Origin of the sequence: Paraburkholderia sp. JHI869 (genome assembly GCF_038900775.1) — a bacterium.
Classification (GTDB): Bacteria; Pseudomonadota; Gammaproteobacteria; order Burkholderiales; family Burkholderiaceae; genus Paraburkholderia.
In genome coordinates this window covers 111,152-155,069 of record NZ_JAYMSC010000021.1, presented here as the reverse complement: position 1 = coordinate 155,069, position 43,918 = coordinate 111,152, and the positions used below count along the sequence as shown (strand labels likewise).

Sequence of the window (43,918 nt, the reverse complement as noted above, 5' to 3'; positions counted from 1 at the left end):
GTGTGAGACTCTTGATACTTTTGCTGCTCCCGACTTCATTCCGGAGAACAAGGTCAGGCCGCCACCGCATCAAGCGCCCACACTTATCGGCTGTAAATTTTTAAAGATCGATCGCGAAAGCGCCGTTCAACCATCGAACCACCCGGCGTTTTCTGCGTTACTGCGTCAGCAGCAGAGAAACGAGATTATGAAGAATCTTTTTCACTTCGTCAACTGCTTTTTTTCGCTCACCGCTTAAAAAAGCTGCCGACTTCGCCAACCACCGGTTTCCGCGGCGGCCTTCGCTGCACCGACATCAGAGACATCGAACTGCGAAGGGGGCGAATCTTATCGCCCCCGCAGGCACTCCGCAAGGGGGTGGCGCGAAATAGTTTCGATCGCTGCTCGCGGCGATCGAAACCCTTCGAGCCGTTACTTGTTCTTGAACGCGGGCTTGCGCTTCTCCACGAAGGCTGCCATCCCTTCCTTCTGGTCTTCCGTCGCGAAGAGCGAATGGAACATGCGGCGCTCGAAGTGCACACCTTCCGCGAGCGTGGTCTCGTAGGCGCGGTTCACCGACTCCTTCGCCATCATGACGGCAGGCAAGGAGAATTCGCAGATGGTCGCTGCCGCCGCGAGCGTTTCGTTCAGCAAATCCGCGGCTGGAATCACGCGGGACACGAGCCCGGCACGCTCCGCTTCCTCCGCACCCATCATCCGCGCGGTCAGGCACAGGTCCATTGCCTTTGCTTTCGACACTGCACGCGGCAGGCGCTGCGTACCGCCCGCACCCGGAATCACGCCAAGCTTGATCTCGGGTTGGCCGAACTTCGCCGTATCGGCGGCAAAGATCATGTCGCACATCATGGCCAGTTCGCAGCCACCGCCTAGCGCGAAGCCCGCGACCGCCGCGATGATCGGCTTGCGAATCGATCGGATCGTTTCCCAGTTGCGCGTGATGTAGTCGCCCTTGTAAACATCCATGAAGGTGTACGTCGCCATCATCCCGATGTCCGCGCCGGCCGCGAACGCCTTTTCGCTACCCGTGATGACGATCGCGCCAACGCCCTCATCGGCGTCGAACGCCTTGAGCGCTGCGCCCAGTTCGTCCATGAGCGCGTCGTTCAGTGCGTTGAGCGCCTTTGGCCGATTCAGCGTGATCAGCCCGACCTTGCCACGCGTCTCGACCAGGATGTTTTCGTACCCCATAGCTCCTCCTTCCATCTAAAGAAAGTCCCCAAAAAAATTTTTTACGCCGAACTTTGACTAATGCTAACATTGCCCAACCAACCGGTCGGTCAATTAATTGACACGGGCCCCGTCTAACCTCTCTATCAACGTTGAGCCATGACACATTCGCTGTTCGCCAAGCATGAGGGCGCGCTTCAAAAAGCGCTTGCCGCCATCGAGACCCGTGGCTACTGGAGCCCGTTCGCCGAAATGCCTAGCCCCAAAGTGTACGGGGAAACCGCTAGTGCAGATGGCGAAGCCGCGTTCAAGGCTCACCTCAATCGCACCTTCGAGCTAGACCAGCCGTCGACCGGCGAAACCGTCGGCAGCGAAGCCTCGCCGTTCGGCTTCGCGCTCGGCGCGCGCTATCCGAAATCCACGCCGGACCAGTTGATCGAAGCCGCGCAGAAAGCGCAGCGCGACTGGCGCGCCGCCGGTCCGCAGGCATGGGCAGGTGTCAGCCTCGAGATCCTGGAGCGCTTGAACCGAGCGAGCTTCGAGATCGCCTTCAGCGTGATGCACACGACCGGCCAGGCATTCATGATGGCGTTCCAGGCCGGCGGCCCGCACGCTCAGGACCGCGCGCTCGAAGCGGTTGCCTACGCTTACGACCAGTTGCGCCGCATTCCCGCCGACGCGCACTGGGAAAAGCCGCAGGGCAAGAACCCGCCGCTCGCGATGCAAAAGCGCTTCACGATCGTGCCGCGCGGCACCGGCCTCGTGCTCGGCTGCTGCACGTTCCCGACGTGGAACGGCTACCCCGGCCTCTTCGCCGATATCGCGACGGGCAACACCGTCATCGTGAAGCCGCACCCGGGCGCGATCCTGCCGCTCGCTATCACCGTACGCATCGCGCGTGACGTCTTGCGCGAAGCCGGCTTCGATCCGAACGTCGTGACGCTGCTCGCCACCGATCCCAATGACGGCGCGCTCGTGCAGCAGCTCGCACTGCGCCCCGAGATCAAGCTGATCGACTTCACGGGCAGCACGCAAAACGGCGACTGGCTCGAGCGCAATGCGCACCAGGCGCAGGTCTACACGGAAAAGGCTGGCGTGAACCAGATCGTGATCGACTCCTTTGACGACCTGAAAGCCGCCGCCCGCAACATCGCGTTCTCGCTCTCCCTTTACTCGGGCCAGATGTGCACGGCGCCGCAGAACATCTACGTGCCGCGCGACGGCATCCGCACCGCTGAAGGCCAGGTGAGCTTCGAGGCCGTCGCCCAGGCGATTGCCGGCGCCGTGCAGAAGTTCGTGTCCGACCCGGCGCGCGCCGTCGAAGTGCTCGGCGCGATCCAGAACGAAGGCGTGACGGCTCGCATCGACGAGGCCCGCAAGCTCGGCACCGTGCTCGCCGACAGCCAGACGCTGGAACACCCGCAGTTCGCCGGTGCACGCGTGCGCACGCCGCTCGTGCTCTCGCTCGACGCAGCCCGCGACGGCGCCCAGTTCACGCGCGAATGGTTCGGCCCGATCTCGTTCGTGATCGCCACGGATTCGACCGCACAGTCGCTCAAGCTGGCAGGCGAGACGGCGCGCGATCACGGCGCGCTCACACTCTCCGTCTACAGCACGGACGACGCCGTGATCGAAGCCGCACACGAAGCCGCCATCACCGGCGGCGTGGCGCTCTCGATCAACCTGACGGGCGGCGTGTTCGTCAACCAGTCGGCTGCGTTCTCGGACTTCCACGGCACCGGCGCGAACCCCGCGGCGAATGCCGCGCTCGCCGACGCCGCTTTCGTCGCGAACCGCTTCCGCGTAGTTCAGAGCCGCGTTCATGTTGAACCGAAAGCGGCCCCCGCGGTAGCTAGCTGAACGGCCTATGCCGTTCGGACGAATGGCACCCGATTGCCCATCCCACTAGCATGCAAGGCGTGAGTGCACTTCTGCGCTCACGCCCCAGGAACCCGAGATGACCGAAGCCTATATCTGCGACGCGATTCGCACCCCTTTCGGCCGCTACGGCGGCGCCCTCAAGGACGTCCGCGCGGACGACCTCGCGGCAGTGCCCATCCGTGCGCTCGTCGAGCGCAATTCCGGTGTGGACTGGAGCGCGCTCGACGACGTGCTCTACGGCTGCGCCAACCAGGCCGGCGAAGACAATCGCAACGTCGCGCGCATGGCAGCACTGCTTGCGGGCCTGCCGACCGACGCACCGGGCGGCACGCTCAATCGCCTGTGCGGCTCGGGCCTCGACGCTGTCGGCAGTGCGGCGCGCGCGATCAAGGCGGGCGAAGCGCGCCTCATGATCGCAGGCGGCGTGGAAAGCATGACGCGCGCGCCATTCGTCATGGGCAAGGCGGCTTCGGCGTTCTCGCGTGAAGCAGCCATCTACGACACGACCATCGGCTGGCGTTTCGTCAACAAACTGATGAAGCAGCAGTACGGTGTCGATTCGATGCCGGAAACGGCGGAAAACGTCGCCGAAGAATTCAAGATCAATCGCGCCGATCAGGACGCGTTTGCGCTGCGCAGCCAGCAAAAAGCAGCGCGCGCGCAGAAGGACGGCACGCTCGCGCAGGAAATCGTCGCGGTCGAGATTGCGCAGAAGAAGGGCGACCCCGTACGCGTGACGCTCGACGAGCACCCGCGCGAAACCTCGCTCGAATCGCTCGGCAAGCTCAAGGGCGTCGTGAAGCCGGACGGCACGGTTACGGCAGGCAACGCCTCGGGTGTTAACGACGGCGCCTGCGCCCTGCTGCTCGCCAATGAAGAGGCGGCAAAGCAGTATGGCCTGCGTCGCCGCGCGCGCGTGCTGGGTATGGCGACCGCTGGCGTCGCGCCGCGCATCATGGGCATCGGCCCCGCGCCCGCTACGCAAAAGCTGCTCAAGCAGCTCGGCATGACGCTGGACCAGTTCGACGTGATCGAGCTCAATGAAGCGTTCGCTTCGCAAGGCCTCGCCGTGCTGCGCGCACTCGGCATTGCCGACGACGATCCGCGCGTGAACCCGAATGGCGGCGCAATTGCGCTGGGCCACCCGCTAGGCGCTTCGGGCGCGCGTCTCGTTACGACGGCGCTGCACCAGTTGGAGCGCACGAACGGACGCTTCGCGCTTTGCACGATGTGCATCGGCGTCGGCCAGGGCATTGCCCTCGCGATCGAACGCGTCGAGGCATAACGCGCGCAATATCGACCGGCCGCCGGGCGATGCGTTCGGCGGTTACAGGCAGCTTTGCATGGGGCCGCACTAAGCGCTCAAGCGCCAAGTGCGGCCGACAAGGAGACAACCGATGCCCTACGATGCGATCCGCGTCGAAATCGACGCATCCACCCGCGTGGCGACGATCACGCTGAACCGCCCGGACAAGCTCAACAGCTTCACGCGCGCCATGCACCGCGAGCTCATCGCCGCGCTCGACGAAGTCACCGCCGCCGGCGCGCGCGCCCTCGTGCTGACGGGAGCGGGCCGCGGCTTCTGCGCGGGCCAGGATCTCGCCGATCTCGACTTCACGCCGGGTGCGATGACCGACCTGGGCGACCTGATCGACGAGCATTTCAATCCGCTGATCAAACGCCTGCAGGCGCTGCCGATGCCCGTGATCGCCGCCGTCAACGGCACCGCGGCCGGCGCCGGCGCCAATCTCGCCCTCGCCTGCGACCTCGTGCTCGCCGCACGCTCCGCCAGCTTCATTCAGGCGTTCGTGAAGATCGGCCTCGTGCCCGATTCCGGCGGCACGTGGTTCCTGCCCAAGCGCATAGGCATGGCGCGAGCACTCGGACTCGCCATGACCGGCGAAAAGCTCAGCGCGGAAAAGGCGGAAAGCTGGGGCCTCGTCTGGCAAGTGATCGACGACGCAGAACTCGCGCAAACGGCCGGCGCGCTCGCCGCACGCCTCGCGCAGCAGCCCACGCGCGCCATCGTCGCCACGCGCGAAGCACTGCGCGCATCCGCTACGAACACGCTCGACCAGCAACTCGATCTCGAACGCGATCTGCAGCGCGAACTGGGTGCGTCGCATGACTACGCAGAAGGCGTGCAAGCCTTCATCGAAAAACGCGCACCGCACTTCGAGGGCCGCTGAGATGTCCACGCAAGTCTCGCAACTGCCAGAGGAGGACAGCATGTCGCCCGACGAACTCGCCCGCGCGGCCGCGCAAGCGATGTACGAATCCGACGGCTGCACCCGCGCGCTCGGCATGGAACTCCTCGAAGTGCGCGCAGGCTATGCGCGCCTCTCCATGGCCGTGCGGCCCGAGTTTCTGAACGGCCATCAAACCTGCCACGGCGGGATGATCTTCTCGCTCGCGGATTCGGCGTTCGCCTTCGCGTGCAATTCGTACAACATCAACACCGTAGCGGCCGGCTGCTCGATCGAGTTCCTGCGTCCGGTCCTGCGCGACGAGGTGTTGACCGCCGAAGCCGAAGAACAGGTGCTATCGGGACGCAACGGGGTCTACGACATCCGCGTGACGAACCGGGCAGGCGAAACCGTCGCGCTTTTCCGAGGCAAGTCCGCGCAGATTCGCGGCAATGTCATTCCAGTCGCAACGTGAAGCGGGTTTCCCCCTCTCGATTCCTCTCGCGTCACGAGTAAAGTTCCCAAGATCCAGGAGACACCCATGAGTACCACGCTGCCGCTCGAATCCATCGAAAAGGCGAGCCGCGACGAGCTTGCTGCGCTGCAGCTCGAGCGCCTGAAATGGTCGTTGAACCATGCTTACGAGAATTCGCCGGTCTATCGCCGCAAATTCGACGAAGCGGGCGTCCATCCGTCCCAGGTGCAGTCGCTCGCCGACCTCGCGCGCTTCCCGTTCACCACGAAAAAGGATCTGCGCGACAACTATCCCTTCGGCATGTTCGCCGTGCCGCAAGACCAGATTTCGCGCATACACGCGTCGTCGGGCACGACGGGCAAGCCGACCGTGGTGGCCTACACGGCGCGCGACATCGACACCTGGGCGAACCTCGTCGCGCGGTCGGTGCGTGCAGCGGGTGCACAGCGCGGCGACAAGGTGCACATCAGCTATGGCTACGGCCTTTTCACGGGCGGCCTTGGCGCGCACTACGGCGCGGAACGTGCGGGTCTCACGGTGATTCCGTTCGGCGGCGGCCAGACCGAGAAGCAGGTGCAACTGATCCAGGACTTCCGTCCCGACATCATCATGGTCACGCCGAGCTATATGCTCGCAATCGCCGACGAAATGGAGCGCCAGGGCATCGATCCGGCCACCTGTTCGCTGCGCATCGGCATCTTCGGCGCAGAGCCGTGGACCAACGACATGCGCAAGGCCATCGAGCAGCGCATGGGCATCACGGCCGTCGACATCTACGGTCTTTCGGAAGTGATGGGCCCGGGCGTGGCCTCGGAATGCGCGGAGACGAAAGACGGCCCGACGATCTGGGAAGACCACTTCTACCCCGAGATCATCGATCCGGAAACCGGCGAAGTACTGCCCGACGGCGAATTCGGCGAGCTCGTCTTCACCTCGCTCACAAAGGAAGCGCTGCCCATCATCCGCTACCGCACGCGCGACCTCACGCGTCTCCTGCCGGGTACGGCACGCACCATGCGCCGCATGGAGAAGATCACGGGCCGCTCGGACGACATGCTGATCATTCGCGGCGTGAACGTCTTTCCCACGCAGATCGAGGAACTGCTGCTCAAGCAGCCGGCCCTCGCGCCGCATTATCAGATCGTCCTGACGAAGGAAGGTCCGATGGACGTGATGTCGCTCAATTGCGAACCTTGCCCGGAAACCGCGCCCGATTACGGCGCGCTCGACGCGGCAAGCAAGGCGCTCGCTTATGACATCAAGGCGCTGATCGGCGTGACGTGCAAGGTGAACGTGTTGGAGGTGAACGGCATCGAGCGCTCGGTGGGCAAGGCGAGGCGCGTGATCGACAAGCGGCCTAAGTAACCACGGCTCGCGACGCGTTGCAAAAGAAAAGCCGGCAGTCGCCGGCTTTTTCACTTTACGTACGCGCGGCAAGCACTACCGCGGTCACGAGTTCGGGAACAGCAGCCACATACGCCCGCCCTGCTTCATCTTGCCGGCCAGATCTCCGGCGTCGTCGCCAAGGCCCCAGAAATAGTCGGCACGCACGCCGCCCTTGATTGCCGTGCCGGTGTCCTGCGCGAACACGAGCCGATTGAGCGGCGTGTTCGTGAGCGGCCGCGTGGTCTGGAGAAACACCGGCGTGCCGAGCGGAATCGCCGATGGATCAACGGCAATCGAGCGTTCAGGCGTGAGCGGCACGCCGAGCGCGCCGATCGGGCCGTCCGCACCGCCCTGCGCGTCGCCCTCGGAACCTCCCATTTCGCGGAAGAACACGAAGCGCGGATTGGTGTCGAGGAGCGCGTCCACGCGCGTCGGGTTTGCGCGCGCCCAGGCCTTGATGCCCTGCATGGTCGCCTGCGCGGGCGTGAGTTCACCGCGGTCGAGCAACCAACGCCCAATCGATTTATACGGCTGGTTATTGGTGCCGCCAAAGCCAACGCGCATCACGCTGCCATCTTCCATCACGACGCGCCCCGAGCCTTGCACCTGCAGGAAGAACGCCTCGATCGGATCGTCCACCCACACGAGTTCGTTGCCGTTGAGCGCGCCCGAGCGTTCGAGCTGCGCGCGCGCCGGCATTGCGGCGCCCGGACGATAGCCGGACGGCCATCGATATAGCGCCGTCTGATAAATACCGTGACGCGTGCGCGAACCGTGCAGCAGCGGCTCGTAATAACCGGTCACGAGACCGTCGAGCGTGCCGTCGGTGTTGGCAAACTGATAGGGCGTGAAATACGTTTCGAAGAATGTGCGCGCGCTTGAGGCATCGAGGTCGTCGAGTTGCGAGGCCGCAGAGCACGCGCGCTGCCAGCGCGGATCGCGAGCCAGGCGCGTGCAGTTCGCGCGCAGCGCCGCGGTCACACCGATCAGCGAGTCATCCTGCCAGCCCGGCACCTGCTGCCAGGCCACGGGCGTGAGACGCTGCGCGGCGAGTTGCGAGGGCAGCGTGGGCGTACCCTTCGGCGGTGCATTGCGCACGTAGCTCGGGCCACCGCAGGCGGCGAGCAACGCCGCCAGCGAAACAGCGCCCAGCCAGCCGCCTAGCCGGACACTCAATCGGCCCCCCCCGCGCCGCAGCGCAGACCCGGCGCGATATCGCGCCTTTGTGAATCCCGGCATCACCGGGACATCGAGACCAGAATCGACGTCAAAATCACGCCTACAATATTGGCTCTCGATGGATGCCGCCATGTCAGAACTGCTCGACGAATACCCGATGCTCATGTTTGGTCTGGAAGCGCTCCTTGCGCTGTTCCTGCTGATTTTCATCGTTGTGTGGACCGCGTCGGGCAGAAAGAAGCAAGCTTCGCGCGACGATCGGCGTCAGGACTAGCAGACCCTGATTTTTCGCGGCGGTTCAATCGCCGCAGCTCGATCGCGTCAATGCAGCGTGCGCGGCATGCGCAGCACGAACTCGGGCACGCTCGCCTCGAACCGCTCGGCGTCCTCGGCCACGCAAAAGTACTCGCCGCGCATGGTGCCCACTGGCGTCGCGATCACGGCCCAGCTCGTGTACTCGAACTGCTCGCCCGGCTTCAGAAGCGGCTGATGGCCGACCACGCCCAGTCCCTTCACTTCCTGCACGTGATTTTCGCTGTCGGTGATGACCCAGTGGCGCGCGATCAACTGCGCGCTCACCTGACCGGTATTACGAATGGTCAGCGTGTACGCGAAGGCGTATTGCCGGCGCTCCGGGTCCGATTCTTCGGGCAGGTAGCGCACCTGCGACGTCACGCTGAATTCGTACTGGCTCATCCTTGTTCCATTCGCTCGTGGTGCGGCTGCTGAGTCCGTTGACTGGGACGCCCGCGCAGCAAGGCGCTCGCGAGCGCGCCGCGATGCGCGGCACATGGTTTGGCATTCTGCTTGATGCAACGGGCACCCGCAACCCGGCGCCGCCCGCAGCGCCCACCGCGAACGGCTCTCCTCCTGACGGTAAAATACGGTTTTTCCGATAGTTTTCCGATTGCCGCCATGACGCAATTCCGCATCGCCCCCAGCATTCTCTCCGCCGACTTCGCGCGTCTTGGCGAAGAAGTCCGCAACGTCGTCGCTGCCGGCGCCGACTGGATCCACTTCGACGTGATGGACAACCATTACGTGCCGAACCTCACCATCGGCCCGCTCGTGTGCGAGGCGATCCGCCCGCACGTGAACGTGCCCATCGACGTGCATCTGATGGTGCGTCCGGTCGACCGCATCGTGCCCGACTTCGCCAAGGCCGGCGCGAACCTCATCAGCTTTCACCCGGAAGGCTCGGATCACATCGACCGCACGCTTTCGCTGATCCGCGACCACGGCTGCAAGGCGGGCCTCGTGTTCAACCCGGCCACGCCGCTGAACTACCTCGACCACGTGATGGACAAGCTCGACCTCATCCTCATCATGTCGGTGAATCCGGGCTTCGGCGGCCAGTCGTTCATTCCCGAAGCGCTCAACAAGCTGCGCGAGGCGCGCGCGAAGATCGACGCCTACACGGCGCGCACTGGCCGTGAGATCCACCTCGAAGTGGACGGCGGCGTGAAGGTCGACAACATCGCCGAAATCGCGGCGGCCGGCGCCGATACTTTCGTGGCGGGCTCGGCGATCTTCGGCAAGCACGACTACAAGACGGTGATCGACGAAATGCGCGCGCAGCTCGCAAGCGTTGACCACACCGCCAACGCGAAATGAACGCCGCCATCAAGTTCACTGCGCCGCGTATCGAAGCGGCGCTGATCGACCTCGACGGCACGATGGTCGACACCGCCGACGACTTCGCGGCCGGCCTGAACGGCATGCTCGCGCAGCTCGACGCCGAGGAAACCACGCGAGAGGAAGTGATGGGCTACGTGGGCAAGGGCTCCGAGCACCTGATCCGCAGCGTGCTCGCGCCGCGCTTTCCCGCCGACAACGTGGAGGCGCGCTTCGACGAAGCGCTCGCGCTCTACCAGGACGAGTACGCGAAGATCAACGGCCGCCACACGCATCTGTATCCGGAAGTCGAAGCAGGCCTCGCCGCGCTGCGCGCCCAGGGCATCAAGCTCGCGTGCGTGACCAACAAGCCGCACCGCTTCGCCGTTGAGCTTTTGCAGCAATACGGTCTCGCGCAGTACTTCGAAGTGGTGATCGGCGGTGACAGCCTGACGAAGAAGAAGCCCGACCCGCTGCCGATGGTCACGGCGTGCGAGCGCCTCGGCGTCAAGCCCGCTGCGGCGGTGGCGATCGGCGATTCGGAGAACGATGCGATCGCGGGCCGCGCGGCCGGCATGGCCACGCTCACGGTGCCCTACGGCTACAACCACGGCCAACCTGTACAAAAAATCGAATCGGATGGTATAGTTGCCTCGCTGCTCGACGCCGCCAAGGCGGTCGCAGCGCACAATGATCTGACTTAAGTTCTCAACTGAACGTCAACTATCCTCATGTTTCTGAATAAAAAACGGAGTCTGAGCACGATCGACCGGGGAGCCTGGCCCTGGCGTCGCTGGTCGCGCTAACCTCACCCGAGGTTCGCTGAAGTCCGTCTTCAGCACCGTTTTTTACTTCGCTGCGCACTCGCGCGTGTCTCGACTCTAAACTGTTGCAGTAACCCGTCGGCTGGTCTTGCCGTTGGCTTTCGTGGTCCTTGCGTGTCGTTTCGCCGTTCGCGGCGAAGTGCGCGAGGCGCGAGCGGCTACGCTTCACCTTCCGTCGATGTACTGCACGCCGGCCCGGCAAGCGCTTTTCACGCGTTTATCGGGCCGCACGAGCGAGCGCCAGCGGCCATCAAGCACTCAAAAACAAACGCCTCGCGCTCTTCGCGCGCCCCGTTTTGAGCCGCACTGGGCCCGCACCCGCCGCGACCGGCAGCACGAACAGGATCGGAACATGACCGAACTCGAATTTCAGTCCCTCGCCAACGAGGGCTACAACCGCATCCCGCTGATCGCCGAAGCGCTCGCCGATCTCGAAACGCCGCTCTCGCTGTATCTCAAGCTCGCACAGCCCGAGCGCGGCGGCGCCAACTCTTTCCTGCTGGAGTCCGTGGTGGGCGGTGAGCGCTTTGGGCGCTACTCGTTCATCGGCCTGCCCGCGCGCTCGCTGATCCGCACGCGCAACGGCGTGTCGGAAGTCGTGCGCGACGGCCAGGTGATCGAGACGCATAACGAAGATCCGCTCGAATTCATCGCGAAGTACCAGGCGCGCTTCAAGGTCGCGCAGCGTCCGGGCCTGCCGCGCTTCTGCGGCGGTCTTGCTGGTTACTTCGGCTACGACGCGGTGCGCTACATCGAGAAAAAGCTCGCCGATACCTGCCCGACCGACGATCTCGGCCTGCCCGATATCCAGTTGCTGCTGACCGAAGAAGTCGCGGTCATCGACAATCTCGCGGGCAAGCTCTACCTGATCGTCTACGCCGATCCGCAAACGCCCGAGGCGTACACGAAGGCCAAGCACCGCCTGCGCGAACTCAAGCAGCGTCTGCGCACCACCGTGCAGCCGCCGGTGACCTCGGCGAGCGTGCGCACCGAAACGTTCCGCGAATTCAAGAAGGACGATTACCTCGCCGCCGTGCGCAAGGCGAAGGAATACATCGCAGCGGGCGAGCTGATGCAGGTGCAAGTGGGCCAGCGCCTGACCAAGCCGTATCGCGACAATCCGCTTTCGCTCTACCGCGCCCTGCGTTCGCTGAACCCGTCGCCGTACATGTACTACTACAACTTCGGCGAATTCCACGTGGTGGGCGCGTCGCCGGAAATTCTCGTGCGCCAGGAAAAGCGCGGCGAGGACCGCATCGTGACGATCCGCCCGCTCGCGGGCACGCGTCCGCGCGGCAACACGCCCGAGCGCGACGCCGAACTCGCGACCGAGCTGCTCAACGACCCGAAGGAAATCGCCGAGCACGTCATGCTGATCGACCTCGCGCGCAACGACGTGGGCCGCATTGCCGAGATCGGCTCGGTGGCCGTGACCGACCAGATGATCATCGAAAAGTACTCGCACGTGCAGCACATCGTGAGTTCGGTGGAAGGCAAGCTCAAGCCCGGCGTGAGCAACTTCGACGTGCTGCGCGCCACGTTCCCGGCCGGTACGCTTTCGGGCGCGCCGAAGGTTCGCGCGATGGAGCTGATCGACGAACTGGAGCCGGTGAAGCGCGGGCTCTACGGCGGCGCAGTGGGTTATCTCTCGTTCAACGGCGAGATGGACCTTGCGATCGCGATCCGCACCGGCCTCATCCACAACGGCAATCTGTATGTGCAAGCCGCCGCGGGCGTGGTTGCGGATTCGGTGCCCGAGTCCGAATGGCAAGAAACCGAGAACAAGGCGCGCGCCGTGCTGCGCGCCGCCGAGCAGGTGCAGGACGGCCTCGACAGCGACTTCTGAGCGGAGAAAAGACCATGTTGCTCATGATCGACAACTACGATTCGTTTACCTACAACATCGTCCAGTACTTCGGCGAGCTCGGTGAAGACGTCCATACGTACCGCAACGACGAAATCACCATCGACGAAATCGCGAAGCTCAACCCCGCGCGCATCTGCCTTTCGCCGGGACCGAGCAATCCGCAACACGCGGGTATCACGCTCGACGTGCTGCGTGAATTCGCTGGCAAGACGCCGATTCTCGGCGTATGCCTCGGCCATCAGGCGATTGGCGAAGCGTTCGGCGGACGCGTCGTGCGCGCGAAGACCATCATGCACGGCAAGGTGAGCCAGATCGAAACCGACTGCAAAGGCGTATTCGCCGACCTGCCGAAGCATTTCAACGTGACGCGCTATCACTCGCTCGCCATCGAGCGCGAATCGCTGCCCGACTGCCTCGAAGTGTCCGCATGGACCGACGACGGCGAAATCATGGGTGTGCGCCATCGCGAACTCGCGGTGGAAGGCGTCCAGTTCCATCCGGAATCGATTCTCTCGGAGCACGGCCACGCGCTGTTCGAGAACTTCCTGAAGCAAACCAAGAGCGCTTGATACGGAGACGAACATCATGATTACCCCGCAGGAAGCGCTCCAACGCACGATCGAGCATCGCGAGATTTTTCACGACGAGATGCTTCACCTCATGCGCCTCATCATGCGCGGCGAGCTTTCGCCCGTGCTTTCGGCCGCGATCATCACCGGCCTGCGCGTGAAGAAGGAAACCATCGGCGAGATCACCGCCGCCGCGACCGTCATGCGCGAGTTCGCGAATCACGTCGAGGTGAAGGACAACTCGAACTTCATCGACATCGTCGGCACGGGCGGCGACGGTTCGCACACCTTCAACATTTCCACGGCTTCGATGTTCGTGGTCGCTGCGGCGGGCGCGAAGGTCGCGAAGCACGGCAATCGCGGCGTCTCCAGCAAGTCGGGCAGCGCGGACGTGCTCGAAGCGCTCGGCGTGAACATCGATCTGCAGCCGGACCAGGTGGCCGCGTCGATTGCCGAAACCGGCATGGGCTTCATGTTCGCGCCCAACCACCATCCCGCGATGAAGAACATCGCCGCCGTGCGCCGTGAGTTGGGCGTGCGCACGATCTTCAACATCCTCGGGCCGCTCACGAATCCGGCCGGCGCGCCGAACCAGCTGATGGGCGTGTTTCACCCGGACCTCGTCGGCATTCAGGTTCGTGTGATGGAGCGTCTGGGCGCGAAGCACGTGTGCGTCGTGTACGGCAAGGACGGCATGGACGAGGTGTCGCTCGGTGCGGCCACGCTCGTCGGTGAACTGAAGGACGGCCAGATCCGCGAATACGAGATCCACCCCGAAGACTTCGGCATGCAGATGGTCTCGAACCGCTCGCTCAAGGTCGAAAACGCCGACGAGTCGAAGACGATGCTGCTCGGCGCGCTCTCGAACGAAGCGGGCACGGCACGCGAAATCGTCGCGCTGAACGCAGGCACGGCGCTCTATTGCGCCAACGTCGCGAACTCGATCGCAGAAGGCATCGCGCTTGCGCGTGAAACCCTCGCGAGCGGCCGCGCGCGCGCCAAAGTCGACGAACTGGTACGCTTCACGCAACAGTTCAAACGCTGATCCAGCACCGTTTTTTGCCTCCGAACATCATGAGCGACATCCTCGAAAAGATCATTGCGGTCAAGCGCGAAGAAGTACGCGCCGCCGAGCAGAGCGCCCCGCTCGAAGAATTGCGTCTCCAGGCTAGCACGCGAGACCTGCGCGATTTCGTCGGCGCATTGCGCGCGAAGCACGACAACGGCCAGGCCGCCGTGATCGCCGAAGTGAAGAAGGCAAGCCCGTCGAAAGGCGTGCTGCGCGAAAACTTCCAGCCCGCCGAAATCGCCCGCTCGTACGCCGAAGGCGGCGCAGCCTGCCTCTCCGTGCTCACCGACGTGCAGTTCTTCCAGGGCAGCGCCGCGTACCTCGAAGCCGCGCGCGCCGCGTGCAACTTGCCGGTGCTGCGCAAGGACTTCATCGTCGATCCGTACCAGATCGTCGAAGCCCGCGCGATGGGCGCCGACGCGATCCTGCTGATCGCCGCCGCGCTGCAGCCTGGCGAAATGCGCGACCTCGAAGCGCTGGCGCATTCGCTCGGCCTCGCGGTGCTCGTCGAAGTGCACGACCGCGAAGAACTCACGCACGCGCTCACGCTGAAGACGCCACTCATCGGCATCAACAACCGCAATCTGCGCACGTTCGAAACCACGCTGGATACGACCATCGGCATGCTCGACGACGTGCCCGAAGACCGCATCGTCGTGACGGAATCGGGCATTCTCTCGCGTGCCGATGTCGAGAAAATGCGCGCGCTTTCCGTGCATACGTTCCTCGTGGGCGAAGCGTTCATGCGCGCCGAGCAGCCGGGCGCGGAACTCGCCCGCATGTTCTTCTGATCGCCGGCAGGTAATAAGCGACGATGGGTATCGAACGCGAAATCAAGCTCGCGCTGCCGCGCGACCAGGTGGACGCGGCGCTGCGTCTCTTCGAGACGCGCGCCGGCAAACCGGGTCACGCCATCCGGCTCGAGAACATCTACTTCGACACGCCGGCGCTTGCGCTCGCGCGCGCGAAGAGCGCGCTGCGTCTGCGCCGCGCGCCCGAGGGCTGGCTGCAGACGTTCAAGACCGTGGGCGTGGCGCAAAACGGGCTGCACGCGCGGCATGAGTGGGAAATGCCGGTGGCGGGCGAAGCGCTCGAAATCGACAAGCTGCTGCATGAGTGCGATGAAGCCGGTGTGTCGACGGCGCTTTCGGGTGCCGCCGCGAACCTGATTCCACTCTTTCGCACTGACTTCACGCGCACGCTGTGGACGCTCGAAGTCGATGGCGCGCAGGTGGAAGCGGCCATCGATCAGGGCGAAGTCACCGCGGACGTGAACGGTGAAACGCGTCGCACGCCTATCTGCGAAATCGAAATCGAACTGAAGTCGGGCGACGAAGCGGTGTTGCACACACTCGCAGCCGAGCTTGCGAAGGCGCTGCCGGGCCTCGCGCCCGACGACATCAGCAAGGCCCAGCGCGGATACAAGCTGCGCGAAGGCTGAGAACGGCGCGGCGCAGCTTCGAAGCGCCGCGCAAATGCGGCCAAAGAGCCCAAAAATAAACCGCTGTTAGTTGCAACATCAGCGTCGAAGCTGCAAAAGCCCGCCGCGCTGCGCTCGCGCCGGATTGAATCGCCGCGCAATTGCTGCGACACTTGCCGCCCATGACCTCCACGAAACGCCCGCGCGTCGCGATGCCGGTGCAAGCCTCGCTGTTCGACGACGATCTGTCCGACGCGGCGCAAGCCACGCTCGACGAGCCGCCGCTGCCCGAAGTCGACCCGCGTCAGATCACGATCTTCTCGCTTTTCGACGCCAACGAATTCCCGGCGCCCGCCCGCACCGCGACGATTGCCGATACGCCCGCACCCGCCATGTCCAACGAACCCGCCGCGCCGCAGGCCGCATTCGACACCACGCGCCTCGAAGACCAGTTCGACGCGCTGCCCGCCGCCTGGCGCGACCTGCTCGCGCCTTTCATCGCGAGCGACGCCTACACGCCGCTGTGCCGCTTCGTCGACGACGAGCGCGCCGCCGGCAAGACCGTCTATCCCGCCGATGTGTTCCGCGCGCTGCGCCTCACCTCGCCCGACGACGTGAAGGTCGTGATCCTCGGCCAGGACCCGTACCACGGCGACGATCGCGGCACGCCACAGGCGCACGGCCTGGCGTTCTCGGTGCCGCCCTCGGTGCGCCCGCCGCCTTCGCTGCGCAATATCTTCAAGGAGATTGCGGCGAGCCTCGGCATTCAGGCGCCGGCGCACGGCTGTCTCGACGCGTGGGCGCGCCAAGGCGTCCTGCTGCTCAACACGGTGCTCACCGTCGAGCGCGCCAGCGCCGCTAGCCACGCGAAGCGCGGCTGGGAGCGCTGCACCGACACGCTGATCCAGGAACTCGCCGCGCGCCACGAAAACCTCGTATTCATGCTGTGGGGCGCGCACGCACAGAACAAGCGCGCGCTGCTCTCGGGCGCGCATTGCGTGCTGGAAGCGCCGCATCCGTCGCCGCTCTCCGCGCATCGCGGCTTTCTCGGCTGCGGGCATTTCGTGCAGGCCAATGAGTATCTGCAGGCACACGGCCGCCAGCCGATCGAATGGCGCTTGCCGGAGGAAGGGCTCGTGCTCGCTTGAGCCTCGCGTGTGCCCCGCAACTCGCCACGCAATGAAAAACGCCACGAGATCGCTCTCGTGGCGTTTTTGCTTTTACAGCCGTGAATCAAGCGTGATTCGCGAGCTTTACGCTGCGGCGATCGCCTCACGCGCACCCGCGAGCGCGGCGCTGGCTGCGTCCGGGCCCATGTTCAGGCCTTCGGCGTAGATGAAGTTCACGTCGGTCATGCCAAGGAAGCCGAGGAACGACTTCAGGTACGGCGTCTGGCTGTCGTGCGCGGTGCCTTGATACTTGCCGCCGCGCGCCGAAACGACATACACCTTCTTGCCGTTCACGAGACCTTCCGGACCGTTCGCGGTGTAGCGGAACGTGATGCCGGCACGGGCGATCCAGTCGAAGTACGTCTTGAGCTGCGACGACACACCGAAGTTGTACATCGGCGCGCCGATCACGATGACGTCCGCGGCCTGCAGTTCCGCGATCAGCGCTTCGCTGCGTGCGGCGATGGCCTGCTGCTCCGGCGTGCGCTGCTCGGCCGGCGTGAAGAAAGCGCCGAGCACGGCGTCGTCGAGGTGCGGCAGCGGATCGGCTTGCAGGTTACGCGCGACGACTTGCGCGCCCGGATTCGATTGTTGCAGCTTGGCCGTCAATTCGTTGACGAGCAGCGTCGACTGGGCGCCTTGCGAGCGGGCGGCGGAATTGATTTGCAGGATCGTGGTCATGGTGGCTCCTTCGGGTCTCAGTTGCGCAACGTTGCGCGAGTGAAGGCATTGTGTTTTTTTACCGCGCCACGAAAAAGTAGTCCGCCGATGACGGATTGTTGCAACGATAGAACAATCGCGGGCATGAAAAACGGCGTGGGCTGCGCGCCCACGCCGTTTTGGGTACCGCCAGGCGGCTTATGCCGCCAGCCAGCGCTCGCGCAAGCCGCGCGCTGGCGTGCGCTTGTCGGAGGCGGCGAGCTTGTAGCGCGCGATTTCAGGCGCGTCGAGGGTCAGACGCGCCACGCGAAGCTCGTCGCGGCGGAACGCATGGATTTCGACCTTCGTGCCCGGCTGATAGCGCGAGAGCAGCGCGTCGAGATTCGAGCCGGTCACACGCAGGCCGTCGAGCGCGACGAGCGCGTCGCCTGCCGAAAGCCCCGCCTTCTGGGCCGCGCCGCCCTCAAAGACCACAGCCAGCGTCGCTTCCGCGCCGCCGCGCAGCCGCGCGCCGAGCGACGGCTTCGCGCCGCGCTCCGGCTCTCCTTCAAGCGTCACGCCGAACGGCTCGAACAGCGCCGCGAGCGGCAAGTCGCGGGTGCCGCGCACGGCGTCGCTAAACAGCGCGCCCAGTTCCACGCCAGTCGCTTCGGCAATCAGCGCCTCGACGTCGTCCTCGCCCACGCCCACCGGCTTGCCGCGATAGAAGTCGCGCCCATAGCGTTGCCACAGGAGGCGCATGACGTCGTCGAGCGATTTGCGGCCGTTCGTCTGCGCGCGAATGGCGAGATCGAACGACAGCGCCACGAGCGAGCCTTTCGTGTAGTAGCTGACGATCGCATTCGAAGCGTTCTCGTCCTGGCGGTAGTACTTCACCCATGCGTCGAACGAGCTTTCCGCGACGCTCTGCTTCAGGCGGCCCGCGCCGCGCAGCACGCCGGCGACCGTCTTGCCGAGGAGGCCGAAGTATTCGTCTGTGGAAATGAGACCGCTGCGCACGAGCATGAGGTCGTCGTAGTAGGACGTGAAGCCCTCGAACAGCCACAGCAGCGACGTGTAGTCTTCGCGCGTGAGGTCGTACGGCACGAACGCCGCCGGCTTGATGCGCTTCACGTTCCACGTGTGGAAGTACTCGTGGCTGCACAGGCCGAGATAGGTGCGATAGCCGTCCGACGTCTCCGGCTTGCCCTTCACCGGCAGATCCGTGCGATTGCAGATGAGCGCCGTCGATGCGCGATGCTCGAGGCCGCCGTAACCGTCGCTCACGGCCTGCGTCATGAACACGTAGCGCTCCATCGGCGCGCGCTTCGTGCGCGGCTCGAAAAGCGCGATCTGCGCCTCGCAGATCTTCTTCAGGTCGGCGGCCAGACGCTCGGTGTCGAGCGCCACCACGCGGCCCGCGATCACGATGTCGTGCGGCACGCCGTGCGCCTTGAAGCTCGCGAGCGTGAACTCGCCGAGTGTCACCGGATGATCGATCAGCTCGTCGTAATTCGTGGCCGTGTATTCGCCGAAGCCGTAACGCTTGGTGCCGCGCGCTTCCGTGAGCGCCGTGCCCACGCGCCAATGGCGGTACGCGTGGCCATCCGGACGCTGGATGTCGACCGCGTGCTGCGCCTCCTCATGACCGAGCGCCGCGAGAAACACGCTCGTGCCGTTGAAGAAGCCCACGGTGTCGTCGAGATGCGCGGCGCGCACCGACAGATCCCACGCGTAGACCTCGTAGCGCAACGTGAGCGCGCCTTTGACCGGTGCAGCCTGCCACGAATGCTTGTCGGTCTTCGTCACGCGCACCTTGCGGCCGGCGTCGTTGAAAGCACGCAGCGTGACGATATTGCGCGCGAACTCGCGCACCATGTAACTGCCCGGAATCCATACGGGCAGCATGAAGCATTGACCGTCCGGGGCGGGGTCTTCCACGGTAAGCGTCACCTCGAACAGATGCGCGGCGGGATTCTTCGGGACGATGGTGTATCGGATCGGCTTCATCGGCGGGATCGGTGAGAGATTCGGTCAGCAGACGCTGCAATGCGATTTCAGTATGCCCGGCGAACAAAAACGGACAAAAAAGCGCCGGGCAAAAAAGGCACCGGCCGCGAAAGCGGCCGGCGGGTTCGGGCGGGTGCTTCAGTGAGCGGCGCTCAGCGCCTTTTCGAGCCGGTCGCCGCTGACTGCGCCCGGCAGCCGCGTACCGTCGGCGAGGATCACGGTCGGCGTGCCGGTCACGTTCATCTTCTGGCCGAGCGCGAGATTGCTGTCGATGGCGGCCGTGTCGCAGGTGCCGGCCGCTGTGGGCACCTTGCGGTCCACCATCCACGACTCCCACGCCTTGCCGCGGTCGGCCGAGCACCAGATCTGCTTGGCCTTCGCCGTCGAATCCGGCGAGAGCACCGGATACAGGAAGGTGTAGACCGTCACATTGTCGATAGACTTGAGCGTGCTTTCGAGCTGGTGGCAGTACGGGCAATTCGGGTCGGAGAACACGGCCATCTTGCGCTTGCCGTCGCCCTTCACGACCTTGACCGCGTTTTCGAGCGGCAGCTTCGCGAAATCGACCTTGTTGATTTCGTTCAGGCGCGCCTCGGTAAGATTGCGGTGCGCCTTGGTGTCGATGAGTTCGCCGTTGAGCACGTAGTCGCCGTTGGCGTCGCTGTAGACGATCTGCGTGCCGAGGTTGATCTCGTAGAGACCGGGCATCGGCGCCTTGGTGATGCCCTTGATGTCGCTGGCGTCGATGCCGAGGCGCGTCTGCAGCGCCGACTTGATCTTGTCGGTAGTCTGGTCGGCTTGGGCCGAGCAGCCGAGCGCCGAGGTGGCGACCGCGATCACGAGCGCGGCAATTCGAGTACGCGTTTGCATGGGATGCATTCCTGATTCGGGCGCGCCGCGAGAAGGACGGCGCGCGCAGAGTTCCGTTGAATGGCCGGGGCGGCATGCGCTGCGGCGCGGCCAATATGCCCATTCTAAGCTGCACCGGGCTCAAGCAACCGAAATGCCTGCTCGAGTGGTCAATGAACGGTAATGCCCGTGGATATCAGCCAAGCGCAGAGGCCACGAGCCAGCGCTTGAGCAGCGGCTGCGCGCCCACGAACGCCATGCCCGTGTTGCGCACCGCGCGAGCGAGCGTGCCGGGAAACGAGAACAGCCGCTGCAGGCCGTCGGTGGCGACGACGAGCTTCTGGATGTCCTCGCGGCGGCCGCGTTCGTAGCGGCGCAGCAGCACGATGTCGCCGAGATCGCGGAACGCCTCTTTCTTCGTGACGACATCGACGAGCGCGGCAACGTCGCGCAAGCCGAGGTTCACGCCCTGGCCCGCCAGCGGGTGAATCAGGTGCGCCGCGTCCCCGACCAGGGCGACGCGCGGCGCAACGAGCCGGTCGACGGTTTGCAGCGAAAGCGGAAACCCGCGAGCGGCCGTGACGCATTCGAGCGCACCGAGCTGGCTCTGCGAGACGCGCTCGACTTCAGCGGCAAGCTGCGCCGGTTCGAGTTTGAGCAGTTCATCGGCGTGCTCGGCCTGCGCCGACCAGACGAGCGACACATGCTGATCCGGCAGCGGCAGCAAGGCCACGATTTCGCCCTCGCGGAACCACTGGTACGCCGTTTCGCCGTGCGGCTTTTCCGCACGGAAATTGGCGACCACGCCGGTTTGCCGGTAATCGCGCCGCTCGACCTTCGAGCCGATCTGCGCGCGCACCCACGAGTGCGCGCCGTCCGCGCCGATCGCGAGATCGGCTTCGATCGTGCGGCCATTGGCAAGGCCGATCACGGCCGCATCGGGTTTCACGTCGAGCGTCTTGGCGCGCGTGTCGATCCACGAGAGATTAGGCTGGAAATGCAGCGCGGCATCGAGCGCACGCTCGATCACGGACGATTCCGCAATCCACGCAAGCTGCGCAACCGACGCCTGATACGCCGAAAAGTGCAGCTCCGCCGCAGCGTCGCCGAACACGCGCATGTCGTAGACGGGCGTAAGGCGCGAGGCGTCGGCGGCCTGCCAGACCCGCAGCCGCTCGAACAGCGCCTGCGAGCTGCGCGAAAAGGCGTACACGCGCGCGTCGAACATGGCACCCGCGGGCAGCGGCGCGCACGGCTGCGCGAGCAGCGCCACGCGCAGGCCGTTCTGGGTCAGCGCGAGCGCCGCCGACTTGCCGACGAGCCCGCCGCCGATCACGGCGACATCAAAGGTCTGGTTGCTTGCAGTCATGCGCGCATTATATCCGCGGGTGCTTGTCTGACAGGGCCGGAAGGGCGCGATGTTGCGGCGCAGCAAGGCGTTGCAGCCAGGCGGCCCGAGAGCTCGGCGACACCCGCGGCTAACCCTCACCCGGACGAGGTTACAATTACGGTTTTCGTGACTCCCCGTCACGCCCCCCGACGTGCCACCTGCGCCGCCCCGCCCGCCGCTTCCGCTTTCGCGAGTCGCCCGGCCCCGGGCCCTTCGCGCGCGGCGAGCCGCACGTCACCACCCTGACATGCAGAGATTTACATGAGCCTCCAATGCGGCATCGTCGGCTTGCCTAACGTCGGCAAGTCCACCCTCTTCAACGCGCTGACCAAGGCAGGCATCGCGGCCGAAAACTATCCGTTCTGCACGATCGAGCCGAACGTCGGCGTGGTCGAAGTGCCGGATCAGCGCCTGAAAGCGCTTGCCGAAATCGTCAAGCCCGAGCGTGTCGTGCCGGCCGTGGTCGAGTTCGTCGACATCGCGGGTCTGGTCGCGGGCGCGAGCAAGGGCGAGGGCCTCGGCAACCAGTTCCTCGCGAACATCCGCGAAACCGATGCCATCACGCACGTCGTGCGCTGCTTCGAGGACGAAAACGTGATCCACGTGGCGGGCAAGGTCGATCCGCTCTCCGACATCGAAGTCATCAACACCGAACTCGCGCTCGCCGACTTGGGCACCGTCGAAAAGTCGCTCACACGCTATTCGAAGGCCGCCAAGTCGGGCAACGACAAGGAAGCCGCGAAGCTCGTCGCCGTGCTGGAAAAGGTGCGTGCGCAACTCGACCAGGCCAAGCCCGTGCGCGCGCTCGACCTGAACGAAGACGAACAGGCGCTCCTCAAGCCCTTCTGCCTGATCACCGCGAAGAAGACGATGTACGTCGCGAACGTGAAGGACGACGGTTTCGAGAACAACCCGTACCTCGACGCCGTGCGCAAGCACGCCGAAGCCGAAGGCTCGCCGGTCGTGGCCGTGTGCGCCGCGATCGAAGCGGAAATCGCCGACCTCGAAGACGAAGACAAAGTCGCGTTCCTCGCCGACATGGGCATGAACGAGCCGGGCCTCGACCGCGTGATTCGCGCGGGCTTCAAGCTGCTCGGCCTGCAGACGTACTTCACGGCGGGCGTGAAGGAAGTCCGCGCATGGACGATCCATATCGGCGATACGGCGCCTCAGGCTGCAGGTGTGATCCACACCGACTTCGAGCGCGGCTTCATTCGTGCGCAGACCATCGCGTTCGACGACTACATCCAGTACAAGGGCGAAACCGGCGCGAAAGAAGCCGGCAAGATGCGCGCCGAAGGCAAGGAATATGTCGTGCACGACGGCGACGTGTTGAACTTCCTGTTCAACGTTTAAGCGACACCTTTTCTCTTCCCGTTTCCAGAGACACACTCATGGCCCAATACGTCTTCACCATGAACCGGGTCGGCAAAATCGTGCCGCCCAAGCGCCAGATCCTGAAGGACATCTCGCTGTCGTTCTTCCCCGGCGCGAAGATCGGTCTGCTCGGCCTGAACGGCTCGGGCAAGTCCACGCTCATCAAGATCATGGCCGGCGTCGACAAGGACATCGAAGGCGAAGCCACGCCGATGCCCAATCTGAACATCGGCTACCTGCCGCAGGAGCCGCAGCTCGATCCGGAAAAGACCGTGCGCGAAGCGGTCGAGGAAGGTCTCGGCGATGTGTTCGGCGCGCAGAAGAAACTCGACGAAATCTACGCCGCCTACGCGGAACCGGACGCCGACTTCGACGCGCTCGCTGCCGAGCAGGCGAAGTACGAAGCGATCCTCGCGACGACCGACGGCAGCGCGGAGCAGCAGATCGAAATCGCTGCCGACGCGCTGCGTCTGCCGGCGTGGGACGCGAAGATCGGCAACCTCTCGGGCGGTGAAAAGCGCCGCGTGGCGCTGTGCAAGCTGCTGCTCGAAAAGCCCGACATGCTGCTGCTCGACGAACCGACCAACCACCTCGACGCCGAATCGGTCGAGTGGCTCGAGCAGTTCCTCACGCGCTTCCCGGGCACCGTCGTCGCCGTGACCCACGACCGCTACTTCCTCGACAACGCCGCCGAGTGGATTCTCGAACTCGACCGCGGCCACGGCATTCCCTGGAAGGGCAACTACTCCAGCTGGCTCGACCAAAAGGAAGAGCGCCTGAAGCAGGAAGAAGCGACTGAATCCGCTCGCCAGAAGGCCATCAAGAAGGAACTGGAGTGGGTGCGCCAGAACCCGAAGGGCCGTCAGGCGAAGTCGAAGGCGCGTATCGCGCGCTTCGAGGAACTGTCGAGCTCGGATTACCAGAAGCGCAACGAAACGCAGGAAATCTTCATTCCTGCGGGCGAGCGTCTGGGCAACGAAGTCATCGAGTTCAAGAACGTCAGCAAGTCGTACGGCGACCGTCTGCTCATCGACGACCTGAGCTTCAAGATTCCGGCGGGTGCGATCGTCGGCATCATCGGCCCGAACGGCGCCGGCAAGTCGACGCTGTTCCGCATGCTCACGGGCAGGGAACAGCCGGATTCGGGCGAGATCGTGCAAGGCCCGACGGTCAAGCTCGCGTACGTGGACCAGAGCCGCGATGCGCTTGCCGCCAACAAGACCGTGTTCGAAGAGATCTCGGGCGGCGCGGACGTGCTGACCGTGGGCAAGTACGAAACGCCTTCGCGTGCGTACATCGGCCGCTTCAACTTCAAGGGCGGCGATCAGCAGAAGATCGTCGGCAACCTCTCGGGTGGTGAGCGCGGCCGTCTGCATCTGGCCAAGACGCTCATTTCGGGCGGCAACATGCTGCTGCTCGACGAACCGTCGAACGACCTCGACGTCGAAACGCTGCGCGCGCTCGAAGACGCCCTGCTCGAATTCGCAGGCTCGGTCATGGTGATCTCGCACGATCGCTGGTTCCTCGACCGTATCGCCACGCACATTCTGGCGTTCGAAGGCGACTCGCAAGTCACGTTCTTCGACGGCAACTATCAGGAGTACGAGGCCGACAAGATCAAGCGTCTTGGCGAAGAAGCCGCGCGTCCAAAGCGTCTGCGCTACAAGCCGATCAGCCGCTAATCTGGCGAGATCGATAGCAAACAACGGCGGCCTGCGGGCCGCCGTTGTCGTTTTGGCGTATTCGTGGAGGCACGCGCGGCATGGCGGTTGCTCGAAAGCCGCTACGCTTCAGGGTCACTCAGGGCCTGAACTCCGGCTATCCCCGAAAGGAATTCCGTATGGCGACGCCGCTGCGCAACCGTGTTCTCCTCATTGTGGCGATCGTCGTCGCGCTGCTCGTGCTCGCGGCGCTCGCCACGCTCTACGCGCTGCAGCGCGAAGCGAAGGCGTACGTGGAGCGCGCACTTGCGCCCGTCGGCACGGCCGCGAGCGTGAACGTGGCGTTCAATCTCTCGTCCGTCGAACTCACCGACGTGCGCCTGAAGCCGCCGCCCAACTGGCCCACCGCCGACACGATGCGCGCCGCGCGCATCACGATCACGCCTGACTTGCGCGCGCTCCTCTCGCACCGCGTGCATATTCGCGACGTCACCGTGAGCGACTTCACGATGACGGTGCTGCGCCGGGAAAACGGCTCGATCCTGCTCATGCCGAATCTGCGCGAGGAGATGGCGCAAGGCGAGACACCCGCGAGCGGCGCGCAGGGAGGCGCCAGCCTGCCGCAGGAAAAGGTCATCGACCATATCGGCTTCGAAAATGGCACGTTCGATTTTTACGACCGGTCGGTGAGCAATCCGCCGTGGCGTGTCACGGTGAACCGCGCGCAGGCGAGCGTCGACAACATCCAACTGCCCGCGCTCACGGAGCCGACGCGTGTTTCGGTCACGGGAAATGTCGTCGGTCCGGAGCACACAGGGCGCGTGGCGTTCAACGGCTGGGTGCAGATCGCGAGCAAGGATTCGCAAACGCACACGACGCTGCGCGGCGTGGATGTGCGCACGATCGATCCCTATCTGCTGAGGAAGGCCGGCGCGAAGGCGAATGTGACGGGCGGCACGCTCGACCTCGATCTCACCTCGACCGTACGCGGCTATCATCTGCACGCGCCGGGCACGGTCACACTGCACAACCTGCAACTCGCGGAAGGCGGCGACGCCGTAGACACCTTCCTGTCGATCCCGACGCGCGCCGCCGTGGCTGCGTTGAAGGCGCACAAAGGTGAGATCACGCTGCATTTCGTGCTCGACGGCAACCTGCGCGACCCGAAATTCAAGCTCAACGAAAACCTGATGACGGAGTTGCGCGCAGGGTTTGCGCAAGCGCTCGGCGTGAGCGCGGAGGGCGTGGCGAAGGGCGCCGGGCAAACCGCGAAGGGCATCGCCGACGCGCTGCGCAGTTTGCTGCAGCCGGTGGCGCCGGCGCCCGCTTCGAAATAACGAGCGCGGGGCGCAGGCTTCAGCGTCGTTAGACCGGCAGGCCGAGTTCGCGCAGCTTCGCGTCGGTAGTGGCGTTGCTCGTGTGGTGCACGCCATGCCAGCCGAGCGCCGTGGCGGCTTCGGCGTTGTGCAGATTGTCGTCGATGAAAACGAGCTCTTCGGGCTTCACGCCCGGCAACTGCGCTTCGATACGGCGGAACATCTCGTGAAAGATCGCCGGATCGGGCTTCACGAGCTTCACGTGGCCCGAGACGACGATGTCGCGGCAGCGCCGCAGGATGCCGAAGCGCTCCCACGCCCACGGAAACGTCTCAGCCGACCAGTTCGTGAGCCCGAAGATCGGCATGCCCGCCGCCTCCAGGCGCTCGAACGTCGCCACGCCGCCGGCGAGCAGCCCGCCGATCATCTCGTGCCAGCGCTCGTAGAACGCGCGAATGAGCGCTTCGTGCTCGGGAAAAGCCGCGACCAGTTCCTCGGTGCCCACGGCGATGGGCTCGCCGCCGTCCTGGCGGACCACCCAGTCCATCTTGCAGACGTGCGTCAGGAACCAGCGGCGCTCGTCGTCGTCAGGAATCAGCTTGCGATAGAGATACTCGGGACTCCAGTCCACGAGCACCCCGCCGAAATCGAACACCACTGCCTTGATCGTCATGCGCTTCTTACTCCGCTTGATCGCTATCTGAATACCCGGGAAGTCAGACCGGCTGCGTACGCTTTTCGAGCCACGCGAGCGCATCGCCGCTCACGTGCGGCGCGACTCGCGCGCGCACCGTCTGGTGGTACGCATTGAGCCATTCGCGCTCGTCCGCGCGCAAGAGAGCCTGATCAATGCAACGCGTGTCGATCGGGCACAGGGTGAGCGTCTCGAAGTTCAGGAATTCGCCGAATTCGGTCGTTTCCGCGCGCTGGTTGAGCACGAGATTCTCGATGCGCACGCCCCACTTGCCCGGCCGGTAGATGCCTGGCTCGACCGAGGTGATCATGCCCTCTTCCATCGCGGTCCACGGCTCGGCCGGCGCGTAGTGCGAGATCACTTGCGGGCCTTCGTGCACGTTCAGGAAGTAGCCCACGCCGTGGCCCGTGCCGTGGCCGTAGTCCGCGCCCGCTTCCCAGATCGGCGCGCGCGCGATGGCGTCGAGCATCGGCGAGCGGACGCCGCGCGGGAACTTCGCGCGGGAGAGCGCCATCATGCCCTTGAGCACGAGCGTGAAATCGCGCTTTTGCTCCGCACTCGGCGTACCCACGGGCACGACGCGCGTGATGTCGGTGGTGCCGTCGAGGTACTGGCCGCCCGAATCGATGAGCAGGAGGCCATTGCCTTCGATCACGCTGTGCGATTCGGGCGTGGCGCGATAGTGCGGCATCGCGCCGTTCGCGTTGAAGCCCGCGATGGTCGCGAACGAGAGCGATTTGAAGCCCGCACGGCGCGCACGCGCGGCGGAGAGCTTTTCGTCGATGGTCAACTCGGTGATGGTCTCGCGGCCCAGCGCCGCCTCGAACCACGCAAAGAATTCGGCGAGCGCCGCGCCATCCTGCTCCATGGTCGCGCGCACGTGATCGGCTTCGGCAGCCGTCTTGCGCGACTTGAAGAACGTGCTCGGATTGACCGACTCTACGAGCTTCACCGCCGACGACACCGCCTGCAGCAAACCAAACGTCACGCGTCGCGGATCGACGAGCAGCGCGGCCTTCGCGGGCAGCGCCGCGAGCGCGGCGGCGGCCTCGGCATAGGGCGCCACACGCACCTTGTCTTTCGCGAGCGACTGCACGAGCGCCTCGCTCACCTTGCCGTCGGCGACGAAGAGCGTCGCCTCGTCCGGTCCGATCAGCGCGTGCGCGACGAACACCGGGTTGTAGTTCACGTCCGCGCCGCGCAGGTTGAAGAGCCAGGCGAGGTCATCGAGCGTGGAGATGAAGTGCCACTGCGCGCCCTTCTCCTGCATCGCGCGGCGCACCTGGTCGAGCTTGCCGGCGCGGCTCGTGTCGGCGTGCGGCGCGACGTGCTCGTACACGGGCTCGAGCGGCAGCGACGGGCGGCCCTGCCAGACGTCGTCGAGCAGATCGAGGTCCGTGCGCAGTGCGACGTCGCGCGCCTTGAGCGCGTCGGCAAGCGCGCGCGCCGAGGCCACGCCGAGCACGGCGCCATCCACGGCCACCGCGCCGCCCGCGCTCACGTTCTGTGCGAGCCAGTCGATGTGCGGCGCGCTCTGCTGGCCGCCCATCATCTTCATGAGCTGGATGCCTGTGCCGGCCAGTTGCTGCTCGGCCTGCACCCAGTAGCGGCTGTCCACCCACACGCCCGCGAAGTCCTTCGTCACCACGAGCGTGCCCACCGAGCCAGTGAAGCCTGAGAGCCACTCGCGCCCCTGCCAGCGGCGCGGCAGGTATTCGGACAGGTGCGGATCGGCGGAGGGCACGAGTGCGGCATCCACACCGGCGCGCACCATTGCGGCGCGCAAGGCGGCAATGCGTTCGGGAATCGAGGAGGTTTCGGGGAGTCGAGCGTTCATGTTTTCACCTGCTAAGAATTCGAAGCGGATATCTGGGGCTAGTTCCGTCGCGCGCGCAGCGCCACGCACACGCCAACGAAAACGAGCGCAAGCGCCGTGCAAAGCGGCCACTGGAGCAACTCGCCATCGTAGAAAAGACCGGTCGCGCTGCCCGCCGCGTTCGCGAGCGCCGCGCCGAGCACGCCGGCCACGACAGCCAGTGCGAGCCCGTGACGTGCGGCACGGCGCAAGGGATGGAGCCACCATCCCGCGCAGCCCACGACCAGGCCAAGAATGACGATACCGGACCAGCCCATTAAAGACTTGTCCTATAGGTTTTCGGATAAGTCTGATAGGACTGCCAAAGCGCGAGGGCTAGCATTTGTAACTTGGTTAGTCTCTTTTAAAACTGGAAAACGGTCGGCTCGGCGCTTCCCGCGTAGCGGTTGAGTGTAGGGGGCAGGATGGCGCAAGGCAAGCGCGTCCGGACCGCCCCAAGCCGCACTCTCTCGTATGCGAATCGCCCTTGTCGAACCCGACGCCCGTCAGGCCGAAACCCTTGTCCGCCTGCTCATTGCGGGCGGGCACGCATGCCAGCACTTCCCGCTTGGCGCTCAGCTCTTCGAAACCCTCGAAGACGAAACCTTCGACCTGCTGATCGCGGCATGGTGGTGCGGCGACGCTGGCGCCGACGACCTCATCCCTCAAGCGCGCAAGCTGCTCCCCGGTCTGCCCGCCATCGCGCTGATGCTCGCGCCCCATGAAAGCGAAATCGTCGCGAGTCTGCAGGCCGGCGCGGACGACTGCATCGCCAAGCCCGTGCGTGGTCCCGAAATGCTCGCGCGCATCGACGCGCTCCTGCGCCGCGCCGGCGTGCGCCGCCCGCGCAACCGCGCCCGTCATGGCTTTGGGGACTACCTCTTCGATTCCGGGCGCTACCAGGTGTCGTTCCGGGGTCAGACCGTCACGCTCACGCCCAAGGAATACCGCTTCGCACTGCTGCTCTTCACCAACGCATCGCGCCCCGTTTCTCGGGCGCGCATCCTCGAAACGGTGTGGAATCTGAACCGCGACGTTCGGTCGCGCACGCTCGATACTCACGCCTCCCGGCTGCGCAGCAAATTGCAGCTCGGGCCCGAGCACGGCTGGCGTTTGACCACGTTGTACGGCTTTGGATACCAGCTCGAAAGACTCACCATATCACCTACCGGAATGTCGGACTCTGTCGACGAGAATGTCGGAAGCGAGGAAAAGTTATAATATCCGCCTAAATCTTCGCCCCACGGTATGCAGCTTCTAACGATCGGAATCAATCACCACACCGCGCCCGTCGCCTTGCGCGAACGCGTGGCGTTTCCGCTCGAACAGATCAAGCCCGCGCTCGCCCTGTTCAAGGAAGCGTGGTCCGGCAAGCGCTCGTTGAGCGCGCCGGAAGCCGCCATCCTCTCCACCTGCAACCGCACCGAGCTCTACTGCGCGACCGACGCGCAAAGCTCGCGCGACGCCGCCGTGAGCTGGCTCTCGCACTATCACGGCATCCGCGAAGAGGAACTTGCGCCGCACGTCTACACGCTGCCGCAGTCCGAAGCGGTGCGCCATGCGTTCCGGGTGGCTTCGGGGCTCGATTCGATGGTGCTCGGCGAGACGCAGATCGTCGGCCAGATGAAGACCGCGGTTCGCACCGCGACCGAAGCCGGCGCGCTCGGCACCTATTTGAACCAGCTGTTCCAGCGCACCTTCGCCGTGGCGAAGGAAGTGCGCAGCACGACCGAAATCGGCGCGCAGTCGGTTTCCATGGCCGCTGCGGCAGTGCGCCTCGCACAGCGCATCTTCGACAAGATCGCTAACCAGCGCGTGCTCTTCATCGGCGCGGGCGAGATGATCGAACTGTGCGCCGCGCACTTCGCCGCGCAGCAACCGCGCGAGCTGGTAGTCGCAAACCGCACCGCCGAGCGCGGGCGCTTCGTCGCCGAACGTTTCGGCGGACGCGCCATTCCGCTTTCCGACCTGCCCGCGCGCATGCACGAGTTCGACATCATCGTGTCGTGCACGGCGTCCACGCTGCCCATCATCGGCCTCGGCGCCGTGGAGCGCGCGGTGAAAGCGCGCCGTCACCGCCCCATTTTCATGGTCGACCTCGCGGTGCCGCGTGATATCGAACCCGAAGTCGCCCAGCTCGAAGACGTGTTTCTCTATACCGTCGACGACCTCGGCACGATCGTGCGCGAAGGCAATGCTTCGCGCCAAGCCGCCGTCGCGCAGGCCGAGACGATCATCGAGTCGCGCGTAGTGAACTTCATGCAGTGGCTCGACTCGCGCAGCATCGTGCCGGTCATCCGCCACATGCACACCCAGGCCGACGCGCTGCGCCGCGCCGAACTCGAACGCGCGCGCAAGCTGCTCGCGCGCGGCGACGACCCGTCGGCCGTGCTCGAAGCGCTGTCGCAGTCGCTCACCAACAAGCTGATCCACGGCCCGACGCATGCGCTCAACACGTCGAGCGGCGATCAGCGCGACTCGCTCATCGAACTGATGGGCGGCTTTTACCGCCACGGCCAGCCGGCCAAAGCTGACGACGCCGCGCAACCCGCTGCGGAAGTCTCTGTCTCGCCGCGTTCCGCCGGCTCTTCCGACTCGTCAGGTTCTTCGGACCGTTAGCGACGTTCGCGGTCGGGCGCGCGCCATGCGTGCCCCGCACGACCGGGCCTCACGCCCGCCTCTTCTCTCTTGCTGTCCTATCCGGAGCCCGCTCCGCACCGCCCGATGAAAACGAGCATGCAATCGAAGCTCGACCAGCTGACTACGCGCCTGGCCGAGCTGAACGACCTGTTGAGCCGTCCCGATGTGACCTCGAACCGCGACCAGTACCGCAAGCTCACGCGCGAGCATTCGGAACTCGGGCCGGTGGTCGAGCACTACGGCCAGTGGCGCCAGGCCAAAGACGACGAGGCCGCGGCAAAAGATCTGCTCTCCGACGCCTCGATGCGCGACTTCGCCGAAGAAGAGGTGAAAGCCGCACGCGAGCGCATGGCGCAGCTCCAGCACGAATTGCAGATGATGCTGCTGCCGAAGGACCCCAACGACGACCGCAACGTGTTCCTCGAAATCCGCGCGGGCACGGGCGGCGACGAGTCGGCCCTGTTCGCGGGCGACCTGCTGCGCATGTACCTGCGCTACGCGGAGCGCAGCCGCTGGCAGATCGAGATGATGTCGGCGAGCGAGTCGGATCTAGGCGGCTACAAGGAAGTGATCGTGCGCATTGCGGGCGAGGCGGCGTACTCGAAGCTCAAGTTCGAGTCGGGCGGCCATCGCGTGCAGCGCGTGCCCGCCACCGAAACACAGGGCCGCATCCACACGTCGGCCTGCACGGTCGCGGTGATGCCGGAAGCGGACGAGATCGGCGAAGTGGAAATCAATCCCGCCGATCTGCGCATCGACACCTTCCGCGCCTCCGGCGCGGGCGGCCAGCACATCAACAAGACCGATTCGGCCGTGCGCGTGACGCACCTTCCGACCGGCATCGTGGTGGAGTGCCAGGATGACCGCTCGCAGCACAAGAACAAGGATCGCGCGCTCAAGGTGCTCGCCGCGCGCATCAAGGACAAGCAGTATCAGGAGCAGCACGCGAAGGAAGCGGCCACGCGCAAGAGCCTCGTGGGCTCGGGCGACCGCTCCGAGCGCATCCGCACCTACAATTTTCCGCAGGGACGGCTCACCGATCACCGCATCAATCTCACGCTCTATCGCCTCGAAGCGATCATGGACGGCGACCTCGACGAACTGATCGGCGCGCTCGTTTCCGAGCATCAGGCCGAGCAGCTTGCCTCGCTCGGCGACGCGGATTGAGCACGCAACAGAGATGAGCGAAGCCGTTACCGCCGACGCCCTGCTGCGCGCCACGCCGCTGCCCGCGCTCGAAGCGCGCATTCTGCTGATGCACGTGCTCGGCTGGCGCCGCACCGAACTCATCACCCGCGGCGACCAGGCGCTTGAAGCGGGTCCCGTCGCGGCTTACCGCGCGCTCGAGGCGCGCCGAGTGCAAGGCGAGCCGATCGCGCAGCTCGTGGGCGCGCGCGAGTTCTACGGCCTCGACTTCGACGTGACGCCCGACGTGCTGATTCCGCGTCCCGATACCGAACTGCTGGTGGAAACCGCGCTCGCGGCGCTCGAAGGCATCGCGCAGCCGCGTGTGCTCGACCTCGGCACCGGCAGTGGCGCGATTGCCGTGGCGCTCGCCTCGGCGCGACCCGACGCGCGCGTCTGGGCCGTCGATCGCTCGGCGGCCGCGCTCGAAGTCGCCGCGCGCAACGCCGCTAAGCTGCTCGACGCACGTCGCCCCGGCGGCTCGCTCGCGTTCGTGGCGGGCAGCTGGTACGACTCGCTCGATCTCGCATTGCGATTCGAGGCGATCGTGAGCAATCCGCCGTATATCGCGAGCGGCGACCCGCATCTGGAACAAGGCGACCTGCGCTTCGAGCCGCGCGGCGCGCTCACCGATGAAGCCGATGGCCTCACCGCACTGCGCGCGATCGTCGCGGGCGCACCCGCCCGGCTCGCGCCGGGTGGCGTGCTCTGGATGGAGCACGGCTACGACCAGGCGGCGGCGGTGCGGGCGTTGCTGGAAGGCGCCGGATTCGCCGATGTGCGATCCGAACGCGATCTGGCCGGCATCGAGCGCATCAGCGGCGGCCGTCTACCTCTACCGTCCGGCCAGGAGCGCTGCCGGTAACGCCGGGCTCGCCCGGGCGAAATCCGCTATCATTTCATCCTGCATTCCAACGTATTCAGCATCAATTCAATCGCAAGGTCAGTCATGGACACCCAACAACGCATCAAGCAGATCGTCGACGAAAACGCCGTCGTCCTCTTCATGAAGGGCAACGCGCAGTTCCCGATGTGCGGCTTCTCCGGTCGCGCGGTGCAGATCCTGAAAGCCTGCGGCGTCGATCAGTTCAAGACCGTCAACGTGCTCGAGGACGACGAAGTCCGCCAGGGCATCAAGGAATTCTCGAACTGGCCGACCATCCCGCAGCTCTACGTGAAGGGCGAGTTCATCGGCGGCTCGGACATCATGATGGAGATGTACCAGAACGGCGAGTTGCAACAGCTCTTCGCCGCGGCGTAATTGCCTGCCACGGGGCGGCAGCGGACGCAGTACATGGCGTCGGTTCCGTCCTGAGCGCACGGCACGTAACGCCGACGCTCTGCATGGGGCGCCACGCGCCTCACCTTCGCTTCGACTCCCGCCTGCCCGCCTGACGTGAATACCGCCTCCCCTGCCTCGTCCGCACTCGCACAACTGCCGCCACGCCGGCTGATCGTCGCGATCACGGGGGCCACGGGCGCAATCTACGGCGTGCGCATGCTCGACATGCTCCGGCGGCTCGGCGGCGTCGAAACGCACCTGCTCGTTTCGGCGGCAGGCTGGCTCAACATCCAGCACGAGCTTCAGCTCACCAAGGACGACTTGCACGCACGCGCAGATGTCGTACATTCCGTGCGCGACGTCGGCGCGACCATCGCTTCGGGCTCGTTCGCAACCGACGGCATGATCGTCGCCCCCTGCTCGATGAAGACGCTCGCGAGCGTTGCCCACGGTCTCTCCGACAACCTGATCGCGCGCGCCGCCGACGTCACGCTCAAGGAACGCCGCCGCCTCGTGCTGCTCGTGCGCGAAACGCCGTTCAACCTCGCGCATCTGCGCAACATGACGGCCGTGACCGAAATGGGCGGCGTGATCTTCCCGCCGCTGCCGGCGTTCTACAACCAGCCGGCTTCGATCGACGAGATGGTCGATCACACGGTCGCGCGCGTGCTTGACCTGTTCGCGCTCGGGCCCGCGCTCTCGCCCGCGTGGCCGGGCCTGCGCGGCACCGACGAATAAGCGCCCACCGCCCCTTCCGGCGCTGCGCCGATTATCAATACCGGCGACACAATCAATTCCCTTTCACCCCGTTTAATTCTCGACGGTAGGGTCTTATATTGATCGCAATACGATACTTTCGGACCGCCCCGGCGCGGCCAGCCCACGATCATGACCACCCGTACGCCTAGCCTTTTCCTCTCGCACGGCGCTCCCACGCTGCCGATCGACCCGTCGCTGCCTTCTGGCGGCTTTACCGTGCTCTCTGAGCATTTGCCGCGTCCGCAGTCCGTGCTCATGCTTTCCGCGCATTGGGGCACGATGCGTCCAGCGGTGAGCACCGCCACGCAGCCTGAGACGATCCACGACTTCTACGGCTTTCCGCGCGCGCTCTACGAGATCCAGTACCCCGCGCCGGGCGCGCCCGAGATGGCGCAGCGCGCGGCGGCGCTGCTGCGCGAGCAGGGCGTTCCCGTCGATGAGGAAGCGCACGGCCTCGACCACGGCGCTTGGGTGCCCATGCTCCTGATGTTCCCCGACGCAAACGTGCCCGTCGCGCAGCTTTCGATCCAGCCGCGCGCCAACGCCGCGCATCACTTCGCGCTGGGCCGTGCGCTGCGCTCGCTGCGCGACGAAGGCGTGATGGTGATCGGCTCGGGCCAGATCACGCATAACCTGCGCGAGGCGGACTTTTCGGCGCGACCGGAAGATGCCGACCCGCGCGTGGCCGAGTTCACGGAGTGGTTCGAGAACCACCTCGCCGCGCGCGACATCGACGCGTTGCTCGACTACCGCCAGCGCGCGCCGCACGCGGTGCTCATGCACCCGACCGATGAGCACCTGCTGCCCGTCTTCGCGGCGCTCGGCGCAGCCGACGACGACTACACGCTCGGCGTGCAGTCGCTTGGCACCTACCAGCGCGCGTTGGCGATGACGAACTACGTGTTCGGCAGCGCCGTGCAGTAAAGCCGCTGCGCGCCGCCCGACGGCTCCAGACGTAAAAAAGCCCGCCTGAATCGCTTCAGGCGGGCTTTTTGTATTGCGCGAGGCTCAGTTCGACATTGAGTTCGACACTTAGTGTGCGCCGATGCCTTCGAGCACTTCGTCGTGCTCCTCGCGTTCCGCGAGGTACGGCGAGCGGTAGCCCGAATTCACGCCCCAGTAATAGAACACGAGCGAGATCAGCGCGACGACCAGCATGTCCCAGCCGTAGGGAAGCAGACCGCTGCCGCCGAACTGCTTGCTGCCGAGCAGCGACAGAAGCGCCATGATCGGCAGGTACGCGCACAGCCACCATGCGGCCTTCAGATCCTGGCCCCAGCCGTCGAAGCCCTGCTTGCGCTGGAAGTAGAAGTACACCGGCAGCGCGACGACCATCAGCAGAATGATTTCGCCCGTCAGCGGCCACTTCGCCCAGTACAGGATCATCGACGCGCAGACGAATGCGAACGGCGCGATCACCTTCATGAACGGTACGGAGAGCGGGCGCTCGATGTCAGTGGCGGCGCGCTTGAGCGCCATCAGGCTGATCGGACCCGTGAGGTACGAAATCACCGTCGCCACCGAGATCACCGCCGCGAGCGAACTCCAGCCGCGGAAGAAGAACATGAAGATGAACGAGACGAGCAGGTTGAACCACATCGCGTTACGCGGCACGCCGTAGAACGGGTGCACGTTGCCGAACATCTTCGGCATCGTGTTGTTGCGCTCCATCGCATAGATCATGCGCGAGGTCGTCGCCATGTAGGTCGTACCGGTGCCGCTCGGGCTCACGAATGCATCGACGTAGAGCAGGATCGCGAGCCAGTTCAGGTTCAGCGCGATCGCGAGTTCCGCGAACGGCGACTTGAAGTTGAACGTATTCCAGCCCTTCGCGACGTCGGCCGGATTGACCGCGCCGATATAGGCGATCTGCAGCAGCACGTAGATCACAAGCGCGCAGAGGATCGAGCCGATGACCGCGAACGGCACGCTCTTGGCCGGATTGCGCGCTTCACCCGCGAGGTTGATCGGGCTCTGGAAGCCGTTGAACGCGAACACGATGCCGCTCGTGGCGACCGCCGTGAACACCGCCGACCAGCCATACGGTGCGAACGAAGTCGTTTCGCCGAAATTCTCGTGGTGGAAGCTTCCCGACATCAGGCCGATGATCGTGAGACCCGGGATGATGAACTTGAAAATCGTGATCGCACTGTTGGCACGCGCGAACAGCTTCACACCCCAATAGTTGAGCATGAAGTAGATGATCACGAGAATCGCGGAGAGCCCAAGCCCTGAGTGTGTCAATGACCCGTCGACGAAGAGCGCGTGCGCCCACTCGTAGGGCCAGGTGCTCATGTACTGGATCGAGGCTTCGGCTTCGATCGGGATCACCGAGACAATGGCGATCCAGTTTGCCCACGCGCTGATGAAGCCCACCAGTGCGCCGTGCGAGTAGCGGGCGTAGCGGACCATACCGCCCGACTCCGGGAACATCGCACCGAGTTCGGCGTAGGTAAGCGCGATGGCCAGAATGACCACGGCGCCGATGATCCAGGCGCAAACGGCCGCCGGACCTGCGATTTTCGCCGCCTTCCACGCGCCGAACAGCCAGCCCGAACCGATGATCGACCCGAGGCCGGTGAACATCAGCGCGAACGGGCCGATGTTCCGTTGAATAGAACTTTTCACGTCTTCTCCTGTTTCAAGAGCAGCTCGACACCGCGTTTATCCCGTCTGTTGTGCGGGCGGGTTTCCCGCAGTTGTCGTACCTCCACACAAAAGATTGCGCCTGTAGGCGCAACTTCCGTGCGGCGCGTAGTTTAACTGGTTGCACCACGGAAGGGCGTCGAAAACGACCGCCTAATACAAAAAAGTCATTTGCTTATCAAGCTTTGTAAGGGTTGGTTTCGACCCTGTAGCAAAAAACTACTAACTTTCCCGGAGACCTAGTTGACCTTCCTGGCAATTAGCCGTATAAAGTTCGAGCAGGATTTCAAGCGGCGAGTGTGAATAGGTCTTTCGTAGTTCGCCCATCAACGGTACTCCGGCTGGTCCCATACCCCTTCCTTGATTTTCGTGCACCTCTCTCATTCATTTTTAGGAAAGTAATATGGAAACCGGTACCGTCAAGTGGTTCAATGACGCAAAGGGCTTTGGCTTCATCACTCCGGACGGCGGCGGCGAAGATCTGTTCGCGCACTTCTCGGAAATCAAGGTTGACGGCTTCAAGACGCTGCAAGAGAACCAAAAGGTTCAATTCGAAGTCCGCACGGGCCCGAAGGGCAAGCAAGCTGCCAACATCAAGCCGGTCTAAGTACTGCGCTCATTGGTCTGCTACGGCTTTAGGATCTGAATGCAGCTTCTGCGCAGTTCCTGACTAGCAAGCTTACCGAAAAACCCCACGCTTCTTCTCGAAGGTGGGGTTTTTTGTTGCCTGACGATTTTCAACGGGCATTAGCAGGCGCCCGGCGCATTCAGCCGAAAAGGCGCTGCGCGTGAATGCCAAGGCCCGTCGCCACGCTGGCAAGACGGTCGCCGAACACGGCCTGCGACTGCGGAAATGCCTCCGCCAGCGCCTGCGTGAGGAACAAGAGGCCGGTCGAGCCGCCCGTGAAGTAAAGCGCGCTCACCTGCCCCGGCGCGACACCCGCCGCCTGCACCGTTTCACGCGCGGCCTGCACGATGCGGCGTGTCTCTTCGCGGCCCGCCTCGACGAGTTGCGCGTCGCCGAATGCGAGACGCAGATCCGCCTCGACGGTTTCGAGGTCGATCATCGTCTCCCCGCCCGCCGAAACGCCGATCTTCGCCTCCTCGGCGCGCGCCGTGAGCGCGTGCCCCAGTCGCTCGTCGACCACGCGCATCAGCCGGTCGTGATGGCGCGTGTCGCAATACAGATGGCGCATCAGCTTGAGCTCGGTTGCGCGCTTGGGCGTGTAAATCGTGTTGATGAGGTGCCAGGTCGCCAGATCGAAATAGATGCGGTTCGGCACTTCGCGGCCTTCGGGATCGAGCGACTGGTAGCCCAGTTCGCGCAGGATCGTCGCGAGCTCGACGCGGCGGTCGAAGTCGGTGCCCGCCACATGCACGCCGTGGTGCGCAAGCACGTCGTCCTTGCGCTCGAGGCGCGTCATGCGATCCGGCCCCACGCGCACGAGCGAGAAGTCCGACGTACCGCCGCCAATGTCGGCAACGAGCACAAGCCCCTCTTGCGCGAGGCGCGACTCATAGTCGAACGCCGCCGCGATCGGCTCGTACTGGAACTCGATCTCGCGAAAGCCCACGCGGCGCGCCGCCGCTTCGAGCTGGTCCTGGGCGAGCTGGTCGGCGCGCGGGTCTTCGTCGACGAAGAACACCGGGCGGCCCAGCACCGCGCGCGTGATCGGCGTACCTGAGCAACGCTCGGCGCTGCGCTTCAGGTGCTCCAGGAAGACCGTGATGATCTCCGTGTAGGGCATCGCGCTGCCGTCGCCCAGATCGGTCGTGCTTTCGGCGAGCGGCGAGCCGAGGATGCTCTTCATCGAGCGCATCAGCCGGCCGTCGAAGCCGTCGATATAGGACGCGAGCGCCGCACGCCCGAATTCGCGCGTGTGTTCGTCGACGTTGAAGAACACCGCCGTGGGCAAAGTGGTGTGTGCGCCTTCCACCGGCGCGAGGCGCATTGCGCCGTCGGCCGCTGCCGGGAGCGCCACCGCCGAATTGGAGGTTCCGAAGTCAATCGCGCAGAAGCTGGTCATGGCAAGAGCGCGCCGCAGCGAATGCGCGCGCAAGAGAGGAAAGGTCGGGGGGATCGGCTTTGTAGCACGAAAGCGCGGCGCGGGGCAACCGTGGGCCCATGATGCGGCCCCGCAAGAAAAAAACGCGCGGGCCATGCCGCGCGTTTTGGCTCAGGGGAAAGGCTCGCAACCCGCATGGGCGCGGGCTTTCCTCGACTCAGCCCTTGAATGGCTGCTTCCAGGCATTCGCGTAGGCGATGTCGCCCACCGCCGAGCGCGTACGCTCCGCCTTTTCGCGGTCGCGCAGCACCGGCTCCAGCTTCTCGGTTTCTCCATAGTGGCCGATCGAGATGATCGAGAGCGGCTCTACGTCGTTCGGCAGCGCGAATTCCTTGCGGAACGCCTGCACGTCGAAACCGCTCATCTGGTGCGCGGCGAGGCCCAGCGCATGCGCCTGGAGCACGAGCGACATGGCCGCCGCGCCCGCATCGTATTGCGCCGTGCGATTCACTTCACCCTTCGCGTTGAGCGTGTGCGCCGTGACCGCGATCAGCACCGACGCCGGTGCATTCCACTGCTGGTTGAACGGCACGAGCGTCGCGAACGCGCGCTTGAACGCGATTTCGTCGGCGCTGCGGTCGAACACGATAAAGCGCCACGGCTGCAGGTTGTAGCCCGAGGGCGCCCAGCGCGCCGCCTCGATCACCGTATGCAGCGCCTCGCGGCTCACCGGCTCGCTCGAATAGGCGCGCGGGCTCCAGCGGCCGGCGATGAGTTCGTGAATGGGCACGGCTGTCGGTGCGGGTTTGTGCTTCGTCATGCCTTGTGTGTCCTTGGGGTGGCGGGCGGCGTGCCCGGGGGTCACTAGAATAACCGCAGCGCGTGAAATACGCTCAAACGCAACGGGCGACGCTCATGCGTCGCCCGTCCGATTCCAGCGCTTTGAAGTCGCGGTGTGCGAGCGCGTCGTCAGGCCGTTTGCACGCCCACGGTGCGCGGACCGCGGTTGATCCGCAGCACGAGGAACGACGCCACGAGGCACAGGCCGCCGGAGATCATCGACGCCACCGTGTAGGTGCCGAGGCTCGAGCGCAGCAAGCCCGCGCCGAACGCCGCGAATGCCGCGCCGAGCTGATGCCCCGCCACGACCCAGCCGAACACGATCGGCGCGCGCTCTTTGCCGAAGACATCGGTGGCAAGACGCACGGTGGGCGGCACCGTCGCGATCCAGTCGAGGCCGTAGAACACCGCGAAAATCGGCAGGCCAAAGAAGTCGATGCCGAACGCGTGCGGCAGATAGATCAGCGAAAGGCCGCGCAGCCCGTAGTACCAGAACAGCAGCAAGCGGCTGTTGAAACGGTCCGAGAGCCAACCCGAGAGCGTCGTGCCGAACAGGTCGAAGATACCCATCGTCGCGAGCAGCGAGGCGCCCTGCACTTCGGTCATGCCGTAGTCGCCGCACATGGCGATGAGGTGCGTGCCCACATAGCCGTTCGTACTCGCGCCGCAAATGAAGAAGCTGAAGAAGAGCAGCCAGAAGTCGCGCGTGCGGCTGGCCGAGAAGAGCGCGTCGAACGCGATCTTCAGCGGGTTCTGGTGCGGCGCGGGCGGCGCGACGGGCGTGCTTTCGTCCTCGCCGAACGGGCGCAGGTTCACACTCGCGGGCCGCTCAGGCAGAAGGAACAACACGAGCGGCAGCACCGCGGTGGCGGCCACCGCAACCACGAGTACCACCGACTGCCAGCCGTGTTTCTCCACGATCGCCGCGAGGAGCGGCAGGAACACGAGCTGGCCCGTGGCCGAGCTCGCCGTGAGAATGCCCATGGCCAGCCCGCGGTGCGAGTGGAACCAGCGGTTGACGACGGTGGCCGAGAGCGAAAGCGCCGCTACGCCAGTGGCGCCGCCCACCATCACGCCCCAGATCAGGATCATCTGCCACGGATGCGTCATCAGCGCGGAAAGCGCCACGCCCGCCGCCATCGTGCCGAGCGCCGCGAGCAGCGTGGGCCGCACGCCGAAGCGCTGCATGGCCGCCGCCGCAAACGGCCCCATCAGACCATAGAGCGCGATGTTCACCGAGATGGCGAGCGAGATCGTCGCGCGGCTCCAGCCGAACTGGTGCTCGAGCGGCACCATCATCACGCTGGGCGTCGCGCGCGTACCGGCCGCCGCCAGCAGCACCAGAAACACCACTGCCACGACGAGCCATCCATAGTGGAAACGCCCGACTATCCGCCTCGCTGCCCAGTTCATTCGTGCTCCCGTCACGGCGCGTCGGGTTCGACACGCCGATGTTTTCGTTGGTATGACCGCTAGCTGCGACGATTCGCCATCGCTCGATTGTTACCGATCGGTCACAAGTGTGTTGCGATAGTAGTTACCGCTCGGTAACATGTCAAGCAATCACCCTGATCGCGAGATGCCCTCATGAAACACGAAGGCCACGACGAAACCGCTACCGCCGCTGTGCGCACGCCCCGCCCCCGCGCGCAGACGGCCGGTGCCCGCGCGCACGAGCACCTGCTGCGCGCCGCCGACGAGCTGTTCTACCGCGAGGGCGTGCGTGCGGTCGGCATCGAGGCCGTGGTCGAGCGCGCCGGCGTCAACAAGATGAGCCTGTACCGGCAGTTTTCGTCGAAGGACGATCTCGTCGTCGCCTACCTGCAGCGCTGCGATGTGCGCTTTTTCGAGCGCTTCGACGCAAGTCTCGCGAAGCATCCGGGCGAGCCGGCCAGGCAACTGGTGCAGTATTTCGAGGACCTCGCGCGCCGCGCGTCGGCGCCGGGCTACCGCGGTTGCCCGTTCGTGAACGTCGCCACCGAATTTCCTGACGCCACGCATCCCGCGCGGCGCAGCGTCGACAACAACAAGACGCGGCTCATGGCGCGGCTCACCGCGCTCACGCAGGAAGCGGGAGCCAAAGATCCGGTCGCGCTCGCCGAGGAACTCGCTCTGCTCGTCGAAGGCGTGTATGCCGCAAGCCAGACTTACGGGCCAGGCTGCGGCGCGATTCTCGCAGCGCCCCGCATGGCGAAGCTGTTGATCGAGGCGGCATGTCCCGGGCGCTAGCCGCCCGTAAAATGACACGATGAACGAAACCGCTGCCCTGTCCCCCGACCACGCCGCCATTCTCGAAGCGACCCGCCACTGGCTCACGCGCGCCGTGATCGGCCTGAACCTCTGCCCGTTCGCGAAGAGCGTGCACGTGAAGAACCAGATTCGCTACGTGATCAGCGAGGCGGCCGATCTGGAAGGTGTCCTGATCGATCTCGAACGCGAGTTGCAAACGCTCGCTCAGGCAGATGCGGCGGAGATCGACACCACGCTTCTGATCCTGCCCCATGCACTGGCCAACTTCGCCGACTTCAACGACGCGACGTGGTTTGCCGAGCGCCTCGTGCAGCAGTTGCGGCTGGAAGGCACGCTGCAGGTCGCGAGTTTTCACCCGGATTTCCAGTTCGAGGGCACCGAGCCCGACGACATCGAGAACTATACGAACCGCGCGCCGTTTCCGATCCTGCATCTGCTGCGGGAGGCGAGCATCGAGCGCGCAGTCGAGGCGTTCCCCGACGCCGCCGACATCTACGAACGCAACCAGGAAACGCTGCGCAAGCTAGGCTTCGAAGGTTGGCAGGACTGGATGAGCAAGCGCGACTGACGCCGCGCCGTCCACACGCTCAACCTTCGGTTGCCGCTTCGGAGGCTGCCTCGCCCTCGTCGTCGGCGAAGAAGCGCTCGCGCAGGTCCGCCAGCCCGAAGGTATCGAGAATCTCGTTAAGCCGCGCCGCCGGACGGCGCCGCGGCAAATCCTTGTACTGGGCGATGATGAGTTCGTTCTTCATCGAGTGCTCCCAGCCCACCAGTTCCGTCACGCTCACCTGATAGCCGTGCGCTTCGAGTTGCAGGCAGCGCAGCACGTTGGTGATCTGGCTCCCGAATTCGCGCGTATGCAGCGGATGGCGCCAGATTTCCGTCAACGCCTGGCCGAGCGACTTGCCCTTGTTCCGGCGCAGCACGCCCGCCACCTCGGCCTGGCAACACGGCACGACCACGATGTAGCGCGCGTGCTTCTTGAGCGCGAAGCGCAAGGCGTCGTCGGTGGCGGTGTCGCAGGCGTGCAGCGCCGTCACGATATCGACCGTCGGCGGCAGTTGCGGCGAGGTGATCGAATCGGCGACCGATAGATTCAGGAACGACATCCCGCCAAAGCCCAGCCGTTTGGCCAGCTCCTGCGAGTGCTGAACGAGCTCGTCGCGCGTCTCAATTCCATAGATGTGTGACCTGTCGCGCTGATCCTTGAAGAACAGGTCGTAGAGAATGAACCCCAGATAGGACTTGCCCGCACCGTGATCGACAAGGGTCACGTCGCGGTCATCCTGCTTGAGGTCCTTGAGCAGCGGCTCGATGAACTGGAACAGGTGATAGACCTGCTTCAGCTTGCGGCGGCTGTCCTGGTTCATCTTGCCGTCGCGCGTCAGGATGTGGAGCTCCTTGAGGAGTTCGACGGACTGGTTCGGACGGACTTCGTAAGTCTTGCTGGACATCGGCTTGGTCAGATGAAAGGCGTGATGTCGCGAAACGTGCGACAGGCGACAGAAGGGTTGCAGTAATTCTGTCATTTTACGAAAAAAGCTAGTCCAGGCTGCCGAACCCAGAAGAGCAGCGATTGTCTGTCTTATAACGTCCAGGCACGCTGACCCACGTGCGGACAGGAGGGAGGGGTTGAGTAGAAGAGACACGAGGATTTTCGTCCCCGATGCCCAAAAAGGACCAAAACGTAGCGCGACCGGCCGGCAACGAATC

42 protein-coding genes and 1 pseudogene are annotated in these 43,918 nt (G+C 64.9%); 28 read left to right on the top strand and 15 right to left on the bottom strand.

The window, feature by feature from the left end:
- Positions 1 to 238, top strand: a 238-nt coding sequence (locus tag VSR72_RS29765; protein ID WP_342955860.1) for a hypothetical protein, incomplete at its 5' end; no start/stop codon positions are given.
- Positions 239 to 411: 173 nt separating this feature from the next.
- Here VSR72_RS29765 and VSR72_RS29760 read toward each other — a convergent pair.
- Complete coding sequence (locus tag VSR72_RS29760; RefSeq protein ID WP_342955859.1) at positions 412 to 1,188, bottom strand: enoyl-CoA hydratase; 777 nt, start codon at positions 1,186 to 1,188, stop codon at positions 412 to 414.
- A gap of 138 nt (positions 1,189 to 1,326) precedes the next feature.
- On the opposite strand from VSR72_RS29760, the gene paaN reads away from it, so the two are divergent.
- From paaN to paaK, 5 genes are all read left to right on the top strand, one after another.
- A complete protein-coding gene (paaN, locus tag VSR72_RS29755) occupies positions 1,327 to 3,027 on the top strand; it encodes a phenylacetic acid degradation protein PaaN (RefSeq protein WP_342955858.1) in 1,701 nt (566 codons plus the stop codon).
- Between the two features lie 97 nt (positions 3,028 to 3,124).
- Complete coding sequence (pcaF, locus tag VSR72_RS29750) at positions 3,125 to 4,333, top strand: 3-oxoadipyl-CoA thiolase (protein ID WP_342955857.1); 1,209 nt, start codon at positions 3,125 to 3,127, stop codon at positions 4,331 to 4,333.
- Between the two features lie 112 nt (positions 4,334 to 4,445).
- A complete protein-coding gene (gene paaG, locus VSR72_RS29745; RefSeq protein ID WP_342955856.1) occupies positions 4,446 to 5,237 on the top strand; it encodes a 2-(1,2-epoxy-1,2-dihydrophenyl)acetyl-CoA isomerase PaaG in 792 nt (263 codons plus the stop codon).
- Between the two features lies 1 nt (position 5,238).
- Complete coding sequence (gene paaI / locus VSR72_RS29740) at positions 5,239 to 5,709, top strand: hydroxyphenylacetyl-CoA thioesterase PaaI (RefSeq protein ID WP_342955855.1); 471 nt, start codon at positions 5,239 to 5,241, stop codon at positions 5,707 to 5,709.
- 66 nt (positions 5,710 to 5,775) lie between these two features.
- Positions 5,776 to 7,074, top strand: coding sequence for a phenylacetate--CoA ligase PaaK (gene paaK, locus VSR72_RS29735; RefSeq protein WP_342955854.1), 1,299 nt, complete (start codon positions 5,776 to 5,778; stop codon positions 7,072 to 7,074).
- 84 nt (positions 7,075 to 7,158) lie between these two features.
- Here the strand turns inward: paaK and VSR72_RS29730 are convergent, their stop codons facing one another.
- The gene (locus VSR72_RS29730) at positions 7,159 to 8,439 is read right to left on the bottom strand and encodes an MltA domain-containing protein (RefSeq protein WP_342955853.1); all 1,281 of its coding nucleotides are present in this window, start codon (positions 8,437 to 8,439) and stop codon (positions 7,159 to 7,161) included.
- Here VSR72_RS29730 and VSR72_RS29725 point away from each other — a divergent pair.
- Positions 8,405 to 8,548 carry a hypothetical protein gene (locus VSR72_RS29725; RefSeq protein WP_165822966.1) on the top strand — a complete coding sequence of 48 codons (144 nt, stop codon included), beginning with the start codon at positions 8,405 to 8,407 and terminating at the stop codon, positions 8,546 to 8,548. The genes VSR72_RS29730 and VSR72_RS29725 overlap by 35 nt on opposite strands.
- A 47-nt stretch (positions 8,549 to 8,595) precedes the next feature.
- Here the strand turns inward: VSR72_RS29725 and apaG are convergent, their stop codons facing one another.
- Entirely contained in the window at positions 8,596 to 8,970 is a 375-nt protein-coding gene (gene apaG / locus VSR72_RS29720) for a Co2+/Mg2+ efflux protein ApaG (protein WP_110857904.1), read from the bottom strand.
- A 219-nt stretch (positions 8,971 to 9,189) separates the two neighbouring features.
- Here apaG and rpe point away from each other — a divergent pair, with 219 nt between their 5' ends.
- The 8 genes from rpe (at position 9,190) to VSR72_RS29680 (ending at position 16,785) form a co-directional block, all read left to right on the top strand.
- Entirely contained in the window at positions 9,190 to 9,888 is a 699-nt protein-coding gene (rpe, locus tag VSR72_RS29715) for a ribulose-phosphate 3-epimerase (protein WP_342955852.1), read from the top strand.
- Entirely contained in the window at positions 9,885 to 10,592 is a 708-nt protein-coding gene (locus tag VSR72_RS29710) for a phosphoglycolate phosphatase (protein ID WP_342955851.1), read from the top strand. Before rpe ends, VSR72_RS29710 begins: the two co-directional genes overlap by 4 nt.
- 472 nt (positions 10,593 to 11,064) lie before the next feature.
- Positions 11,065 to 12,558 (top strand): anthranilate synthase component I, encoded by a 1,494-nt coding sequence (trpE, locus tag VSR72_RS29705; protein WP_342955850.1) that lies wholly within the window; start codon positions 11,065 to 11,067, stop codon positions 12,556 to 12,558.
- A gap of 14 nt (positions 12,559 to 12,572) precedes the next feature.
- Positions 12,573 to 13,148, top strand: coding sequence for an aminodeoxychorismate/anthranilate synthase component II (locus tag VSR72_RS29700; RefSeq protein WP_069269170.1), 576 nt, complete (start codon positions 12,573 to 12,575; stop codon positions 13,146 to 13,148).
- A gap of 13 nt (positions 13,149 to 13,161) precedes the next feature.
- Complete coding sequence (gene trpD / locus VSR72_RS29695) at positions 13,162 to 14,193, top strand: anthranilate phosphoribosyltransferase (RefSeq protein ID WP_342955864.1); 1,032 nt, start codon at positions 13,162 to 13,164, stop codon at positions 14,191 to 14,193.
- 29 nt (positions 14,194 to 14,222) lie between these two features.
- Positions 14,223 to 15,008 carry an indole-3-glycerol phosphate synthase TrpC gene (gene trpC / locus VSR72_RS29690; protein WP_342955849.1) on the top strand — a complete coding sequence of 262 codons (786 nt, stop codon included), beginning with the start codon at positions 14,223 to 14,225 and terminating at the stop codon, positions 15,006 to 15,008.
- Positions 15,009 to 15,031: 23 nt separating this feature from the next.
- Positions 15,032 to 15,658, top strand: a complete 627-nt coding sequence (locus tag VSR72_RS29685) for a CYTH domain-containing protein (RefSeq protein WP_342955848.1) — start codon at positions 15,032 to 15,034, stop codon at positions 15,656 to 15,658.
- A gap of 161 nt (positions 15,659 to 15,819) precedes the next feature.
- Complete coding sequence (locus VSR72_RS29680; RefSeq protein WP_342955847.1) at positions 15,820 to 16,785, top strand: uracil-DNA glycosylase; 966 nt, start codon at positions 15,820 to 15,822, stop codon at positions 16,783 to 16,785.
- A gap of 105 nt (positions 16,786 to 16,890) precedes the next feature.
- Here the strand turns inward: VSR72_RS29680 and VSR72_RS29675 are convergent, their stop codons facing one another.
- The 4 genes from VSR72_RS29675 to VSR72_RS29660 form a co-directional block, all read right to left on the bottom strand.
- Positions 16,891 to 17,487 (bottom strand): NAD(P)H-dependent oxidoreductase, encoded by a 597-nt coding sequence (locus VSR72_RS29675; RefSeq protein WP_342955846.1) that lies wholly within the window; start codon positions 17,485 to 17,487, stop codon positions 16,891 to 16,893.
- Positions 17,488 to 17,664: 177 nt separating this feature from the next.
- Positions 17,665 to 19,455 carry a PDZ domain-containing protein gene (locus VSR72_RS29670; RefSeq protein ID WP_342955845.1) on the bottom strand — a complete coding sequence of 597 codons (1,791 nt, stop codon included), beginning with the start codon at positions 19,453 to 19,455 and terminating at the stop codon, positions 17,665 to 17,667.
- A 138-nt stretch (positions 19,456 to 19,593) separates the two neighbouring features.
- Positions 19,594 to 20,325, bottom strand: a complete 732-nt coding sequence (locus VSR72_RS29665; protein WP_342955844.1) for a DsbC family protein — start codon at positions 20,323 to 20,325, stop codon at positions 19,594 to 19,596.
- A 175-nt stretch (positions 20,326 to 20,500) separates the two neighbouring features.
- Positions 20,501 to 21,673: a UbiH/UbiF family hydroxylase gene (locus VSR72_RS29660; protein WP_342955843.1), complete on the bottom strand. Its 1,173-nt coding sequence runs from the start codon at positions 21,671 to 21,673 to the stop codon at positions 20,501 to 20,503.
- A 282-nt stretch (positions 21,674 to 21,955) separates the two neighbouring features.
- On the opposite strand from VSR72_RS29660, the gene ychF reads away from it, so the two are divergent.
- The 3 genes from ychF (at position 21,956) to VSR72_RS29645 (ending at position 26,069) form a co-directional block, all read left to right on the top strand.
- Positions 21,956 to 23,050, top strand: coding sequence for a redox-regulated ATPase YchF (gene ychF / locus VSR72_RS29655; RefSeq protein ID WP_342955842.1), 1,095 nt, complete (start codon positions 21,956 to 21,958; stop codon positions 23,048 to 23,050).
- A gap of 38 nt (positions 23,051 to 23,088) precedes the next feature.
- Positions 23,089 to 24,753: an energy-dependent translational throttle protein EttA gene (gene ettA / locus VSR72_RS29650; protein WP_342955841.1), complete on the top strand. Its 1,665-nt coding sequence runs from the start codon at positions 23,089 to 23,091 to the stop codon at positions 24,751 to 24,753.
- 158 nt (positions 24,754 to 24,911) lie between these two features.
- Positions 24,912 to 26,069 carry a DUF748 domain-containing protein gene (locus VSR72_RS29645; protein ID WP_342955840.1) on the top strand — a complete coding sequence of 386 codons (1,158 nt, stop codon included), beginning with the start codon at positions 24,912 to 24,914 and terminating at the stop codon, positions 26,067 to 26,069.
- Positions 26,070 to 26,097: 28 nt separating this feature from the next.
- On the opposite strand, the gene VSR72_RS29640 is transcribed toward VSR72_RS29645, so the two are convergent.
- Genes VSR72_RS29640 through VSR72_RS29630 form a run of 3 tightly spaced genes read right to left on the bottom strand, consistent with a single transcriptional unit; the run spans position 26,098 to position 28,875 of the window.
- Positions 26,098 to 26,721 (bottom strand): HAD family phosphatase, encoded by a 624-nt coding sequence (locus VSR72_RS29640; RefSeq protein ID WP_342955839.1) that lies wholly within the window; start codon positions 26,719 to 26,721, stop codon positions 26,098 to 26,100.
- A gap of 43 nt (positions 26,722 to 26,764) precedes the next feature.
- Positions 26,765 to 28,579 carry an aminopeptidase P family protein gene (locus VSR72_RS29635; protein ID WP_342955838.1) on the bottom strand — a complete coding sequence of 605 codons (1,815 nt, stop codon included), beginning with the start codon at positions 28,577 to 28,579 and terminating at the stop codon, positions 26,765 to 26,767.
- A gap of 38 nt (positions 28,580 to 28,617) precedes the next feature.
- Complete coding sequence (locus VSR72_RS29630; protein ID WP_342955837.1) at positions 28,618 to 28,875, bottom strand: hypothetical protein; 258 nt, start codon at positions 28,873 to 28,875, stop codon at positions 28,618 to 28,620.
- Positions 28,876 to 29,071: 196 nt separating this feature from the next.
- Between VSR72_RS29630 and VSR72_RS29625 the strand changes: the two genes are divergently transcribed.
- The 7 genes and pseudogenes from VSR72_RS29625 (at position 29,072) to VSR72_RS29595 (ending at position 35,387) form a co-directional block, all read left to right on the top strand.
- Positions 29,072 to 29,818: a response regulator transcription factor gene (locus VSR72_RS29625; RefSeq protein WP_342955836.1), complete on the top strand. Its 747-nt coding sequence runs from the start codon at positions 29,072 to 29,074 to the stop codon at positions 29,816 to 29,818.
- 27 nt (positions 29,819 to 29,845) lie between these two features.
- Positions 29,846 to 31,111: pseudogene (gene hemA, locus VSR72_RS29620) on the top strand (glutamyl-tRNA reductase); the annotation flags it as partial.
- 210 nt (positions 31,112 to 31,321) lie between these two features.
- Positions 31,322 to 32,404 (top strand): peptide chain release factor 1, encoded by a 1,083-nt coding sequence (prfA, locus tag VSR72_RS29615; protein WP_342955835.1) that lies wholly within the window; start codon positions 31,322 to 31,324, stop codon positions 32,402 to 32,404.
- Positions 32,405 to 32,417: 13 nt separating this feature from the next.
- On the top strand, positions 32,418 to 33,287 hold the full coding sequence (prmC, locus tag VSR72_RS29610; RefSeq protein WP_342955834.1) for a peptide chain release factor N(5)-glutamine methyltransferase: 870 nt from the start codon (positions 32,418 to 32,420) through the stop codon (positions 33,285 to 33,287).
- An 84-nt stretch (positions 33,288 to 33,371) separates the two neighbouring features.
- Complete coding sequence (grxD, locus tag VSR72_RS29605; protein WP_028214777.1) at positions 33,372 to 33,683, top strand: Grx4 family monothiol glutaredoxin; 312 nt, start codon at positions 33,372 to 33,374, stop codon at positions 33,681 to 33,683.
- A 135-nt stretch (positions 33,684 to 33,818) separates the two neighbouring features.
- The gene (locus VSR72_RS29600) at positions 33,819 to 34,442 is read left to right on the top strand and encodes a UbiX family flavin prenyltransferase (protein WP_342955833.1); all 624 of its coding nucleotides are present in this window, start codon (positions 33,819 to 33,821) and stop codon (positions 34,440 to 34,442) included.
- 150 nt (positions 34,443 to 34,592) lie between these two features.
- Positions 34,593 to 35,387 carry a class III extradiol ring-cleavage dioxygenase gene (locus tag VSR72_RS29595; protein ID WP_342955832.1) on the top strand — a complete coding sequence of 265 codons (795 nt, stop codon included), beginning with the start codon at positions 34,593 to 34,595 and terminating at the stop codon, positions 35,385 to 35,387.
- 108 nt (positions 35,388 to 35,495) lie between these two features.
- On the opposite strand, the gene VSR72_RS29590 is transcribed toward VSR72_RS29595, so the two are convergent.
- On the bottom strand, positions 35,496 to 37,091 hold the full coding sequence (locus tag VSR72_RS29590; protein WP_342955831.1) for an APC family permease: 1,596 nt from the start codon (positions 37,089 to 37,091) through the stop codon (positions 35,496 to 35,498).
- 421 nt (positions 37,092 to 37,512) lie between these two features.
- Here VSR72_RS29590 and VSR72_RS29585 point away from each other — a divergent pair, with 421 nt between their 5' ends.
- A complete protein-coding gene (locus VSR72_RS29585) occupies positions 37,513 to 37,716 on the top strand; it encodes a cold-shock protein (RefSeq protein WP_027797379.1) in 204 nt (67 codons plus the stop codon).
- Positions 37,717 to 37,876: 160 nt separating this feature from the next.
- Here the strand turns inward: VSR72_RS29585 and VSR72_RS29580 are convergent, their stop codons facing one another.
- The 3 genes from VSR72_RS29580 to VSR72_RS29570 form a co-directional block, all read right to left on the bottom strand.
- Positions 37,877 to 39,136 carry an Hsp70 family protein gene (locus VSR72_RS29580; protein WP_342955830.1) on the bottom strand — a complete coding sequence of 420 codons (1,260 nt, stop codon included), beginning with the start codon at positions 39,134 to 39,136 and terminating at the stop codon, positions 37,877 to 37,879.
- Between the two features lie 196 nt (positions 39,137 to 39,332).
- Positions 39,333 to 39,935 carry a nitroreductase family protein gene (locus tag VSR72_RS29575; RefSeq protein ID WP_342955829.1) on the bottom strand — a complete coding sequence of 201 codons (603 nt, stop codon included), beginning with the start codon at positions 39,933 to 39,935 and terminating at the stop codon, positions 39,333 to 39,335.
- Positions 39,936 to 40,084: 149 nt separating this feature from the next.
- Entirely contained in the window at positions 40,085 to 41,368 is a 1,284-nt protein-coding gene (locus VSR72_RS29570) for an MFS transporter (RefSeq protein ID WP_342955828.1), read from the bottom strand.
- Between the two features lie 174 nt (positions 41,369 to 41,542).
- Here VSR72_RS29570 and VSR72_RS29565 point away from each other — a divergent pair, with 174 nt between their 5' ends.
- Together VSR72_RS29565 and VSR72_RS29560 are read left to right on the top strand one after the other, a co-directional pair.
- Positions 41,543 to 42,184 (top strand): TetR/AcrR family transcriptional regulator, encoded by a 642-nt coding sequence (locus VSR72_RS29565; protein ID WP_342955827.1) that lies wholly within the window; start codon positions 41,543 to 41,545, stop codon positions 42,182 to 42,184.
- Positions 42,185 to 42,203: 19 nt separating this feature from the next.
- A complete protein-coding gene (locus tag VSR72_RS29560) occupies positions 42,204 to 42,773 on the top strand; it encodes a DUF1415 domain-containing protein (protein WP_342955826.1) in 570 nt (189 codons plus the stop codon).
- Between the two features lie 19 nt (positions 42,774 to 42,792).
- Here VSR72_RS29560 and VSR72_RS29555 read toward each other — a convergent pair whose 3' ends face one another.
- A complete protein-coding gene (locus VSR72_RS29555; protein ID WP_342955825.1) occupies positions 42,793 to 43,659 on the bottom strand; it encodes an SAM-dependent methyltransferase in 867 nt (288 codons plus the stop codon).
- Positions 43,660 to 43,918: the final 259 nt, after the last annotated feature.

What these genes read in the sequence shown, in the direction of transcription:
- VSR72_RS29760 (WP_342955859.1), bottom strand. Translation starts at nt 1,188, where the DNA reads ATGGGGTACGAAAACATCCTGGTCGAGACGCGTGGCAAGGTCGGGCTG.
- paaN (WP_342955858.1), top strand. Translation starts at nt 1,327, where the DNA reads ATGACACATTCGCTGTTCGCCAAGCATGAGGGCGCGCTTCAAAAAGCG.
- pcaF (WP_342955857.1), top strand. Translation starts at nt 3,125, where the DNA reads ATGACCGAAGCCTATATCTGCGACGCGATTCGCACCCCTTTCGGCCGC.
- paaG (WP_342955856.1), top strand. Translation starts at nt 4,446, where the DNA reads ATGCCCTACGATGCGATCCGCGTCGAAATCGACGCATCCACCCGCGTG.
- paaI (WP_342955855.1), top strand. Translation starts at nt 5,239, where the DNA reads ATGTCCACGCAAGTCTCGCAACTGCCAGAGGAGGACAGCATGTCGCCC.
- paaK (WP_342955854.1), top strand. Translation starts at nt 5,776, where the DNA reads ATGAGTACCACGCTGCCGCTCGAATCCATCGAAAAGGCGAGCCGCGAC.
- VSR72_RS29725 (WP_165822966.1), top strand. Translation starts at nt 8,405, where the DNA reads ATGTCAGAACTGCTCGACGAATACCCGATGCTCATGTTTGGTCTGGAA.
- VSR72_RS29730 (WP_342955853.1), bottom strand. Translation starts at nt 8,439, where the DNA reads ATGAGCATCGGGTATTCGTCGAGCAGTTCTGACATGGCGGCATCCATC.
- apaG (WP_110857904.1), bottom strand. Translation starts at nt 8,970, where the DNA reads ATGAGCCAGTACGAATTCAGCGTGACGTCGCAGGTGCGCTACCTGCCC.
- rpe (WP_342955852.1), top strand. Translation starts at nt 9,190, where the DNA reads ATGACGCAATTCCGCATCGCCCCCAGCATTCTCTCCGCCGACTTCGCG.
- VSR72_RS29710 (WP_342955851.1), top strand. Translation starts at nt 9,885, where the DNA reads ATGAACGCCGCCATCAAGTTCACTGCGCCGCGTATCGAAGCGGCGCTG.
- trpE (WP_342955850.1), top strand. Translation starts at nt 11,065, where the DNA reads ATGACCGAACTCGAATTTCAGTCCCTCGCCAACGAGGGCTACAACCGC.
- VSR72_RS29700 (WP_069269170.1), top strand. Translation starts at nt 12,573, where the DNA reads ATGTTGCTCATGATCGACAACTACGATTCGTTTACCTACAACATCGTC.
- trpC (WP_342955849.1), top strand. Translation starts at nt 14,223, where the DNA reads ATGAGCGACATCCTCGAAAAGATCATTGCGGTCAAGCGCGAAGAAGTA.
- VSR72_RS29685 (WP_342955848.1), top strand. Translation starts at nt 15,032, where the DNA reads ATGGGTATCGAACGCGAAATCAAGCTCGCGCTGCCGCGCGACCAGGTG.
- VSR72_RS29680 (WP_342955847.1), top strand. Translation starts at nt 15,820, where the DNA reads ATGACCTCCACGAAACGCCCGCGCGTCGCGATGCCGGTGCAAGCCTCG.
- VSR72_RS29675 (WP_342955846.1), bottom strand. Translation starts at nt 17,487, where the DNA reads ATGACCACGATCCTGCAAATCAATTCCGCCGCCCGCTCGCAAGGCGCC.
- VSR72_RS29670 (WP_342955845.1), bottom strand. Translation starts at nt 19,455, where the DNA reads ATGAAGCCGATCCGATACACCATCGTCCCGAAGAATCCCGCCGCGCAT.
- VSR72_RS29665 (WP_342955844.1), bottom strand. Translation starts at nt 20,325, where the DNA reads ATGCAAACGCGTACTCGAATTGCCGCGCTCGTGATCGCGGTCGCCACC.
- VSR72_RS29660 (WP_342955843.1), bottom strand. Translation starts at nt 21,673, where the DNA reads ATGACTGCAAGCAACCAGACCTTTGATGTCGCCGTGATCGGCGGCGGG.
- ychF (WP_342955842.1), top strand. Translation starts at nt 21,956, where the DNA reads ATGAGCCTCCAATGCGGCATCGTCGGCTTGCCTAACGTCGGCAAGTCC.
- ettA (WP_342955841.1), top strand. Translation starts at nt 23,089, where the DNA reads ATGGCCCAATACGTCTTCACCATGAACCGGGTCGGCAAAATCGTGCCG.
- VSR72_RS29645 (WP_342955840.1), top strand. Translation starts at nt 24,912, where the DNA reads ATGGCGACGCCGCTGCGCAACCGTGTTCTCCTCATTGTGGCGATCGTC.
- VSR72_RS29640 (WP_342955839.1), bottom strand. Translation starts at nt 26,721, where the DNA reads ATGACGATCAAGGCAGTGGTGTTCGATTTCGGCGGGGTGCTCGTGGAC.
- VSR72_RS29635 (WP_342955838.1), bottom strand. Translation starts at nt 28,579, where the DNA reads ATGAACGCTCGACTCCCCGAAACCTCCTCGATTCCCGAACGCATTGCC.
- VSR72_RS29630 (WP_342955837.1), bottom strand. Translation starts at nt 28,875, where the DNA reads ATGGGCTGGTCCGGTATCGTCATTCTTGGCCTGGTCGTGGGCTGCGCG.
- VSR72_RS29625 (WP_342955836.1), top strand. Translation starts at nt 29,072, where the DNA reads ATGCGAATCGCCCTTGTCGAACCCGACGCCCGTCAGGCCGAAACCCTT.
- prfA (WP_342955835.1), top strand. Translation starts at nt 31,322, where the DNA reads ATGAAAACGAGCATGCAATCGAAGCTCGACCAGCTGACTACGCGCCTG.
- prmC (WP_342955834.1), top strand. Translation starts at nt 32,418, where the DNA reads ATGAGCGAAGCCGTTACCGCCGACGCCCTGCTGCGCGCCACGCCGCTG.
- grxD (WP_028214777.1), top strand. Translation starts at nt 33,372, where the DNA reads ATGGACACCCAACAACGCATCAAGCAGATCGTCGACGAAAACGCCGTC.
- VSR72_RS29595 (WP_342955832.1), top strand. Translation starts at nt 34,593, where the DNA reads ATGACCACCCGTACGCCTAGCCTTTTCCTCTCGCACGGCGCTCCCACG.
- VSR72_RS29585 (WP_027797379.1), top strand. Translation starts at nt 37,513, where the DNA reads ATGGAAACCGGTACCGTCAAGTGGTTCAATGACGCAAAGGGCTTTGGC.
- VSR72_RS29580 (WP_342955830.1), bottom strand. Translation starts at nt 39,136, where the DNA reads ATGACCAGCTTCTGCGCGATTGACTTCGGAACCTCCAATTCGGCGGTG.
- VSR72_RS29575 (WP_342955829.1), bottom strand. Translation starts at nt 39,935, where the DNA reads ATGACGAAGCACAAACCCGCACCGACAGCCGTGCCCATTCACGAACTC.
- VSR72_RS29570 (WP_342955828.1), bottom strand. Translation starts at nt 41,368, where the DNA reads ATGAACTGGGCAGCGAGGCGGATAGTCGGGCGTTTCCACTATGGATGG.
- VSR72_RS29565 (WP_342955827.1), top strand. Translation starts at nt 41,543, where the DNA reads ATGAAACACGAAGGCCACGACGAAACCGCTACCGCCGCTGTGCGCACG.
- VSR72_RS29560 (WP_342955826.1), top strand. Translation starts at nt 42,204, where the DNA reads ATGAACGAAACCGCTGCCCTGTCCCCCGACCACGCCGCCATTCTCGAA.
- VSR72_RS29555 (WP_342955825.1), bottom strand. Translation starts at nt 43,659, where the DNA reads ATGTCCAGCAAGACTTACGAAGTCCGTCCGAACCAGTCCGTCGAACTC.